At 27.7% G+C, this 57,606-nt stretch carries 55 protein-coding genes, 2 tRNA genes and 3 pseudogenes; 17 read left to right on the top strand and 43 right to left on the bottom strand.

Annotated features, from left to right (window positions below):
* Together glyA and BT997_RS13205 are read right to left on the bottom strand one after the other, a co-directional pair.
* A pseudogene (gene glyA, locus BT997_RS13210) lies at window positions 1–327 on the bottom strand (serine hydroxymethyltransferase); the annotation flags it as partial.
* A gap of 83 nt (window positions 328–410) precedes the next feature.
* Window positions 411–2,945, bottom strand: a complete 2,535-nt coding sequence (locus BT997_RS13205) for a HAMP domain-containing sensor histidine kinase (RefSeq protein ID WP_072682414.1) — start codon at window positions 2,943–2,945, stop codon at window positions 411–413.
* Window positions 2,946–3,129: 184 nt separating this feature from the next.
* On the opposite strand from BT997_RS13205, the gene BT997_RS13200 reads away from it, so the two are divergent.
* On the top strand, window positions 3,130–3,810 hold the full coding sequence (locus BT997_RS13200; protein WP_072682413.1) for a class I SAM-dependent methyltransferase: 681 nt from the start codon (window positions 3,130–3,132) through the stop codon (window positions 3,808–3,810).
* Here BT997_RS13200 and BT997_RS15745 read toward each other — a convergent pair.
* Entirely contained in the window at window positions 3,805–4,041 is a 237-nt protein-coding gene (locus tag BT997_RS15745; RefSeq protein WP_375537754.1) for a SelT/SelW/SelH family (seleno)protein, read from the bottom strand. The two genes, BT997_RS13200 and BT997_RS15745, sit on opposite strands and share 6 nt — an antisense overlap.
* Before the next feature lie 280 nt (window positions 4,042–4,321).
* Between BT997_RS15745 and BT997_RS13190 the strand changes: the two genes are divergently transcribed.
* On the top strand, window positions 4,322–4,540 hold the full coding sequence (locus tag BT997_RS13190) for a cold-shock protein (protein ID WP_072682412.1): 219 nt from the start codon (window positions 4,322–4,324) through the stop codon (window positions 4,538–4,540).
* A gap of 55 nt (window positions 4,541–4,595) precedes the next feature.
* Here the strand turns inward: BT997_RS13190 and BT997_RS13185 are convergent, their stop codons facing one another.
* On the bottom strand, window positions 4,596–5,402 hold the full coding sequence (locus BT997_RS13185; protein ID WP_072682411.1) for a PAS domain-containing protein: 807 nt from the start codon (window positions 5,400–5,402) through the stop codon (window positions 4,596–4,598).
* Window positions 5,403–5,676: 274 nt separating this feature from the next.
* Between BT997_RS13185 and BT997_RS13180 the strand changes: the two genes are divergently transcribed.
* On the top strand, window positions 5,677–6,651 hold the full coding sequence (locus BT997_RS13180; protein ID WP_072682410.1) for an aldolase catalytic domain-containing protein: 975 nt from the start codon (window positions 5,677–5,679) through the stop codon (window positions 6,649–6,651).
* An 88-nt stretch (window positions 6,652–6,739) separates the two neighbouring features.
* Here BT997_RS13180 and BT997_RS13175 read toward each other — a convergent pair whose 3' ends face one another.
* A complete protein-coding gene (locus BT997_RS13175) occupies window positions 6,740–7,045 on the bottom strand; it encodes a c-type cytochrome (protein WP_072682409.1) in 306 nt (101 codons plus the stop codon).
* 196 nt (window positions 7,046–7,241) lie between these two features.
* Here BT997_RS13175 and BT997_RS13170 point away from each other — a divergent pair, with 196 nt between their 5' ends.
* Complete coding sequence (locus tag BT997_RS13170; protein WP_072682408.1) at window positions 7,242–8,393, top strand: winged helix-turn-helix domain-containing protein; 1,152 nt, start codon at window positions 7,242–7,244, stop codon at window positions 8,391–8,393.
* A 179-nt stretch (window positions 8,394–8,572) separates the two neighbouring features.
* Window positions 8,573–9,421, top strand: a complete 849-nt coding sequence (locus BT997_RS13165; protein WP_072682407.1) for a hypothetical protein — start codon at window positions 8,573–8,575, stop codon at window positions 9,419–9,421.
* A gap of 30 nt (window positions 9,422–9,451) precedes the next feature.
* Here BT997_RS13165 and dksA read toward each other — a convergent pair whose 3' ends face one another.
* From dksA to BT997_RS13125, 9 genes and pseudogenes are all read right to left on the bottom strand, one after another.
* On the bottom strand, window positions 9,452–9,811 hold the full coding sequence (gene dksA, locus BT997_RS13160) for an RNA polymerase-binding protein DksA (RefSeq protein WP_072682406.1): 360 nt from the start codon (window positions 9,809–9,811) through the stop codon (window positions 9,452–9,454).
* Window positions 9,812–9,826: 15 nt separating this feature from the next.
* On the bottom strand, window positions 9,827–10,405 hold the full coding sequence (gene ribA, locus BT997_RS15730) for a GTP cyclohydrolase II (RefSeq protein WP_258239494.1): 579 nt from the start codon (window positions 10,403–10,405) through the stop codon (window positions 9,827–9,829).
* Between the two features lie 21 nt (window positions 10,406–10,426).
* Window positions 10,427–10,747 (bottom strand): annotated as a pseudogene (hisI, locus tag BT997_RS15725) (phosphoribosyl-AMP cyclohydrolase); the annotation flags it as partial.
* Window positions 10,744–11,547 carry a metal ABC transporter permease gene (locus tag BT997_RS13150; protein ID WP_072682405.1) on the bottom strand — a complete coding sequence of 268 codons (804 nt, stop codon included), beginning with the start codon at window positions 11,545–11,547 and terminating at the stop codon, window positions 10,744–10,746. The pseudogene hisI and the gene BT997_RS13150, both read right to left, overlap by 4 nt.
* Window positions 11,541–12,293, bottom strand: coding sequence for a metal ABC transporter ATP-binding protein (locus tag BT997_RS13145; protein WP_072682404.1), 753 nt, complete (start codon window positions 12,291–12,293; stop codon window positions 11,541–11,543). The genes BT997_RS13150 and BT997_RS13145 overlap by 7 nt, the downstream gene beginning before the upstream one ends.
* A gap of 204 nt (window positions 12,294–12,497) precedes the next feature.
* Window positions 12,498–12,890, bottom strand: coding sequence for a rhodanese-like domain-containing protein (locus tag BT997_RS13140; RefSeq protein ID WP_072682403.1), 393 nt, complete (start codon window positions 12,888–12,890; stop codon window positions 12,498–12,500).
* Window positions 12,891–12,899: 9 nt separating this feature from the next.
* Entirely contained in the window at window positions 12,900–13,496 is a 597-nt protein-coding gene (locus BT997_RS13135) for a pyridoxamine 5'-phosphate oxidase family protein (protein WP_072682402.1), read from the bottom strand.
* A 1-nt stretch (window position 13,497) separates the two neighbouring features.
* Entirely contained in the window at window positions 13,498–14,082 is a 585-nt protein-coding gene (locus BT997_RS13130; RefSeq protein WP_072682401.1) for a DJ-1/PfpI family protein, read from the bottom strand.
* A gap of 28 nt (window positions 14,083–14,110) precedes the next feature.
* Window positions 14,111–14,554, bottom strand: coding sequence for a GNAT family N-acetyltransferase (locus BT997_RS13125; protein ID WP_072682400.1), 444 nt, complete (start codon window positions 14,552–14,554; stop codon window positions 14,111–14,113).
* 88 nt (window positions 14,555–14,642) lie between these two features.
* Here BT997_RS13125 and BT997_RS13120 point away from each other — a divergent pair, with 88 nt between their 5' ends.
* From BT997_RS13120 to BT997_RS13110, 3 genes are read left to right on the top strand one after another with little or no spacing between them, the layout of a single operon-like run.
* The gene (locus tag BT997_RS13120; protein ID WP_072682399.1) at window positions 14,643–16,022 is read left to right on the top strand and encodes a PLP-dependent aminotransferase family protein; all 1,380 of its coding nucleotides are present in this window, start codon (window positions 14,643–14,645) and stop codon (window positions 16,020–16,022) included.
* Between the two features lie 45 nt (window positions 16,023–16,067).
* Window positions 16,068–16,700, top strand: coding sequence for a LysE family translocator (locus tag BT997_RS13115; protein ID WP_072682398.1), 633 nt, complete (start codon window positions 16,068–16,070; stop codon window positions 16,698–16,700).
* A gap of 11 nt (window positions 16,701–16,711) precedes the next feature.
* On the top strand, window positions 16,712–17,179 hold the full coding sequence (locus tag BT997_RS13110; protein WP_072682397.1) for an MOSC domain-containing protein: 468 nt from the start codon (window positions 16,712–16,714) through the stop codon (window positions 17,177–17,179).
* A 5-nt stretch (window positions 17,180–17,184) separates the two neighbouring features.
* Here BT997_RS13110 and BT997_RS13105 read toward each other — a convergent pair whose 3' ends face one another.
* The 15 genes from BT997_RS13105 to BT997_RS13030 all read right to left on the bottom strand — a co-directional run bounded on the left by BT997_RS13105 (window position 17,185) and on the right by BT997_RS13030 (window position 31,597).
* A complete protein-coding gene (locus tag BT997_RS13105) occupies window positions 17,185–17,940 on the bottom strand; it encodes an alpha/beta hydrolase (RefSeq protein ID WP_072682396.1) in 756 nt (251 codons plus the stop codon).
* A gap of 61 nt (window positions 17,941–18,001) precedes the next feature.
* The gene (locus BT997_RS13100; protein WP_072682395.1) at window positions 18,002–19,024 is read right to left on the bottom strand and encodes an energy-coupling factor ABC transporter ATP-binding protein; all 1,023 of its coding nucleotides are present in this window, start codon (window positions 19,022–19,024) and stop codon (window positions 18,002–18,004) included.
* Complete coding sequence (locus tag BT997_RS13095; protein WP_072682394.1) at window positions 19,021–19,716, bottom strand: ABC transporter permease; 696 nt, start codon at window positions 19,714–19,716, stop codon at window positions 19,021–19,023. The genes BT997_RS13100 and BT997_RS13095 overlap by 4 nt, the downstream gene beginning before the upstream one ends.
* Before the next feature lie 15 nt (window positions 19,717–19,731).
* Entirely contained in the window at window positions 19,732–20,544 is an 813-nt protein-coding gene (locus tag BT997_RS13090; protein ID WP_072682393.1) for a substrate-binding domain-containing protein, read from the bottom strand.
* 15 nt (window positions 20,545–20,559) lie between these two features.
* Window positions 20,560–21,804 carry a molybdopterin molybdotransferase MoeA gene (locus BT997_RS13085; RefSeq protein WP_072682392.1) on the bottom strand — a complete coding sequence of 415 codons (1,245 nt, stop codon included), beginning with the start codon at window positions 21,802–21,804 and terminating at the stop codon, window positions 20,560–20,562.
* Window positions 21,797–22,771: a cysteine desulfurase gene (locus BT997_RS13080; protein ID WP_072682391.1), complete on the bottom strand. Its 975-nt coding sequence runs from the start codon at window positions 22,769–22,771 to the stop codon at window positions 21,797–21,799. Before BT997_RS13080 ends, BT997_RS13085 begins: the two co-directional genes overlap by 8 nt.
* A complete protein-coding gene (locus tag BT997_RS13075; protein ID WP_072682390.1) occupies window positions 22,764–23,150 on the bottom strand; it encodes a winged helix-turn-helix domain-containing protein in 387 nt (128 codons plus the stop codon). The genes BT997_RS13080 and BT997_RS13075 overlap by 8 nt, the downstream gene beginning before the upstream one ends.
* Window positions 23,134–23,553, bottom strand: coding sequence for a ModE family transcriptional regulator (locus tag BT997_RS13070; RefSeq protein ID WP_072682389.1), 420 nt, complete (start codon window positions 23,551–23,553; stop codon window positions 23,134–23,136). The genes BT997_RS13075 and BT997_RS13070 overlap by 17 nt, the downstream gene beginning before the upstream one ends.
* 4 nt (window positions 23,554–23,557) lie before the next feature.
* Window positions 23,558–24,346, bottom strand: a complete 789-nt coding sequence (fdhD, locus tag BT997_RS13065) for a formate dehydrogenase accessory sulfurtransferase FdhD (RefSeq protein WP_072682388.1) — start codon at window positions 24,344–24,346, stop codon at window positions 23,558–23,560.
* Window positions 24,347–24,450: 104 nt separating this feature from the next.
* A complete protein-coding gene (locus tag BT997_RS13060; protein ID WP_072682387.1) occupies window positions 24,451–25,350 on the bottom strand; it encodes a formate dehydrogenase subunit gamma in 900 nt (299 codons plus the stop codon).
* Window positions 25,351–25,358: 8 nt separating this feature from the next.
* Window positions 25,359–25,970: a formate dehydrogenase FDH3 subunit beta gene (gene fdh3B / locus BT997_RS13055; protein WP_072682386.1), complete on the bottom strand. Its 612-nt coding sequence runs from the start codon at window positions 25,968–25,970 to the stop codon at window positions 25,359–25,361.
* 10 nt (window positions 25,971–25,980) lie between these two features.
* A complete protein-coding gene (locus BT997_RS13050) occupies window positions 25,981–28,812 on the bottom strand; it encodes a formate dehydrogenase subunit alpha (RefSeq protein ID WP_258239491.1) in 2,832 nt (943 codons plus the stop codon).
* A gap of 18 nt (window positions 28,813–28,830) precedes the next feature.
* Entirely contained in the window at window positions 28,831–29,037 is a 207-nt protein-coding gene (locus tag BT997_RS13040; protein WP_072682383.1) for a Tat pathway signal protein, read from the bottom strand.
* 92 nt (window positions 29,038–29,129) lie between these two features.
* Window positions 29,130–29,894 (bottom strand): molecular chaperone, encoded by a 765-nt coding sequence (locus BT997_RS13035; RefSeq protein ID WP_072682382.1) that lies wholly within the window; start codon window positions 29,892–29,894, stop codon window positions 29,130–29,132.
* On the bottom strand, window positions 29,894–31,597 hold the full coding sequence (locus BT997_RS13030) for a 4Fe-4S binding protein (RefSeq protein WP_072682381.1): 1,704 nt from the start codon (window positions 31,595–31,597) through the stop codon (window positions 29,894–29,896). Before BT997_RS13030 ends, BT997_RS13035 begins: the two co-directional genes overlap by 1 nt.
* A gap of 164 nt (window positions 31,598–31,761) precedes the next feature.
* On the opposite strand from BT997_RS13030, the gene BT997_RS13025 reads away from it, so the two are divergent.
* From BT997_RS13025 to BT997_RS13010, 4 genes are all read left to right on the top strand, one after another.
* Window positions 31,762–32,910, top strand: a complete 1,149-nt coding sequence (locus tag BT997_RS13025) for an ABC transporter substrate-binding protein (RefSeq protein ID WP_072682380.1) — start codon at window positions 31,762–31,764, stop codon at window positions 32,908–32,910.
* Entirely contained in the window at window positions 32,900–34,492 is a 1,593-nt protein-coding gene (locus tag BT997_RS13020; protein ID WP_072682379.1) for a sensor histidine kinase, read from the top strand. Before BT997_RS13025 ends, BT997_RS13020 begins: the two co-directional genes overlap by 11 nt.
* Entirely contained in the window at window positions 34,485–35,150 is a 666-nt protein-coding gene (locus BT997_RS13015; protein WP_072682378.1) for a response regulator, read from the top strand. The genes BT997_RS13020 and BT997_RS13015 overlap by 8 nt, the downstream gene beginning before the upstream one ends.
* A 254-nt stretch (window positions 35,151–35,404) precedes the next feature.
* Window positions 35,405–36,010 carry a GPR1/FUN34/YaaH family transporter gene (locus tag BT997_RS13010; RefSeq protein ID WP_072682377.1) on the top strand — a complete coding sequence of 202 codons (606 nt, stop codon included), beginning with the start codon at window positions 35,405–35,407 and terminating at the stop codon, window positions 36,008–36,010.
* Between the two features lie 42 nt (window positions 36,011–36,052).
* On the opposite strand, the gene BT997_RS13005 is transcribed toward BT997_RS13010, so the two are convergent.
* From BT997_RS13005 to BT997_RS12995, 3 genes are all read right to left on the bottom strand, one after another.
* On the bottom strand, window positions 36,053–37,003 hold the full coding sequence (locus BT997_RS13005) for a cation diffusion facilitator family transporter (protein ID WP_072682376.1): 951 nt from the start codon (window positions 37,001–37,003) through the stop codon (window positions 36,053–36,055).
* Between the two features lies 1 nt (window position 37,004).
* A complete protein-coding gene (locus BT997_RS13000) occupies window positions 37,005–37,304 on the bottom strand; it encodes a metal/formaldehyde-sensitive transcriptional repressor (RefSeq protein ID WP_072682375.1) in 300 nt (99 codons plus the stop codon).
* Between the two features lie 65 nt (window positions 37,305–37,369).
* Window positions 37,370–37,729, bottom strand: a complete 360-nt coding sequence (locus tag BT997_RS12995; RefSeq protein WP_072682374.1) for a VOC family protein — start codon at window positions 37,727–37,729, stop codon at window positions 37,370–37,372.
* 109 nt (window positions 37,730–37,838) lie between these two features.
* Between BT997_RS12995 and BT997_RS12990 the strand changes: the two genes are divergently transcribed.
* On the top strand, window positions 37,839–38,333 hold the full coding sequence (locus tag BT997_RS12990) for a Panacea domain-containing protein (RefSeq protein ID WP_143145204.1): 495 nt from the start codon (window positions 37,839–37,841) through the stop codon (window positions 38,331–38,333).
* 14 nt (window positions 38,334–38,347) lie between these two features.
* Here BT997_RS12990 and aceE read toward each other — a convergent pair whose 3' ends face one another.
* Window positions 38,348–41,014, bottom strand: coding sequence for a pyruvate dehydrogenase (acetyl-transferring), homodimeric type (aceE, locus tag BT997_RS12985; protein ID WP_072682373.1), 2,667 nt, complete (start codon window positions 41,012–41,014; stop codon window positions 38,348–38,350).
* A 197-nt stretch (window positions 41,015–41,211) separates the two neighbouring features.
* On the opposite strand from aceE, the gene BT997_RS12980 reads away from it, so the two are divergent.
* Window positions 41,212–42,678 (top strand): serine hydrolase, encoded by a 1,467-nt coding sequence (locus BT997_RS12980; RefSeq protein ID WP_083568736.1) that lies wholly within the window; start codon window positions 41,212–41,214, stop codon window positions 42,676–42,678.
* On the opposite strand, the gene BT997_RS12975 is transcribed toward BT997_RS12980, so the two are convergent.
* From BT997_RS12975 to BT997_RS12965, 3 genes are read right to left on the bottom strand one after another with little or no spacing between them, the layout of a single operon-like run.
* Window positions 42,650–44,134 carry an ABC transporter permease gene (locus tag BT997_RS12975; protein ID WP_072682371.1) on the bottom strand — a complete coding sequence of 495 codons (1,485 nt, stop codon included), beginning with the start codon at window positions 44,132–44,134 and terminating at the stop codon, window positions 42,650–42,652. The genes BT997_RS12980 and BT997_RS12975 overlap by 29 nt on opposite strands.
* A complete protein-coding gene (locus BT997_RS12970; RefSeq protein ID WP_072682370.1) occupies window positions 44,121–44,780 on the bottom strand; it encodes an ATP-binding cassette domain-containing protein in 660 nt (219 codons plus the stop codon). The genes BT997_RS12975 and BT997_RS12970 overlap by 14 nt, the downstream gene beginning before the upstream one ends.
* Window positions 44,781–44,800: 20 nt before the next feature.
* Window positions 44,801–45,643, bottom strand: coding sequence for a putative selenate ABC transporter substrate-binding protein (locus tag BT997_RS12965; protein WP_072682415.1), 843 nt, complete (start codon window positions 45,641–45,643; stop codon window positions 44,801–44,803).
* Between the two features lie 291 nt (window positions 45,644–45,934).
* Between BT997_RS12965 and selD the strand changes: the two genes are divergently transcribed.
* Window positions 45,935–46,969, top strand: coding sequence for a selenide, water dikinase SelD (gene selD / locus BT997_RS12960; protein WP_258239490.1), 1,035 nt, complete (start codon window positions 45,935–45,937; stop codon window positions 46,967–46,969).
* A gap of 13 nt (window positions 46,970–46,982) precedes the next feature.
* Here selD and BT997_RS15590 read toward each other — a convergent pair.
* A tRNA-Sec gene (locus tag BT997_RS15590) sits at window positions 46,983–47,081 on the bottom strand.
* A gap of 58 nt (window positions 47,082–47,139) precedes the next feature.
* Here BT997_RS15590 and selA point away from each other — a divergent pair.
* Together selA and selB are read left to right on the top strand one after the other, a co-directional pair.
* Window positions 47,140–48,489, top strand: a complete 1,350-nt coding sequence (gene selA / locus BT997_RS12955; protein WP_072682368.1) for an L-seryl-tRNA(Sec) selenium transferase — start codon at window positions 47,140–47,142, stop codon at window positions 48,487–48,489.
* On the top strand, window positions 48,486–50,327 hold the full coding sequence (selB, locus tag BT997_RS12950; protein WP_072682367.1) for a selenocysteine-specific translation elongation factor: 1,842 nt from the start codon (window positions 48,486–48,488) through the stop codon (window positions 50,325–50,327). The genes selA and selB overlap by 4 nt, the downstream gene beginning before the upstream one ends.
* A 4-nt stretch (window positions 50,328–50,331) precedes the next feature.
* On the opposite strand, the gene BT997_RS15585 is transcribed toward selB, so the two are convergent.
* From BT997_RS15585 to BT997_RS15580, 6 genes and pseudogenes are all read right to left on the bottom strand, one after another.
* A complete protein-coding gene (locus BT997_RS15585) occupies window positions 50,332–51,942 on the bottom strand; it encodes an ATP-binding protein (protein ID WP_072682366.1) in 1,611 nt (536 codons plus the stop codon).
* Window positions 51,943–52,058: 116 nt separating this feature from the next.
* A tRNA-Glu gene (locus BT997_RS12940) sits at window positions 52,059–52,134 on the bottom strand.
* A gap of 52 nt (window positions 52,135–52,186) precedes the next feature.
* Window positions 52,187–53,122, bottom strand: a complete 936-nt coding sequence (locus tag BT997_RS12935) for an SEL1-like repeat protein (protein WP_072682365.1) — start codon at window positions 53,120–53,122, stop codon at window positions 52,187–52,189.
* Window positions 53,123–53,133: 11 nt separating this feature from the next.
* Window positions 53,134–53,961 carry a hypothetical protein gene (locus BT997_RS12930; RefSeq protein ID WP_072682364.1) on the bottom strand — a complete coding sequence of 276 codons (828 nt, stop codon included), beginning with the start codon at window positions 53,959–53,961 and terminating at the stop codon, window positions 53,134–53,136.
* A gap of 7 nt (window positions 53,962–53,968) precedes the next feature.
* Window positions 53,969–56,152, bottom strand: a complete 2,184-nt coding sequence (locus tag BT997_RS12925) for an EAL domain-containing protein (RefSeq protein WP_072682363.1) — start codon at window positions 56,150–56,152, stop codon at window positions 53,969–53,971.
* Window positions 56,149–57,606 (bottom strand): annotated as a pseudogene (locus BT997_RS15580) (hypothetical protein); the annotation flags it as partial. The pseudogene BT997_RS15580 and the gene BT997_RS12925, both read right to left, overlap by 4 nt.

The following is a 57,606-nucleotide window of genomic DNA, read 5'->3' as shown; positions in this document are numbered from 1 at the left end:
TGCTGCGTAAACTGCACCATTTGCTTGAGATCCTGCATGAGGTTGTACATTAGCAAATTTACAATCAAAGATTTCACAAGCTCTATCTATTGCTAGTTGTTCTGCTTTATCTGCAAATTCACATCCACCATAATATCTTTTATATGGGTATCCTTCTGCATATTTATTTGTAAATACTGATCCCATTGTTTGCATTACTGCTGGTGATGTAAAGTTTTCACTTGCTATCATCTCTAGGTGGTCTGTTTGTCTTTCTAGTTCATCTTCTATTATATCGAACAGCTCTTTATCTGCTTGTTCTAATGTTTGCTCTGTTATGTAGCTCATGGTATTTCCCTTCTAAGTTTTTTAGAAGTATAACGTAAGATAAATATTCACACAATCCAGATATTGCTAAATGAATATTTTTATTAATTTAAAGGTATTTTTATTTTAAATCTAGCACCAAAATGTCCACTATGTCCATATTCAAAGCTTTTATTTTTTACACTAATTTTGCCTTTCATATGTTCATTAATGATTTCTTCAGTCATATAAAGTCCAATTCCTGTACCATGTACACCATTTTTTGTTGTAAAATATGGTTCAAAAATTCTTTCTAAATATTCATCAGGTATTCCACCCGCACTATCTTGGATTTTAATTATTAATTCATTTTCTTTTCTTTTAATATTTATTAAAATTAATTTTTTTAAATTTTCTTTTCCTACAAAAGCATCGGAAGCATTATTTATAATATTAATTAAAACATGCATTAATTCATTTTCTAGACCAAAAATAACGACATCTTCAATTTCTTTTACTATTTCAATTTCTTCACTTTTTAATTTTGATGAAATTAATTGTAATGTCTTATTTAAAGATTGTTCAATACTAAAATTATTCATATCTTTGTTTGGTTTAAAAAAGTTCCTAAAATCATCTATTGTTTGAGATAAGTGACTAGTATACTTAAGAATATCATCCATATTATCATCTAAATCAACTTCTTTTAAAACTTTTAATTCTAATTGTACTTTCGTACTACTTGCACAAGTAGAAATCATAGATAAGGGTTGTCTCCATTGATGTGCAATATTCTCAAGCATTTCTCCCATTGCAGCCATTTTGGCTTGTTGAGTCATAATACTATCTTGTTCTTTAATTTTAATACTATTATTTTTAAGGGTTTGTGCCATTTCATTAAAAGAGTTTTCAAGCTTACCAACTTCATCAGAAGACTCAACTTTTATACGATAGTCTAAATTATTATCAGCAAACTCTTTTGTACCAATTATTAATTTTGTTATCTTATTTGATATATAATTAGACATCCATATTGCAATAAGTATAACAATTATAATCATTAACACAGTATATAAAGTCAATTCTTTTATAGTATTTGCTTCAAAAGTTTTTATTTTTTTTCTATCAGAAGATAAAACTTCAGTCATATCTTTTGTTTGAATATCAATTACATCCTTAATATTCTCTCTTGTTTTATTTGCAGCACTATGAAATTCATCAACATTTGCACCAATTGTCACAAAACCAAAACCTCTTTTAGAATTTTTATATTGTCCACTAAAATATGGAATTGTTGCAGCAGTAGTTAATTTCCAAACATCACTCCAATAAATAATAAAAGAACCATAACCACCATTTTGAGTTAGTTCCATCCATCCTTTACATTGAGGTGCAAAATTCAAATATCTACAATCTAAACCTACTTCACCTTTTTCTTTCAATTGTTTTATATTTGGCTTTTTAGATAATGCTTGTTCATGAAATTTTGGATACTTTTCTAAAAACCTATTTAAATTCTTTTCATATGAATTTTCAAATTCATCCAATAAAGAATTAGTAATCCAACCAGGAACTCTTTCCCCAGTAGTTGAATCAAAACCAACTATAAAATAATCTCTTGGGTGAGAGATATTTCTTCCTTCATAATCCCACATAAAAGCATAGTTTCCATTACTAGCATCAGAGATATCTAACTCTTTATGGTTGCTAAGTGGATTAAAAGTATCTGTAAACTCCATAATATGTTTATGGTCTAAAGCTAAAGATATAAAACCTATCTTTTGGTTATTTTTAAAAACAGGAGTGATATATCGAACAATCCCTTCAAATTTTTTACCAACTGGGTTTTCTACACCTGCAAAAGCATGTTTTTTTGGATTAAACTCTAAACCTGAAGCCTCTGCATTTTCTTTTGTAAAAAAACCTATTATCTTAGAACTAACATATTCTCCAATTACATCTGAAACATAAATCTCACCCTTTTTTAAATCTTTTATCTCAGTAAAATAGTTTTCAGAGTTTATATAAGTGTTTTCTTTTAATGATATATTATTTTTAACTTGATTTATTGATGATTTTTTATAAATTTCTTTACCACTTAAATCAAAGAAAACTACTTCTTTATAAATAGGTACAGCAATTTTTTCTGTTTTATTAGGATTAATAAAACGAAATTTCTTCTCATTATCTTTTAACTGAGAAGTTTCATGAAGTTTCACTTCTTGTTCTTCTTCCACTCTAATCCATTTTTTTAAACTATTGTTATAAATATACTCAGGAGTAACCTTTAACTCTTTTGATTTTGAATGATAAAAATTTTCTATTATTTTTTGATTTAAATCTAATGAAGACAAAAAGAGTAAATCATTATCTCTTTCATAAAGGAAAGATGCAACTTCCGATGCAATTTTTACAGTCATCATTTCAATAGACTCCTGAGATTTTGCATCTAAAGCTTCAATACTGTCAGAAATAGATTCATAGGCAGTTGCTCTAATAACTTGTTTATTCTTTATATATATTGCTTCTGTATTTTCAAGATAGTAATCATTTAGTTTAATTGCACCTTGAATACATAAGTATGTAATCAAAACAAGAGGTACAACTTTTATAAGAATAAAAATGATGATAAGTTTCAGTCTAATTGTTAGATGTTTCATAATTATTCCCATCTTAAATAATATTAATATATATAAATCATATATAAATATATTATTAGTCATATAATTATAAGTATAAAGTTTTAAATTAATATTAAGAAATAATGTTAATTGTTCTTTCTACTAATTTAATTATTTTTTTGATATAAACTCTATTCATATAAAACATTTTAAGGATAATTAAATGGAAGAATTTGATTTCATTGAATATAAAAAAATGGTAAAAACATATCAAGAAAATGATGATCCATTAGGATGGTTTGATTCTATTTATAAAAATGCAAAAGGTGATTATAAGGCAGTATTTTGGGCAGATTTAGAACCAAGTCCATATTTAATACACTGGTTAAAAGATAATCCAAAGAAAAAAATTAAACCAAAAGCAGTTGTCATAGGATGTGGAGTTGGTGATGATGCAGAAGCTTTAAGTAACTTTGGTTATGAGGTTATTGGTTTTGATATATCTCAAAGTGCTATAGAATTATGTGAAAATAGATATCCAAATTCAAAAGTTACTTATTTAGTTGCTGATTTATTTAACTATCCAGATGAATGGATTGAAAATTTTGATTTAGTTTATGAATGTAACACAATACAAGTTCTTCCTGGAGAATATAGAATAAAAGCAAGAAAAGCAATCTCAAAATTGCTTGCACCTTCTGGAAATTTATTAGTATCATGTAGAAGTAGAAAAACAGGTGAACAAGAAGATAATATCCCACTTCCTTTAGATAAAGAAGAGATTGATAAATTTGTAAAAATTGATAAATTAAAAGAGATAGATTTTTTATCTTACGATGATAATCAAAACCCACCCGTTCCGCATTTTTTTGCAATTTATAAAAAATCAGACTTAAAACTATAGTAGTCTGATTTTTTCACTTATCTCATTTTCTTTAGGAAAAATCGCTTCTGTTTTTGATATTGCTAGTTTATCAAAAATAACCACTTTATCAACATTTACAATAAATGTTCCCCCTGAACTTTCTATAAGTTCAATTTTTGCATCTGGAAAATTATTCTTTAATTCCTCTTCTAACCTAGAAGCTTTAGGTAAATAATTTCACATTCCACAATAATATATTTCAATGATCATGTCATATCCTTTTAATAATTATTACAAAAAGCTATTTTAACCTCCCTTTTAGTAATATTTTAATGTTATTTTTTTAATTTTTTAATTTTTTTTGAGAAAAAAAGTATTAATTGAGAAAACTATGCTATAATATCCGTATTGAAGATGATTTAGAGTTGCATCTTTGGTTTGCTTTTTATTGACAACTTTCGTTAACAGTATAATCACCATGAAGAACTCCTATCTATATTTTCGACCTCTTTACGTAAGTAAAGTATATTTTAAAAACAAAGGAAACTGCATGGCAGATTTAGTTAATGGAACAGTAAAATGGTTCAATAGTGAAAAAGGTTTTGGTTTTATCCAACAAGATAACGGTGGAAAAGACGTATTCGTACATTACAGACAAGTTAATAACACAGGTTATGGAAGAGTTACATTAGAAGAAGGTCAAAAAGTTACTTTCGAAATCGGTGAAGGTCAAAAAGGACCACAAGCTGAGAACGTTACTCCTCAATAGTAAATATTCTTACAAATATAAAAGCTAGTCTTTTTTAGACTAGCTTTTTTTTTGCCTATTTTTCTGAAACAATTTCATTTTCAGCTTCATTCTTTTGACAGGCTAATAAATCTTCTAAGATTTTTTGTTTTGAGATATTACTTCTTATAGCACTATATCCTATATGATTACCATTTTTATCAAAATCTTGAGTAATAGCTACATCAACCCAATAATCATCACCATTTTTCTTTTTATTTTTTACTTCACCATAAAAAGTTTTTCCATTCTTTATAGCTTTCCAAAGTTTTTTATAAAACTCTTTTGACATATCAGGATGTCTTACAATACTATGAGGTTGTCCTATAAGCTCTTCTTTTGTATAACCACTTATATCACAAAAAGCTTGGGTGACATATGTAATATTGCCTAATAGATCAGTTTTAGATGCAATTACATGTTGACTAAAAGAGTCAATTAGTTTTTCATGTTCAATATTTAATTCCTCAATTTTCTTTTTATCTGTAATATCATGTCGAACAGCACCATATCCAACTACATTATTAAAATCATCAAAAATAGGAGAAACAGTCATATCTACCCAATAATAATCACCACACTTTTTTTTATTTTTTATTTCAGCTTTAAAAGTTTTAGTTGCTTTTATAGTTTTCCATAATTCTTCAAATAAACTTGATGGTGTATCCGGATGTCTTACTATACTATGAGGTTGTCCCATAAGTTCTTCTCTTGTATAACCACTTATATCACAAAAGGCCTCAGATACATATACTATCTTACCTTTTAAGTCAGTTTTAGAAGCAATTACATTTTTGCTATATACTTCTAAAAGTTTATAATACTCTTCTTCAGGATCTAACATGTCTTATTCCTTATAGTAATATAAATTAAATACATTAATGTAATCAATTTATACATGATAAGGTATTTAACTTAAATCTGTTATAAAAATAAGAAAAAATTATAATAGATTATTCATTTTTCTAAATCTTTATTTATCAAAAAAAGATCATTTATTATGTAAAAATTAATAAAATCTAAAAAAAGAGTCTTCATTTCTATTTTTAAAGATGATTTTAGTATTATTTTAATCATTAAAGATAAAAAATTAAATTATTAGAAAACAGGGATGAATTATGATTGAAAAAGAGGGGTCAATACTTTCAGTTAGAGAAGACTTAAAAGTCTTCGATTGTACTATTAGAGATGGTGGTTTAGTAAATAACTACCATTTTACAGATGCTTTTGTAAAAGCACATTATGATATGTGTGTTGCAGCTGGTGTTGACTATATGGAAATAGGTAAAAATGTATCTCCAACAGTAATGAGTGAAGATGAATATGGATGTTGGAATTTCTGTAAAGAAGAAGATATCAGAAAAATTGTTGGTGAAAACAATACAAACTTAAAAATTGCTACTATGTCTGATGTGGGAAGAACTATAAAAGAAGAAATTCCTCATAGTGATGATAGTGTTGTAGATATGATTAGAGTTGCTACGTATATTCATCAATTACCAGAAGCTATAGAACTTATAGAAGACTTCCATGCAAAAGGATATGAAACAACATGTAATATCATGGCTATTTCAAAATCTTTTGATGATGAGTTAGATCAAGTTTTAGCAACACTTAGTAAAACAAATGTAGATGTAATTTATATAGCAGATAGTTTTGGTTCTTTCTATCCTGAACAAATCAATAAACTTACGGATAAATATTTATCTGTTGCAAAAGAAACTGGTAAAAAAGTAGGTATTCATGCACATAATAATCTACAACTAGCATATGCAAATACTTTAGAAGCGATGATTTATGGAACAAGTTTCTTAGATGTAACTGTTTCTGGACTAGGAAGAGGAGCAGGAAACTGTGCTATGGAACTATTACTAGGGTTCTTAAAAAATCCAAAATATAAATTACTTCCAGTATTGAAATTTATTGAAGAGTATATTGTACCTCTGGAAAAAGAGTTAGATTGGGGAAGTAGTGTTCCATATATTATTACTGGACATTTAAATGAACATCCTAGACCAGCCATGAAAGCTAGAGATACAGGTGATACTAATTATGTTAAATTTTATGATAAATTAACAGAAGAGTACAGCTGAGATAAGGGTCAAAAACCTTATAACTTTTTTGACTTACCATCTAATCTTTAAAAGCTAGTCTCTTTGAGGCTAGCTTTTTTTATATATTTTATTTTTTGCCTAATTTATGTACATATATAGATAAAGCTTTAATGTCATCATCGCTTAAATCTTTTACTCTTGCAGTCATAACTCCACCCATACTATATTGGTTTCTCTTTCCCTCTTTATACTCATTTAAAACTTTATATAATGTATCTGAGTCAAAAGTATTAGGAATTTTAGAAACCCCAAAACACTCTTTTTCCATTTGAGTACCATGACAAGTACTACAATTAGTAGCTATTATTTCTTGAACTTCTTTGGCAAAAAGAGATAAGCTCAATACACATAAAAACAGTATAATTTTTTTCATAATCAACTCCTTTATATCATATATACAAACCTTAACAGCTATCTTCTTTGTAATTTATTATTTATATTACTAATTAAAAATTTAAAGATTAGATATGAAACATTATATGATTTTGAACTATATGTCAGATTTTAAGTTTTTTTACAATATAAAGATTACTAATAAACAATTCAAAAAATGATAAAAATAGGTAATAATGAAAATTACAAATCAACAAACAAGACTATTATGGTTAAACTCAAATGGTTTATTAGATATAAAAAATAAACCTCTTAATGTCTTACAAATGATAAAAAATTTAGGTTTTGTCCAATTAGATAGTATTCAAAATGTCACAAGAGCTCATCATCATATATTATGGTCAAGAAATAAAAAATATAAAGAATCTATGTTAGATAATTTACTTTTAGAAAAAAACAATATATTTGAACACTTTACCCATGATGCTTCTGTTTTACCTATAGATTTTTATCCATATTGGAATATTCAATTTGAACGTATAAAAGAAAAGATTGATAAATCCAAATATTATAAAAATATTTTAGATGAAAACGGTATAAAAAATATTATAAATAGAATTAAAGAAGAAGGACCATTAAATACAAGTGATTTCGAAACAAAAATAAAAGGTGAGAAAAAGATGTGGACTAGACCTCCACATAAAACAACCTTAGATTATATGTGGAACTGCGGTGTACTTAGTACTGCATATAGAAAAAGCTTTAGAAAATATTATGATTTAATTGAAAATATTATTCCTACAGATATTTTAAATACAAAAATAGAAAAAGAAGAACAAATAAACTGGCTTTGTACTCAAGCTTTAAAAAGAATGAGTATTGCAAGTGCAAAAGAGATAAAAAACTTTTGGGATGCTCTTACTATACAAGAAGTAAATACTTGGATTAAGAATAATAAAGAAAACTTATTAGAAGTCCAATGGGAAAACTATGAAGGGAAATATATAAAAAGTTTTTCATTTTTAGATATTACTGAAAAACTAAATAATCTAAAAAGTTCAAATTTAAAAATCCAGATAATCAACCCTTTTGACCCAACAATAAGAGACAGAGTTAGATTAAAAAATATATTTGACTTTGATTATAAAATAGAAATATTCGTACCAAAATCTAAAAGAAAATGGGGATATTATGTTTATCCATTATTAGAAGGAAGTAAATTTATAGGAAGAATTGAATTACAAGCTAATAGAAAAGATAATCAATTGAATGTTTTAAACTTCTGGAAAGAAGATAATATTCAATGGAATAATAAACAGCAAGAGAAACTAGACCTTGAACTATTTAGTTTCGCATCTCTTGTTGGAATTAAAAATGTAAACTGGTAATTAAAAAAATAAACTCCTGTATATAAGCCTTTGATACTTTAAACTTTACTTTTTATATAAATTCAAACCAATGCTATTATTATTTGTTTAACTTATATTAATATATATAAGTTTTATTTAAAAATATTATATTATAATTCACAAAAAATATGCAACTTAGTTGCAAAAAAAGGATGAGATTGAAAAAAATATTATTATGTTCTACAGTTTTATGTGGATTATTATATGCAGATAACAGTAGTATCACTTATGGATATGGGATAAAAGATTATAGTAATTCAGCATCAAAAATTAATGGAAAAATTCATATTTTAGATATATCACATGAAATATCTAATCATAAATTTAGTATAGGATACCAAGGTGATAATGTAGATAGGACAGTACATCCAATTTCAAAAGCAAACAGAGATTTAGATGTTGAAAAATATAATGCAAAATATATATACAAAGCTAATGATAAAATAAAAGTAAAAGCCAGTTTTATCAAAATAATAGATAACTTAGCTCCTACAGATCAAGGAAAAGTATATGGGTTAGGTGGAACTTACACTATTACAAAAGGTTTTAATGCAGCTGTAGATATTTATAAAAGTGACTATAAAAACTTTGATGTAAACCAATATGATTTTAGCATCTCAAAGGGTTTTAAAATTGATAATCTAAAATTAAAAGCAACAATAATTGCTAAAAAAATAGATATTGATGGTCAAAAATATGGTAGTTATAGTTTTAAAGATAAAGACTATTTTACTACAGGTTTAAAACTAGGAGCGAATTACAATGGATACGTTGGAGGAATAGGTGCTTTCTTTGGAAAAAGAGTTTTCACTGTTCTTGATGGTGGAACAAAGGTTCAACATCATGCCATGGAACAAAATAGAACATATATGTTAAAGTTTGGAAAAAAATTCAAAGATTTCGATATTGTTGCAAAATATTCTTTCCAGAATGGAAAAGAATTACCAGAAAATAGAAATGATGTAGATACAAAAGTTGTATCTTTATCTTTAACTTATAAATTTTAAAGAAAAAAAGAGACTATTAAAAGTCTCTTTTTATCTATCTAACCCCTTTTCATATGCCTCTCTACATTCGACACAAAATCTAGCATGAGGTTTAACTTTCAGCCTTTTAATTCCTATATAATCATCACACATTTCACAGATTCCATAAGTTTTCTTCTCTATTTTTCTTAATGCTAAATCTATCTCTTTTATATCTTGAAGTTGTTTATTTCTTAAAACATAAAGATTATGACTATCACTTGAAACCTCTGCATAATCAAGTTCATCATAAGATGTTTCACTTTGAAGTTCTTCAATAATAGCCTGACCTAAAGTAGTTTCTGATAATAACTGTTCTTTTTTTTCTAATAATAAATTTTTTAATAACTCTGTTTGATTTTCTTTTAGCATATCTAATCCTTTATTTTAAAGTAAATGTCCCATTTGCTCTTTTTTTATTTTTAAATAGTTTTCATTATATGGATTTGTTTTTATAATTGATGGAGTTCTTTTTTTTATTTTAATACCACAACTTTCCACAAATTGAATTTTCTTTGGATTGTTTGTCATTAATTTTATTTCATCTAAACCTAAATCTTTTAATATATATCCAACTGCTTTATAATCTCTTTCATCAGCTTTAAATCCAAGTTTAACATTAGCTTCAACGGTATTGTACCCTTGGTCTTGAAGATTATAGGCATTGATTTTATTTACAAGTCCTATATTTCGTCCTTCTTGCCTATGATAAATAACTAAACCACCTTCTTTAGCAATTAATTTTAGTGCCATTACAAGTTGTTTATTACAGTCACATTTTAAACTTCCAACTGAATCTCCTGTTAGACACTCACTATGTACTCTAACATGAGGAGCTTTAAGTTCATTAAAGTTTTTACTCATAATTGCAAGGTGTTCTTGGCAGCCATCTTTATATGCTTTAACATCAAAATCCCCGTATTTTGTAGGAAGATTTGCTATTTTTGATTCAATAATTGTCTTTATGTCATTTCCTAAATATGACTTGAAAAAACAAGACTTTGCTCCTGTATGACAAGCAGAATTACCAACTTGCTCTACAATCGCTAGGATCGTATCATTATCACAATCAACCTTTAAATCAATTAGTTTTTGAATATGTCCACTACTTTCACCTTTTTTCCAAATTCTATTTTTACTTCTCGAAAAATAGTGAATAATTTTTGTTTCAACTGTTAAGTCTAAAGCCTCTTGGTTCATATAGCCTAACATTAAAATTTCATTTGTTCCAAACTCTTGGGTAACAACAGGAACTAAACCATTAGATTTTTTAAAATCAATATCCATTTTTTCTCTTTTTAAATTCATTTTTTTATACTCATATAAATAAAAACTATAAGTGCACAAAGTGAACTACTCATAATTATTGAAGGACCTGAACTTATATCAAATTGATAAGAAACTACAAGCCCAATGATTGTAAATATTATTGAAAGAACAGCAGATACTATCATCATTGATAATAAATTCTTACAAAAAAAGCTAGAAATATAAATTGGTATAGTAAGAAGTGCTATAACTAAAATTAGACCTACAACTTTTATAGAAATTACTATGGCTAAACTTGATAAAACTAAAATAAGTGTATAAAAAAACTTAGTTTTTATACCTCTTAGACTTGCATATTCTCTATCATATGATACAGCTAAAATATCTCTATAAAAAATAGTTACAATTAGAAATATTATAACTAGTAAGGAAGCCATATAATAAACATCTTCAATACTTACTGCAAGTAATGAACCAAAAAGATAAGACATTAAATCTGTTTGATATCCAGGTGTTAAATCTGCAAGAATAATCCCAAAAGACATCCCAACTGACCAAGTAAGACCAATCATAATATCTAGGTTTTCTCTATTTTTATAACTTGCTAAGGCAATTAAAATAGTAACTGCAACACAAAATAAAGATGTGGATAACAACATTGGTAAACCAAAATATATAGTAAGTCCAATACCACCATAAGCACTATGTGCTATACCACCTGATAAAAATACCATTTTATTTACAACAACCAAAGTTCCTATTATTGCAGTAATAATACTTACAATAACTCCAGCTAATAAAGCATTTTGAATAAATGAATATGAAAGTAGTTCTAACATCGACATCTTCCTAGCATTTCAAGAAGTTCAATCTCACATATATGAGAATCTATTGATTTAAACTCATCTTTCATCGTTGTTAGGTCATGATATGTAAGTTTTCTATTTATATAAAAAGCTTTTGATGCATATTTTAAAATAACTGAAATATCGTGACTTACAACTATAACTGTAATCTCTTTATTTAGCTGTTCTAAAGTTGAATATATTTGTTCACATCCACTAATATCTATATTTGATGTTGGTTCATCCAAAAGTAGAATTTCAGGATTAGAAAAGAGCGCACGTGCAATAAGTACCCTTTGTCTTTGTCCTCCTGAAAGATTTGATATTTTATTTTTTACAAAATCTTTCATATCTACTTTTTCTAAAACTTCATATGCTCTTTCTTTTTCCTCTTTTTTATATCCAAATAGTCTTTTTTGAAGATTGTTTTGTCCCATCATTACAACTTCAAGTACAGTTATTGGAAAATTTAGATTTATATTTGTATTTTGTGGAACATAACCAATCTTTTGAATTTGATTTATATAATCTTTTCCAAAAATCTTTATAGAACCTTCTCTTAGTTCATTTATCCCTAAAATTAGTTTCAGTAAAGTTGATTTTCCTCCACCATTAGGTCCTATGATTGTTAAAAAATCATTTTCTTTAATCTTAAAATTTATATTCTCTAAAACTTTTTGTTTCTCATATGAAAAGTTTAGATTTGATACTTCTATTACATTTTTTAATTGCGATTGCAATTTTCATCCTTTAAAATTCTATGCAACTTAATTGCATTTTTGAATTCTAACAAATAAAAATTAAATGCGACTTAGTTGCAATATTTATTTTATTATATTTATAGTGTTGGTATTAAATTTAATATCTTAAAAGTATTTAAAATTTTGTCATATATTTATTAATATGGACATTTTTGAGTCTATTATTCTTTAAATTAAAGTTTTTTAACAAGCACATTGGATATTTTTGTTTTTTCTTGCATTTTTGCCATGCGTCTGATGACCATCTCTAATCCACCATTCAATGCCACCAATTAACTCTTTTACTTGAAAACCTAGTCTTGCCATATTTAAAGCTCCTTTTGTAGAAGCGTTACACCCTATTCCATCACAATATGTCACGTATATTCTATTTTTAGGTAAATTCTTTGTAGTGTTATCATTCATAGTTTTATGTGGTATATTTATTGAGTTTGGAATTCGTTCATGCTCATATGCACTTTTGCTTCTTGCATCAATAACTATTATAGAATCTGATACCTTTAAAGACTCATTTAAATCCCAAGAATCTATTTCATATTTTAATTTATCTTCATAATGTTTTATTTGTTCATTCATATATTTTCCTTATTTATAAAATTGTTTCATAAGCTTTAAAGTTTCTAAATCTTTTTTAGTTCCTCTTTCTTGTAAGTGCTCACAAATTCTTTCAAACCTGTCTTTTTTAAGATGTTGTCCTAACTTAAATTTGGCTCTTATTTCATTTGGTATTAATTTAAACAGACATGTAGCATTTATTGCCTTTTTGTACGTTTCATCATTTAAAGGTATATATTTACCCTCTTTTTGAAGTTTTTGCATTAAAGACTCTAAAGCATTAGCTTTTTCATTATAATTTTCTACAAATTCTATTTTTCCATCAATTATTATAGATTTAAAAAAGTGAGTTGCAGGACAAGCATCACCTTTATCTGTACTAAAATACGAAGGAATTAAAGAACAATCTTCTACTACAGAAAAAGAAGCATTTGTATTCTCTTTTATAATACTAATCTTTTTGCCCTTCTTCGATCCATGAAAGAAAATTTCTCCATTTAACTCTACAAAGTTTATAGGTAAAGAGTAAGGTTTATTATTTGAACATAAAGCTAATGTCCCAAATTGTGCTTCATTTAAAATATCATCTATTATTTTCTTATCTGTTATTTCAAAAGCTTTTTTCATTTTAATTATTTTCACTCCAATCAAATTGCATTTGTTTTGCTGTTTTTACGGCTAATTCATAACCATGAATTTTTGAAACTAGATGTAAACTCATATCAATACCTGCAGATATTCCTGCAGAAGTTACAATATCTCCTTCATCAACCCATCTAACATCTTTAACTATTTTTAAAGAAGGGTAATCTTTTTCCAAATCTTCAATATCTTCCCAATGTGTTGTTACTTTTTGCTTTGTTATTATTTTAGCTTCAGCCAAAAGAAAAGCTCCTGTACAAACAGAAGCAATAAGTTTTACGCTGTCGGATTGTTTTTTTATCCAGTCTATTACATCTATTTTTTTTACTTCTTCTGTATGCACGCCACCAACTACAACTAAGACATCTAAAGGTGGATGATTTTCAAAAGTATAATGAGAACTTACCTTATATCCACCTCTTGCAGTTACTAAACTCTGATTTTCACTTATTAAACAGACGTTAAATTTCTTTTTATCTTTTAAAAACCTTGAAGCTACAGAAAATACTTCAAAAGGACCTGAAAAATCTAGCACTTCTGCTTCATTATAAATATAAATACCAATATTCATCAAATTTCCTTTTTATATTATTTTATTTCTAAAGTACAATTCTAAATGGAATCATCGTTGATTTAGTAAAACCATTTATTTCATAAAATTTGTGTGCCTTAATATTGTCAAAATCAGTTAATAAAGTTATTCTTTTACATTCATTTTCTTTTGCAAAACTTTTTGCGTATAAAACTAATAAAGTACCAATACCTCTACTTTGGTGCTCTTTAGAAATAATCATATCCTCTAATACAGCAACTTTTGAGCCTAAAGCAGTAGAAATTGTATATAATAAAGTTAACATTCCCACGATGTTATCACCGTCTTTTGCAATTAAAATATGTCCTTGAACTGGATTTTTTATTATCATAGTTAAAGCTTTTTTTTGAATCTTTTTATCTGCTTTGAATTCAACTTCTTGTTCAAAAAGAGTTGTCAATAAATCACATAATTTATCTATATCATTAAGTGTTGCAATTTCAACTTTCATTTATTAACCTTGTTTTTATTTATAGTAATATATCATATATCTGTACTTATAACAAGTGCCAAATTATTTACTTTATTTAGGGACAGTTATGTATATAATTGAAAAAAATGATAAAAAACCTCTTTGTCTTCAACTTTATCAAGAGTTAAAAAATGATATTATTAAAAACTATAAAATAGGAGAAAAAATTCCTTCTATAAGAAAAATTGCATCAACTTATAACTTAAGTAAAAATACCGTAGAACGAGCTTACTCACAACTTGTTGTAGAAGGATATATAGATAGTTATCCTAAAAGTGGTTATATAGTTACAGATACTAAATATAGTGATTTTAACACTGATTTTTCAAAAGGAAAAGAAGAAAAAGAGTTAAAAGAAGATACTTTATATGATTTCTTTCCAGCAAGATTAGCAAAAGATTCTTTTCCTTTAAAACTTTGGAAAAGACTATTTACAAAAGTTATTGATGATACACTTGATTTTGGAATGTATCAAAAAGGACAAGGTGAATTAGGCTTACGAAAGCAAGTATCACAATATCTTATAAAATCAAGAGGAGTTAAATGTAACTCAACTCAAATTATAATATGTAATGGATTTGCTGACTCTATGGGCTTACTAGCTAAGCTTCTCAAAAATTCAAATGAGACTCTTGCAACAGAGTTCCCAGGTTATCATATTGCTAGAAAAGTTTTTGATTCTCATAGTTATAAAATTGAAAATATTCCACTTCTAAAAGATGGTATAGATTTAGAAGTACTCAAAAAATCTAAATCAAGACTTGTATATATCACACCTTCACACCAATATCCAACAGGTGTGGCAATGCCAATAAGTAAAAGAATGAAACTTCTTGAATGGGCAAAAAATACTAATAGCTTTATTATTGAAGATGATTATGATAGTGAATTAAATTATATAAATAGACCTATCCCTTCACTGCAAGGATTAGATAATAACAACAGAGTAATATATGCAGGTACTTTTTCTAAATCACTATCTCCTGCTATACGAGTTAGTTACTTAGTCCTTCCTCCCTCTATATTAGAAAAGTTTAACAACTTCTATGAAACTAGAGCTTCTAGAGTTTGTTTAACTACTCAAAAAGTTTTGGAAAAATTCATAGAAGACGGGCATTGGGATAAACATTTAAGAAAAATAAGAACGAAAAACAAAAAAAAACATAATCTAATGAAATCACTATTAAAAGAAAAAATTGGTAATACCATGAAAATAGAAAGCCAAGGAGCAGGTTTATCAATAATAATAAATCCTACAAAACAATTTGATTGGTTAAAACTAGAGAAATTAACACAAAAAGAAAAAATAAAGCTCTACTATGCAAAAGAACGAAGCGGAGATAAATGGCAAGGTCTTATGATGGGATTTGGAGGATTTAAAGAAGAAGAAATTGAAAAAGCAATAAATATATTTTCTCAATTATGGAATAAATGTATTATTGAATAAATTAATAATATATCTTGTATTATGAATCAATTTATTGGAGTACATATGGAAAATTTAGATTTTTGGCTTTTATATATTTTAACAGTATTTATTGCATCGATTATTCCAGGACCAAGTATGCTTCTAGCTCTTACTCATGGATTGAAATATGGTACAAAAATTTCTATTGCTACAGCAATTGGAAATACAACTGCATCAATGATACAAGCTTCTATTGCAGTTACTGGTCTTGGAATTGTTCTAACTACATCTACAACACTTTTCATGATTATAAAATATGCAGGAGCAATATATTTAATATATTTAGGAATAAAACTATTTAAAACACCATTTAACATAGATAATGAAAAAGAAAAATTAAAAAAAGAAGATGTAAAATTGCGTAAATTATTTACAGAAGCATTTATTGTTGCAGCTTCAAATCCAAAAGCATTAGTATTTTTTACAGCCCTATTCCCTCAGTTTATTAGCGAAGGACAAAATAATATACTACACTATAGTTTATTAGTAATTATACTTGGTGTTATCGCATTTGTTTGTATGATGATATATACTATTAGTGCAAATTTAATAAAAGAGTTGTTTAATAAATCTTCTTTATCAAAATACTTTGGTAAAGTAGTAGGTAGCTTATTTATAAGTCTTGGTGCAGGTTTAGCATTTGCTAAAAAATCATAAAAAGGATAACTATGTCAGGTAAAATCGTAAGTCTTCTTATATCACAAGATACAAAAAGTTCTATGCAAAAAGTAAATCAAATAATTTTAGAAGAAGAAAAAGGTATTTTTGGAGATAGATATTATAATCAAGAAGGAACATTTTCAAATAAAGGGAAAATAGAACCAGATAGAAATGTAACACTAATTGAAATTGAAAAAATAAATGAATTTAATGATAAATTCAATGAAAATATAACAGGTGAAGACCTTAGAAGAAATATTGTTATTTCAAATTGCGATTTAAACTCCCTAGTTGATAAAGAATTCCAAATTGGAAATGTTGTTCTAAAAGGTATTAGACTATGTGAGCCTTGTAAATATCTTGCTGATAAACTAAATAATCAAAAAGTCTTAACCAAAATGGTTAATAAAGCTGGATTAAGAGCTCAAATTATCAAAGGTGGAAGTATTGATATGACTTCACAATTGGAAATATAAAAGAATTAATCAAGAAAATTACTTAGTTTTAAAGAATACTCTTTAAAGTTTGAGATATCATTATGATTAGCATTTTTAATAATAACACTTGATATCTGCTCTTTTTTGAATTCATTTATTAAACGTTTAGTTCTTTTTGGATTTATTACTTCATCTTTTTTAGCGTATAATATTAAAGTAGAAGCCTTAATATTGGAAACATATTTAAAAGATTCATATTTATCTTTTAATAAAAAAGAGACTGGCAAAAAACTATATGCTTCTTTTGCCACATTTAAAATACTGTCATATGGCGTTATTAATACTAATTTTTCAACTTCTTTTTTAGAAGAGATATAACTTGCAATTCCTGAACCTAAACTTCTACCCATCAACGATATAGATTTATGCTTTAATTTTATTTCATCAAAAACTTTTAATCCATCTGCAAATAGATTTTTTTCTGTAGGATTCCCTTGACTCTTTCCATATCCTCTATAATTAATTAAATATACAGTTCTATTTGGAAACAATGTTTTAAAAGAATCAATATTTTGCTCAATATTTTCTGCATTTCCCCCGTAATAAATTAAAGCTTTCTCTTGACCTTTATTTAAAACCCAACCTTGAAGTTTTATTGAATTAAATTTAAAATAAATCTCTTCAACTCCATCTATTTTAGTATAAGTTGTTGGGAAATATAGAAGACTTCTTTGAAAAATATATACAATTAATGTTATTAGCATATATACAAATATAATTATTAATATTAATGATTTCAATTATTTATCCTTAAAAATACTATTAATAATATTTTACTACAAAACCTGTAAAAGATGAAACTTAAATCCAACAAACCCTATCAACATCAATATTTACATAAACTCTGTCAGCTGGCAAAAGACTTTGATTTTGCATTTGTTCTCTTGTTAGTCTACAATTAAATGATATCCCACCAATAGAGACCTCTATTAAAAGATATTCTACAGAATGCTGTTGTTGTATTGAAGTTATTGTTCCAATTAGTGTAGTTTCTACTATCATATCATGACAGTCTTTCTTACATATAGTAATATTATCAGAATCAAGAACTAATACCGAATCTCTTTTCTTTTCATAACTATTAGGAATAACTAAAAACTGACCATCAATAAAAAATTTCACTAAATTTCCATATTCATCTTTTTCCCATGGAGCAAATAAAAGATTTGCACTTCCACTTTCAACTAAATTACCTTGAAAAAGAGCTACTTTTCTATCACATATATGATTAAGCCAATTATGGTCATGACTGGAAATAAGTATTGTTGTATTCCATTTCTGTTTTGCAGAGAGAATTGCCTCTTTTATTAGTTGTGCAGAGTTTGTATCTACACCTGTTGTTGGTTCATCAAGTATCAAAACTTTTGGTTTTAAAATCAATCTAGCAGCAAGGGCAACTCTTTGAGCTTCTCCACCTGAAAGTTGACTCCATTTTCTATTTGCAAAAGAATTATCAAGACCTACTAAACTTAGTGCCTCTTCAACTTTTTTATTTAAATCTTCTTTATAGCCTCTTATTTTCAAACCATACGTGATATTTTCAGAGACTGTTCTTTTTAACAAATATGGATTTTGAGGAACCATAACAATACTTTGTTTAGTTTCCATATCAATTTTTTTATTTGAGATGCCATTAAATTCGATATCTCCACTAGTTGGTTTTGATATAAAAGATAAAAGTGAGAAAAGTGTTGATTTACCACTTCCATTCGGTCCAAAAAAACCTATAATCTGATTCTCTTCTAATGTTAAATTATCTATACTAAGTACTTTTCTTCCATCATAGTATTGTTCTATGTCACTAAGTTCATACAGACTATTCATTGTTCCCAATTCCTTTTTAACATAGATAATGCAATATTAACCATCAAAGCAACGGCAAATAAAACTAAGCCTAGTGCAATTCCAGTTACAAATTCACCTTTTCCAGTTTCAAGTGCAATTGCAGTTGTTACTGTTCTTGTATGATATTTGATATTTCCACCAACCATCATAGAAATTCCAATTTCTGTGATAATTCTTCCATAAGCAGTCATTGCAGCTGTCATAATCCCAAATCTAGCTTCAATCAAAGTTGCGGTTAAAATCTGTCTTGAATGAGCGCCAAGGCCTTTTAAAGAGATATACAACCTTTTATCAACTACTTCAACTTGTGCAGCAGTTAAAGCAATAATAATTGGAAGCCCTAAAACAATTTGACCAATTATTATTGCTCGTTGAGTAAAAAGTAAATTGTATTCACCAAATGGTCCAGCTTGAGATAACATTGTATAAGCGATTAACCCAATTACTACAGTTGGCAAAGCTAATAATGTATCAACAATTGTCCTAACTATTGGTTTTCCTGGGAAATTATAATAACCCAGAAAAAAACCAAGAGGAAGACCAATAATCAAGCTAATTAATAAAGACCAAGAAGATACTGTTACTGTAGTTGTAATTGCAGAGTAGACACTCTCATCTCCAGACATTAACAATTCTAAAGCTTCATTAAAACCATCAGTAAATAAATTCATACTTTTTTCTAATCCTTATTTTTTAGCATTTGGAATAAACAGTGCTTGACCTAACAATCTAAAGTCAGCAATAGTTTTTTGTGTAGTAGGAGATACAACCCAATTTGTAAACTTTTTAGCTAATTCAGGTTTTACATTTGAACATTTTTCTTTATTAATTGAGACAACAGAGTATTGGTTAAATAATAACTTGTCACCTTCAACTACAACTTTCATACTATTATTTTCACCTTTTTGAGACATATACTTAATCCAAGTACCTCTATCTGTCATTGTATAACCACCTTTTTCAGAAGCCATATTAATAGTTCTTAACATTCCTTGACCAGTTTGTACATACCAAGATGAAGCCTCTTTTGTATCCACTTTTGCATTTTTCCATAAAGAAAGTTCTTTTTTATTAGTCCCAGAATTGTCACCTCTTGAAAAGAAATTAGACTTGTTGTCTTTGATTGTTTGAAGTGCTGTACTTGGAGTCATTCCATTTACAGAAGCAGGATCTTTTTTTGGTCCAATTATAATAAAATCATTGTACATTACTTGTTGTCTATCTCCACCAAAACCTGTTGCAATAAACTTTTTTTCAGAAGCAGGTGCATGAACAAATAAAATATCAACATCACAATTTCCACCCATTTTTAGAGCTTTTCCAGTTCCTGTTGCAACCCATTTTAAAGCTACTCCAGTATCTTTTTCAAATTTTGGAGCTAAATAGTCTAACAAACCTGTATTATCCGTACTTGTAGTTGTAGCCATCATTAAAGATTGTGCTTGTAAACTTAAACCAACTGCTACTGATAATCCTAATGTTAATAATGTTTTCTTCATTTTTATTTCCTTTTTTTAATTAAATATACTTGTCTGTTCTTTTAAATACGAACAATTAAATTTAATCACCTTAACGCTATCGCCTACTTCTATACCAGCTCTTCCTTCGTTTGTGACAACTATACTATTGCTAATATCTAGCACTGTAATCATTCCTGAACCATATTTGTTTTTTCTTGTTACTTCAAATTCTCCTTTTTGACAAGATCCAAGTACAACATTCACTCGGCCTGTTTTTGTTTTAAATTCTTGCATATTTTGTACAGTTGTAATATCATGAAAAATATAATTACTACCTTGAATTTTATTTAGCACAGGTATTGCAAATAGATGCATATTTACCATCGCAGTTAAGGGGTTACCAGGTAAACACATAACAAATGTTTGTCCTAAGTTTTTTTGCATTGTTCCCATCATAATCGGACGTCCAGGTTTTACATTTACTCCATGAAATGCAATTTCAAGACCATTTTCAATAAAGGCTTGTCCAACAAAATCTGCATCTCCCATAGAAATACCACCAGTAGTTATTATTACATCATAGTTTTTTAGTGAACTTACAAACTTAACTGATTTTTCTAAACTGTCAGGAACTACACCCATATATGTAGCATCAAAACCTTTTTCTGAAAGTAAAGATATTAAAGCATATGAATTACAGTTATAAATTTCATCTTCATTAGCTTCTTCCCAAGGTTCTTTTAACTCATTTCCAGTAGAAACTACTGCAATAGAAAGCTTTTTATAAACCCTTATCATAGTTAACCCTTGAGAGGCTAAAACTGCTACTTTTGAAGAATTTATTACTTCACCTTTTTTAAACAATAAATCATTTGTAGCTGTTTCTTCACCTTTTAGTCTTAGACACGCACCTTTTTTTATTTCTTCTTTTAAAGTTATTTCATCATTTTCATATAAAACTATGTCTTCAATAGGAACTATAGTATCTACATCATCAGGTACTTTTGCACCCGTCATAATTTTATAACATTCACCTTCTTCTAGAGATGCTTCAATATTATCTCCTGCAAATATAGTAGTTTTAACTTTTAATATTTTTCCTGCATCTTTTGCTTTTATTGCAAATCCATCCATTGCAGAGTTATTAAATGATGGAAGATTTTTTACACATAAAATATCTTGCGAAATTACTCGATTTAAACTTTTTTCTATATTTACTATTTCAGTTAAAGTAGTTACCTCTGCTACTTCAAGAGATTTACTAACTGCCTTATCAAAATCTAAGAATGTTTTAACCATTTAAAGCCTTTACTTGTCTATATTTTTTTGCTATTGTTTTTGCTAAAAACAATATATCTTCACTATTTAACTCTTTGGAAAAACTCAAACTCAAAGCCCATCTAGATTCTATTTCTTCATATCCCATCTCTTGTAAAACTCGCGAAGGTTTTGATAATCCTAAAGAACAACCTTCTCCATTTGTTACGTAAATATCACCTAAAGAAAGCGTCCTAATAATCTCTCTAGCTTTTATTCCTTTTAGTCCAAAATGAAGTGTATAAGGTAAAGTATCATTAGGATTAACAAAGTAATAGATATCATCTCCAATCTCTTTGTCTATACATGATTTAAATTCATTTTTATATTCAGAGATTCCTCTAAAACTATCAACTGCATTTGATATTTCATAAACTGCAATAGTATCAATTGAACCAAGATATTGTTCTTCAAAAACTTCATTATGCAAAATAATAGAAGAAAAAGAAAAACCAGTTAATTTAAATGATTCTAATAATGCAATATCACAATACTTTACGTCAAAAGAAGAACTAATATTTGAGATAATCTTTCCATCTGACAACTCTTTTACTTTTTCTAAATCTACTTTTACATACGTATCCATAATGTATGAAGAGATAAAAATATAATCACATCTTTTTATCTCTTCATAATTTATATGTCCATCTTTTTTTAAAGATATAAATTCAATATCAAAACCTAATTGTTTATATGCATTCGCAGCATCAATAATTGCCTGGCTTTCACCAGAGCTCACTAATATTTTTCCTTTTAAACTTAACATCATTGATAAAAAGCCATCTTTTGAAAAAGAAAAAGTATTTAATGACTTAAATCCAAATGTCAATCTAAATTTTTTTATAAAAGTTTCTACATTAGTATTATCTTTTAATGCCTCTAGTGCCTTACTACTATCTATTTGTATAGTATTAACTTCTGGATACTGTAAAAAATTTAACTTATACATCTATGCTCTCTTTTGTATGTTCTTTTGAACACTGAATCATTTTTTCATTTTTTATAAATATTTCATTGAATCTATTTTCTGAAAACTCTTTAACTTCATATCTAAAGGTTTTAAACTTCTCCACTAATTCTTTTGCTTTAGGAGTAAGTGTTGTACCTCCAGAGTTTCTTCCTTTATTTACTATTACAAGTTCATCATCTATATACTCTTGAAGTATTTTTATATGACTCCATGCTTTTTTATAATTCATTCCAGCTCTTTTCGAGGCTTCTGAAATAGAACCCGTTTCATCAATAAGCTCAAGTATTTGAGTTTTTCCCCCACCAAAGACTAGATTTTCTTCACTATCTTCAATCCATACTTTAATTTTTGATTTCATCGTGTTCCTTTCTTTTATGAAAACAACCAAGTTGACAACGAATTGTTTCAATATCGCTATGTTTAATACTATTTCCTACTTGTCTAAAACTTGATTGTTTTGATATATACCAAAGCGTTTTACACGAAATATCTTTATTCTGTGTAAAATTTTGAGATATTTTGTTATAAACAGCTGTTTTGGCATTTTCAAATTTAATTTTGTCAAAAAAGCCAAGTTCACAATTTGATATTTTAATCCCTATACTTTCACAAGCATCTATCATATCAGTAGATTTGATACCAATAAGATGAGCAACTTTAAAAGCTTTTAAACAAGATAATTTTCCATCATCATCTAAGTTTGTCAAAATAAGCTCTTTTTGAGTCTCATCCAATTGTATATCTTTATTTAACTTGGCCATAAATTTATCTTATTACTCTTCCTGAATGAGTATAAACATTCATCTTTTTACCTCTTGCAAAACCAATTAGTGTAATACCATGAGTATGGGCTGTTTTAACACCTAGGTGAGTTGGTGCTGTTCTTGATACAACTATTGGAATTTTATGCATAACTGCTTTTACAACCATCTCTGAGCTTAATCGTCCAGATACAAAAAGTACAGACTTTGTTGTATCTATACCTTTTAATTTACATTTTCCAACAACTTTATCAATTGCGTTATGTCTTCCTATATCTTCAGATGTAACAGTACTTCCATCTTCTAAATATAACATTGCTTTATGAACACATCCAGTTAACATATATAATTCGCTATCACGATAAAATATTTTTACTTCTCTACTAATAATCTCTGGGGCAACTACAAAATTTGTTTGGTTAAATGGGACTTCTACTGAACCTGCAATATTTCCAGTAACTCCACCACCACAACCACTTACAAGTGTTTTTTCCTTGTATAAATTATCTAAAGAGCTGGCATCAACTGCTGCTTTAATATCAACTCTTAGTCCATTTTCACTTAATGTTATTTCTTCAATATCATCTACTGAAGAAATTATGTTTTCACTCATCAAGAAACCAATGGCGTGAGCTTCTTGGTCAAGTGGAATACACATCATTGAAATAGCCTTGTTACCATTTAAAAAGACATTCAGTCTTGCCTCTTCAATTGTTACATCCTCTACTTCAATTACTTCATCACCAGCTACTTTATCAATGATGATTTTTTTCAGATATTTTGAATTATCCATATTTTTCCTCTTAATATGCATTTTTTGCATATTTTAATATTTTAAACTATGCAAAATCAGCATATTTAATATCAAAAAAAACAGTCCCCAAAAGGGACTAGTTTTTATATTTCTTTTTTCTCTTTTAACTTTTTATAATAAGAACTATGAAGAATTTCAACTTCCTCTTCTTCTTTATATCCAGTTATAATTGAGTGAATTGCACCTTTAATTGCAAAAATTGACATATACAAATGAACAAAGAATAACGCTGTAACACCTAAACCTAAAGCATTATGTATAAGTGCACTTGCTCTTAAGAAATCAATTTGAGAAATACCATTTGAAGCTAAAATTTCAAGTCTAAAATCCTGAAAATACATAGCTGCACCAGTAAGAATCATCACTACACCACCTAAAGTGGCTAACCAAAACCAAGTTTTTTGACCTGCATTAAACTTACCTGCAGGAACTGGTTTTTTATCTTTATTTAAATATCCACCAACAATCATTAACCATTTGATATCATCCCAATGAAGGAACATCCATCTTGCCCACATAAAGAACATTGGAAATACACTAATAATAAATAAAAGTGTTGAGATTGCATGAATTTCTCTACAAGCTGTAACAAAAGTACCACCACCAAAAGTACTACCAAACATTATTATTAACCCAGTTGGGATAAGTAATATAAATGCGATAGCTGCAATTGCGTGTACTATTCTATTGAACAATGTAAAAACATATATTTTTTTTCTATCATGAGAAAAAACCATTGGTCCAATTACAAGATAATGAATTAGAAAAGCTGCTGGTACACCTATTAATACTCCTAAAAACAAAGGTTTAAAGTAAGTACTTTGCATAAGCGTAAAGTAGTATCCTAAATGTAAAGAACCTTTTTGATCATAACCTAGAATATTTGGAATTAAATCTTTACCATAGATTGCACTATCAGCATTAGCACCAAAGGCTAATGTTGATAATGCTACTAAAGCAAGAATAATATATTTGCTTTTCATATTCATACCTATTTAGATCCGTACGCTGTGCTCCAACCATATGGTTGAGTTTTAACACCGTGACCTACTGATAGAACTCTTTCTCTATAGATTGCTGCAACTTCTGTCGCATCACCTACAAGTAAAGCTTTTGTTGAACACATTGCTGCACAAACAGGAACTTTACCTTCAGATATTCTATTTTGACCATATAGTTCTCTTTCATGAGCACTATTTGTTTCAAGAGGTCCACCAGCACACATTGTACATTTATCCATTGCACCTTTTGAACCAAAAGCTCCAGTTTGTGGAAATTGTGGTGCTCCAAAAGGACAAGCATATAAACAATACGCACAACCAATACACTTATCTTTATCATGAAGAACAATTCCATCTTCTCTGATATAGAAACAATCTACTGGACAAACCTGCTCACAAGGTGCATCGTTACAATGCATACAAGCAATTGACAATGAATATTCAAGGTCTTGAATACCTTCATTCATAGTAATTACTTTTCTTCTATTAATGCCTGCTGGTAATTCGTGCGCTTCGGCACAAGCAACTGAACATCCATCACATTGAATACATCTATGTTCGTCACAGTAAAATTTTAATCTAGCATTTTCACTACTACTCATCTAGCACTCCTTACGCAAGTTCGATTCGACATAATCCACCTTTAGTCTCAGGAATCTGAGTGATGATGTCGTAACCGTAATTTGTAACTGTATTAGCACTTTCACCAATTGCATAAGGTTTAGTACCTTTTGGATATTTGTGCGATAAATCTTCACCCTGGAAAACACCTGCGAAGTGAAATGGCATAAAGATTCTATCTTCACTAACACTATGAGAGTATTTTGCTTTAACTTTAATCTTAGTTCCTTCAGGAGAGTGAATCCACATCATAGCACCATCTCTAATACCATGTCTTCCTGCAAGGTCTGGATTAATATCACAAAACATCTCTGGAGTTAATGCAGCAAGATATTTACTTGCTCTATTTTCCATACCAGCACCATTCATATTTACAAGTCTTCCTGTAACTAAGTTAACAGGGAACTCTTTTGACCAATCTTTCTCATTTTGTTTAGTTATATATTGAGTATCAACTCTATAATGATTCCCTTTATCCGCATAGTTAGGATATTTTTTAACTAAATCTTGTCTTGGAGAGTGTAATGGCTCTCTGTGAATAGGTATTGCATCAGGGAATGTCCATACTTTTGCTCTAGCTTTTGCATTACCATATGGAGCAATTCCTCTTTCCATACATTTCTCTGCAATAATATTAGAAGTATCAACTTTCCAGTTTTTACCTATTTTTTTCTTCTCATCAGCAGTTAACGTAATTCCAAGAACTTTTTCAATATTGTCTCTTGTAATCTCTGGATAACCATCTTTATTTGAAGAATTCTTTGGTGCAGAACCAGTTCCAGCTAATAAGTCATGACCATCATGCTCTAGTCCAAATCTATTTCTGAATCCCATACCACCATCTTTAACACTTCTATTAATGTTATATAGTAAAGGACTTCCACCATGATTTTCTGTCCATACAGGCCAAGGTAAACCATAATATTCACCTTTCATTTCACCGTATCCACGTCCAGAAATTTGATCAAACATATGCCAGTTTTCTGTATGCTTTTTAATTCTCTTTGCAGTCCATCCAGTAAGACCAATAGTCTTAATAATTCTTGCAATTTCATCAGTAGCATCTTCAGGCCATGTAAAATCTTTTTTATTTTCTTTTACTTTCATTCCTTGAGTATATTGATCAAAGAAATCTAGTCTTTTTGCTAATTCAAACATAATGTCTTGGTCTGTTTTAGACTCATACATTGGCTCTACAACTTTTGATCTCCATTGTGCAGATCTATTAGTAGCAGTAACTGAACCAGATGTTTCAAACTGAGTAGCAGAAGGTAAAATAAATACATCATCTTGTTTATCAGTTAAAATAGCAGCTTCATTTACAAAAGGATCACAAAGAACAATCATGTCTAAGTTGTCTAACCCTTCTTTAACTTTTGCTTGCTGTGCAATTGAAGTAATACCATTACCCATTACAAAAAGATTTTTTAAACCAGTACCAGCATTATGGATTTTATCATTACCATTTTTACCGTTTAATACACCAGCCCACCATCTAGATAGTGTGAATCCTTTTTTATTCATCCAATCTTTTGTTTTAAATCTTCCTTTTAACCATTCATAATCAACACCCCAAGATTTTGCGAAGTACTTCCATGAACCATCACTTAACCCATAGTACCCAGGTAATGTGTGTGATAAACAACACATATCAGTAGCACCTTGAACATTATCGTGACCTCTAAGAATATTTGTTCCACCACCTTCAATACCCATGTTACCAAGAGCAAGTTGAACGATTGGAGCAAGTCTAGTATTAGAAGACCCAATTGTATGTTGTGTTAAACCCATAGCCCAAATTAATGTACCAGGAGTAGATTTTGCATATAATCTTGTAATTTGAATCAGTTGGTCAGCAGGAACACCTGTAACATCTTCAACTTTTTCTGGAGTCCACTTTTTAGCTTCTTCCATTACATCATCCATACCATAAACTCTGTCGCTGATAAATTTCTTATCATGCCAACCATTTTTAAAAATAAGATGTAACATTCCATACATAAATGGAATATCTGTTCCAGGTCTCACTCTACAAAAATGATCTGCTTTTGCAGCAGTTTTAGTAAATACAGGATCAACAACAATGATCTTTGCATTGTTTTGTTCCTTAGCCTTTAGGAAATGTTGAAATCCAACTGGGTGATTAACCGCAGGATTTGCTCCAAAAATAATAATTGCTTTCGCATTTTGGATATCTCCAAGTGAGTTTGTCATAGCACCGTAACCCCATGTATTCGCCACCCCGGCGACTGTAGCACTATGTCAAATTCTAGCTTGATGATCTATATTATTTGTTCCATACATTGCTGCAAACTTTCTAAAATAGTAAGCTTGCTCTGTACTTAATTTTGCAGACCCTAAGAACATTGCTGAATCTGGTCCTGCTGTTTCGTGTGAAGATTTTAATTTATTTGCGATTCTGTCTAATGCATCATCCCAAGATAATCTCTTCCATTTTCCACCTTCTTTTACCATTGGATGTTTAAGTCTAACTTCAGACCTAACCATATCAATCATATCGGCACCTTTACAACAATGACCACCAAGCGAAATTGGATGATCTTGTGCAACTTCTTGTCTTACCCACACACCATTTTGTACTTCGGCGATAATACCACATCCAACTGAACATGCAGTACAGATAGTTTTAACTTTAGTTGAACCAGGGAAAGGATTTTTAACTTCCTCTTCCGTTGCAGCTCTAGTTACGCTATCATTCGCAAAAGCACTAGTTGCACCTACAGCAGTAGCAATAGCAGCCATTTTTAAAAACGACCGTCTACCAACTTTTGCTTTAAGCGCATCATATGTACTAACCGACATACGCTACTCCTTACTTTTTTATAAAGCTTGTTTGTAAAAATCTTCCCAAGCTTTAGTTTTTTTGTATAGAACTTCTTTTTTAGGAGAGTTCCCTACAACAACACCATTTGAATTAGCTTCATAAGAAGCCTCGCTATTAGCAGCAGCTAAAGCAGTGGCACCCACAGCCGTGGCACCTACAACTAACGCAGTTTTTTTGGCAAAATCTCTTCTACTCTCTTGCATAGTTGCTCCTTATTTTGTATTTGCCCCATAATTTGAGACATAAATAAAACAAACAATTTTGTCTTACTTATATTTCAAAAAAGAAGATGATATTAAATATCATCCTCTACATCGAAAGTAACAAATACATCTTTTTCTTCTTTTTTAGGTCCACTTGCTCTTAATGCCCTATTTCTAGCTCTTCTCTCTTTTTCTTCTTCTGAAATCTCTTCAGTTTGAGTTTGTTTAACAACTCGTTGCTTAGTTAAAGGAATAGATACTTCTAAGTAAATTCTTTCAAATTCCATAAATGCCTTTAAAATAACTATTACATCTTTAAAAATATTTGCTGATTCATGTTCATATATTTCTTTAGAAAAATCATTTACAAACTCATTTAATATCTGTTCAAAAATACAATGAGCAGTATTTATATATTGTTCTTCGCCATCTGCTGCTAACTCACAAAGTTCACTCATAACAGTAAATATAAAACCAATATGGTCTTCATAATCAGAATATTTTTTCTCATCTCTTCTAATTCTAGTTTTTGCTAAGAAATTTTGCATCTCAACTCTTTTTTTACCACTTTCAATATTTTCATCATAATATGAAGCTGTAGTTCTAACAGTCATAGTTTCAGGAGAATGAAAAATGTCATCAAATTCATTCATAAAAGTAATATTCGAATCGCTTTTTAGAACTTTTCTTATATTTTCAAAAGCTTCAGCAGTTGTTGCATCTAATGGATTTTCTTTTAAAGTATCTATTAAACTTATTAATTCTAGGTATCTTTTGTTATCTGTAGTAAAGACAAAGAATCTTGAAAAAAGTCCGTAGTATAAAGCTCTTGCTTTATTTATTTTTACATCATTCATTATAAACTTACTCCTTCTTTGTTGTTATATCCTTCTGGATTTGCCATATAACTTTTCATCATGATTTTTGGTTTACAATCTTCACAACAATATAAAGTTCTCTCTTTTACTGGATCAGCTTTAAATATAGGTCCCATTACAGCTGCTATTTTTTCAATAGCTTTTGTCGTTGCAAACTCTTTTCCACATTCAACACATGGAAATAATTCATCTTTTGCTAAAATTTCTTCTTTAAACCAAGCTGGAGTTAATTTAATAACATCTTGTTCTATTGTTAAACAATTACCTTCAGGACATGAAACTTCACAATATCCACATGAAGTACATAAAGAAGCATTTAGTCTTAAAGTATTATCACTTGTATCTGCAATAAGTGCATTTACATTACAGGCCCCTACACAAGATAGACATAAAGTACATGTAGATTCATTTACTTTTACATGTCCATAATGTACATGTTCACCAGTTGTTACAACACCTAAATCATCTTCTCCAACAATATTAGATAATCTAATTGCAAAAATTTCCCTCTTTCTCATTTCCATATCATTTAATTTGTATTTAGAATTCTCAACAAAATCAACTTCTTCTATTGCATTTACTAATTCTTCTTTTGTCATTGCTAATAAAATTGCATCTTTTTGATACTTTGCTTGATAGATTTGATTTAAGATTGATATAGAATCTCTTGTCCCTTTTGATAAAAAATCTGTATAGAAGATTACTTGAGAACCTGATTCTTGTAATAATGTTAACAATGTAGCTTCATGTAAAAACTTTTCCCCTTCAATTTTAAAAGGTAAAATATTTTCTTTTAATTTTACAGCTAAAGAACCTATATTCATTTTCTCTGGAATTACTAAAGGAATTTGTCCTTCATAAAATCTACTCATTTCAGAAATTGACTCTCTACTTGAAGGAGCGTATTCAATTGCACCTGAAGGACAAACTGATATACATCCACCACAACCATGACAATCAATTTGAGAAAATTCTAAATGTTTTTGCTCATCATCTTTAACAATAGCAACAGTAGGACAAACTTCTGCACATTTTCCACAAATTTCTTCTCTTCTTTCATGGTATTGACAGATTGTTTTATCATATGTAGTAAATTTTTTATATTCATAATTTGTAATATTTGTTCTAATATTTGCAAGGACATCATCAATTGAAGTTTTTAAAGGGTCAAAACAACCGCTTTGTTTCATACCTAAATCTTTTTCATCAAACCAAATAATTTGATCAACTTTTAGTTCAACATCTTTTCCTTCATCATCAACAAGAATAGATAAATTTCCAATATGTCCGTTTATTTCTTTTATAATCTCTTCACTAATTTGAAATAAATCAAATTCATCAGGAACCATAGATTTAAGTATTTCTTTCTTTTGTTCATTATTACAAACAAGTAAAACTTTATTTGATATTTCTTGTTTAAAAACAATATCTTGTGCTAAATCAAATCTAATTGCATTTGCTTCATATAGTTTTTCTACATTTTTAATTTTTGAAGATAATGGATCTTTTGAATAGTTAATATAAAAATCAATTTCATCTGCAGTAATTTCTGATCTTATGCTTTTTGTATTTGAAACAACATAGTCAAAATCAGAATTATCAATTAAAGAATCAGTTACAACAATTTTTTCTGGAAGTGGGAAATCAATTCCATTTGGATTATAATATATGAATTCTTGCATCTTACATACCTTTTGGTAAAAAATATTTTACCTAATTCTATTTGCATTAAACTTTAATAAAACTTAAAAAGTTAATATTAATTTACCTTTTTTATTTTAAGTGTTACATTTTGGTAAAAAATTATTAACTATTATGCTATAATTTATTAAATTAAGGGGTTTAGTTGTTTAAATATCTGTTTGCAATGATTATCGTTTTATCACTTACTTACATAAAATTAAAAGATGAAGTTTTTAATGACAATACATTAGTACTTGGTGCTTCTATTCCAAAAACTGGTATTATGAAAGCTTGGGGAACAAGCGTTTACGCAGGGGCAAATGCTTATTTCAATTATGTTAATGATGCGAGAGTCTTACCTCATAATAAAAAAATAAAATTAGTTTCGTTAGATGATAAATATGAACCAGAGCTTACAGAAGACAATATTAATAAACTTATACAAAGAGATAACCTATTTGCCCTTTTTGGTTTTGTAGGTACTCCAACAGTAAAAAATATATTACCAATTCTTGATGAAATAAATATTCCTTTTATAGCACCATTTACAGGTGCATCTTTTTTAAGAAATGCAAATAAAAAAAATTTTGTTAATTTTAGAAGCTCTTATAAAGAAGAAATTGACAAAATTGTTGGTTATTTAAATGAAAAGAAAAAGATTAGTAAGTTTGCAGTTTTCTATCAAAATGATAATTATGGAGAAGAAGGTTATATTTCTTTAATTGAATCATTAAAGAAAAGAAAACTAAAACTTCATGGAGAAGGTATGTATAAAAGAAATACTTTGTCAATAAGACATGCTTTTTCTGAAATAAAAGATGAAGAACCAGAAGCAATTATAATGGTAGGAGCATATAGAGCAAATGCTTTATTTATAAAAAAAGCTAAAAAAGACAAGATTTTAAAAGATGTAATATTTTGTAACCTATCTTTTAGTGATGCAAATGAAATGATAAAACTTTTAGATTTTGATACAAAGAACCTTTTGTTTTCGCAAGTAGTGCCTAGTTATAATGATTCAAAAATTGATGTTATACGAGAGTATAAATACTTGATGAAGAAATATTTTCCTAATGAACCTCTAGGATTTATCTCTTTAGAGTCTTTCCTTGCAGCAAAGACAATTGTTAATTCTTTAGTGAGAGTTGAAGGAACGTTAACAAAAGATAAGTTTTTAGCTTCTTTAAAAAATATTCCATCATATTCCTTAAAAGGTATTAAATTAAATTATAAGAACACTCAATTACTAAATAAAACATACCTTTTTGAATATACAAATTCAAAATTTAAAGAGATAGAGTATGAAAATTAAAAATATTTTTTTATACTTTGATAACTTACCTTTTTCATATAAGACTTCTTTTCTTATATCTATTATAACAGGAGGTATGATATCTATTATTCTTCTTTCACAAATATCAATTTACATACTAAAAAATGATTTTGATATTTTATTTGAAAAAAGAACAAAACCTATTATCAAACTAGAAAATATTAAAGATACTTATCAAATTAATATTTATGATACATTATACGATATACAACAACAAAATATTACTATTGAACAATCAAAAGATATTCTTTCTTTAGGACAACAACTTATAAATAAAAACTGGAAGGATTATAAGAAAAGTACAATTGAGAGTACTTATAAAACCTCAATAATATCAACAATAATAAATGATTTTTTTAGTATAAATTATGAAATAAATAATACAATTTTACAAGAAAACATAGTAGGAAATATAAATAAAAAGATAGAAGAACTTCATAGAAGTATTAATAAAATTGTAAAACTACTTCAAAGAGATAAATTTGAAGAAGCGATAATTTTAATTGATAGAATATATTTTGAGATCAATTCTGTCAATATTTATATTACAAACCTTACAAACTATGATTTAAATCTAGCAATCACTGAAAAAAGAGAAACGCAAAAAGTATTTAGTACATTAACAACGATTTTAAACTTTTCTATAGTATTTGTATTTTTATTCTCTATTATACTTTCTGTTATAGTTATAAATAACTTTAGAAAATTACATTTTGGACTAGAAGATGCTGTTAATGAAAAAACAAAAGAACTGCAAGAACTAAACGAATACTTAGCAATTAAAATCGAAAAAGAAGTTGCAAACTCTAGAAAAAAAGATTTAATCATGTTCCAGCAGTCTAAACTTGCAAGTTTAGGAGAAATGCTTCAAAATATTGCCCACCAATGGAGACAACCTTTAGGTTCATTGATGATGATTATTCAATCTTTTCAAACAAAAATGGAACTTGGCAAACTATCATATACTTTTGTAGAACAGAAAGTTAGCGATGCTTTACTTTTATCCCAAAATATGTCAAGTACACTTGATGATTTTCAAAACTTTTTTAGTCCAAATAAAGATAAAACAAATTTCAAAATAAAAGATTGTGTTGAACATTCAATTGAATTATCAAAATACTTACTTGAAAAAGAGAATATAAAGTTAAATCTTGTAGTAATTGATGATTTGGAAATATATGGTTTTTATAATGAACTTTCCCATGTGATATTAAATATTATTTCCAATTCAAAAGATGCTTTAAAAAATAAAGAAGAGAATAAATTAATAAAAATTGTTATTAAAAAGCATAGAAATAAGGCACGTATAAATATCTATGACAATGGAGGAGGTATTGAAAAAAATATTATTCCACAAGTTTTCGAACCATACTACACAACAAAATACAAAAGTGCAGGAACTGGTGTAGGATTGTATATGTCTAAGCAGATTATTGAAAAACATATGCACGGTATAATAAAATGTAAGAATGTTTTCAATAAAATGGATAATATCAATTTAGAATTTGGTGCACTTTTTATAATTGATATTCCATTTGAAGAAAAGGTAATTGATGGCTGATAGAAATTTAAATATACTAAATAACTTTAATGTTCTTTATCTAGAAGATGATAAATCACTTTTAACACATACAAAAGATATCTTAGATGATTTTGTGTCAAATGTTTACGCAGTAAATACATCAAAAGAAGCTTTTGAAGTTCTTCAAAAAGAAAAAGTAGATGTAATCATTTCTGACATACTTCTAGAAAATGAAAATGGAATTGATTTTTTAAGATCAATAAAAGAAAAAAATCATTTAAATATACCTACAATACTAACTACTGCACATACAGATACTAAATATTTATTAGATGCAATTAAATTAAAAGTTGAAAACTATATAGTAAAACCTATCAATGTAAAAGAACTATTAAATACTTTACATGATATTTTACTTCCAATCATACAAACACAAGAAATACAAAAACATTCAAATGTAATAAAAACTATTTCAGCAATAACAGATAGTAAACAAGTAGAAGTTATAAAATATATAATAGGAAACTTAGATAAAGAAGACCATCTCATAGCATCTTATGGCGATATTATGAATGATATATCAATTTCAAAACCTACACTTATAAAACTATTTAAAGAACTTGCAGAGAAAAAAATCTTAACAAAAATTGCACATAAAACATATAAATTTAACGAAAATTCTCTAGAAACTATTTAACTTTTAATCTTTAAAAAATTGATACTACATCATATTATGTAGTATCTTCTCATATTGATACTTTAAAAATATTAATGTAACTTTTTGATACTCAATTTTTATGTTCTAAAATATATTTTGAACATATGCTCATTTATTTGTAACTATAAGGAACATATGTCAACAAAATATTTTATTAAAATAAAATATTAATATTTTAAAACAATAAATATATTAGAATCTAATATCGAAATGATAAACACTAAAGAGGAAACATGAACGAAGAAATTCACAACAGAATTAATGACACGCAAATTGTAGATACAACATCTAACCCAGCCCCACTTGGATTGTGTGCTTTTGGTATGACAACAGTATTATTAAATATCCACAATATCGGTTTTACAGAACTTGATAGTATGATTTTAGGAATGGGTATATTTTTTGGAGGATTTGGACAAATCTTAGCTGGACTAATGGAATTTAAGAAAAATAATACCTTTGGAACAACGGCATTTACAGCATATGGAGTTTTTTGGCTTACTCTTGTAACATTAATTATATTGCCTAAAATGGGAGTAATTGAACATCCATCACAAATTGCTATGGGATTTTATCTTACAATTTGGGGATTGTTTACATTAATGCTTTTTATTGGAACTTTTAGAATAAGTAAAGCATTACAATTTGTATTTGGTTCATTAACTGTTTTATTTTTTCTCTTAGCCCTTGGAGACTTTACAGGAAATCCTATCTTCACTCAAATTGCCGGATATGAAGGTATTATTTGTGGACTTATAGCTATTTATACAGGATTAGCACAAGTTTTAAATGAATTATATTATAAAGAAGTATTTCCTTTAGGAATTGTAAAAAACTAATTCATTTATATAAAAGGCGAAATATAAAATTCGCCTTTTTATTTACTTTCTTTGAAACTCTAATTGTAAAGTAGTATGAACAATAGAATATTCATGTTCTAAAGAATGATTTATTTCATGTAAGATATTTTCATACTCTTCTATATCATCTTTATTTATTAAAATATGAGCTGTCATATTGTACATATCTTGTGTTATTTCCCAAATATGTATATCATGGATATCTACTATTTTCTCATTTCTTGATTGTATAAAACTTTTAACTTCATTTATATCTAAAGGTGAGCTTTCCATTAAAGTATTTGTAGAATCTTTTAAAACTTGATATGCCCACTTTCCAATAACTATTGCAACAAGAATTGCTAATAAAATATCAATGAAATACCAAGAAGTATAGTAAATAACGATATATCCTATTATTATGGCTATCGAAGATAAAGCATCAGATAACATATGAATAAAAGCTGATTTTAGATTAATATTCTCTTTATCACCTTGCATCAAAATAACACCAGTAACAATATTTACAATTAAACCAATAATAGCAACTATTCCTGCTGTTTTTAAATCAATTTCTGAAGGATTAAAATATCTCTCAAGGGCTTCATAAACTATCCACACTATTGAAAGAATAATGGTAATACCATTTACAAAAGCAGCTAATACTTCAATACGATAATACCCAAAGGTTTTTTCTATTGGTGCTTTTTTACTTGCAATTATAATCGCAATAAGTGAGATTATTAGAGCAAAAGAGTGCGTAAACATATGAATTGCATCTGAAATTAAAGCTAAAGAATTTGATAAAAAACCAAATACAAACTCCGCTATCATCGTTATAAAAGTAATAACCAATGCAATTTTAAGCACTTTTTTATCCTGTGTTCTATGATCATGATGATGTTCATGACTATGTTTATCAGAATGATTATGTTTATGCTTTTCTTTTATTTTTGGTTTATGAGAATTTAACCCAATATCGCAACTATGCATACTATTTTCCAAAGACTTTTATAATCTCTAAAAAGTTTTCTACTTCTGCTTGAGCTTGTATAGAATCACCCGATTGAACCTTTTCAATAAAATGTCCTTTTGCAAAATGCTCAATATATGAAGTAATCATCCCATTTACAGCACCTTTAACAGCTGTTAATTGTCGAACCATTTCATAAGGGTCTTCTTCTAAATTATATTTTTCATCTTTTAATTTATTCTCAATAGATTTAATCTGTCCAGATATTCTAGCTACTCTATTTGTAAGTTTTTTTCTTTCTACATCACAACAATATGCCATTTTAATCCTTTTTTATACTATAGGGGGGTATAGTATAATAAAAAGAATTAATTTAAACTTACAATTTAAATACCTAATTCAGACCAAACTGCGTATTCATTTCCATTTGGATCTGAAAAATGAAACCTTCTACCTCCAGGAAAAGAAAAAATTTCATTTATAATCTTTCCACCACCCTTTTCTATTTTACTTTGTGTTTCTTCTAAATTTGCGCTATAAAAAACAATCAAAGCACTTCCATTTTGCATAGAACAGTTTAGTGTAGATTTAAAAAAACCTCCATTTATTGTTCCATCATTAAAAGCGGTATACTCATCACCAAAATCTTCAAAAGCCCAATCAAAAACTTTTGTAAAAAATTCTTTTGTTTTAGCTATATCTTTTGAAGGCAATTCCAAATAATTTATTTTTTCATGGTTATTCATAATAAATCCTATTAAATTTTATATCAAATGATAACCAAAGTTCTTTTATAATCAACACTTAACCAAGATTTAAATATGATTCAAAATTAATTAAATATAAGGACTTTCTTTGAAATTTGATATTACAAAAGTTGCTAACGTTATACTATATATGCTAAATGAAAATGTTTTACATCTAAATGATAGAAAACTATCTATATTACTATTTTTAATGGATTTTAATCATCTTGAAAATTGTGAAGATACAATATTTGGAGAAGAGTATATAAAAGATAAAAGAAACCCTGAGCCAAGAGTATTATCAGAGCTTTTTGATATCATTGCCAATCAAGAAGATTTAGATGAAGAAGACGAAAGACTGTTCTTAATACAAGAGATATTAGATTATATTGATATTGAAGTTATTACAAAAGATAAATTTATAGAATTACAATTTATCAAAATGGATGAAGAGTTCGACGAAACTTTATTTGATAAAGAAGAATTAAAAACTATTAATAAAATAATCACAAAATATAAAGATGAAACTGCTAGAAAAATTGCAAATGCATGTTTTCAAATAGATAAAGTTAGACAAACACAAATTGGAGAAACTATAATATAGTTTTCTCCTTTTTATTATATTTTTTCAGGATTTACTTTACTAGTATCAATACTATACTTTTCAATAACACTATCTAAAACATCATGAGGTATCTTTCCTTTTTTAACTAGTATTGATATTGTTGTAAAAACAATAAAAGATGAATCTACCTCAAAGAACTCTCTTAAATTTTCCCTACTATCAGAACGTCCAAATCCATCTGTTCCTAAAGAGTGAAACGTACCTTTTACATATGGTGAGATTTGTTCAGAATAAGATTTCATATAATCTGTAGTAGATATAATTATATTATCCTCACTACTTCCTAATACTTCATCTACATAAGCTCTTTTTTCTTCCTTCTTAGGATTTAAAAGATTTTGTCTGTTTAATTCTTTTCCTTCACGCGCTAGTTCATTATATGAAGTTACAGAATAAACTTCTGATGATATATCATATTCTTCTTCTAATATTTTAGAAGCCTTTCTAACTTGCTCTAATATAGAACCAGAACCTAGAAGTTTTATACTGTAATCATCTTTTGCTTTTATGGTCTCAAGTTTATATATCCCTTTTAATATACCTTCATCAACTCCTTTTTGCATCCCATGATGTTTATAGTTTTCATTTAAAGTTGTAATATAATAAAAGATATTTTCTTGTTTTTCTCCATACATTCTTTCAATACCATTTTGAATTATCACTGCTAATTCATAGCCATATGTAGGGTCATAAGAAACACAATTTGGTATTGTATTTGCTATTATATGAGAGTGCCCATCTTGATGTTGTAAACCTTCTCCATTTAAAGTAGTTCTTCCAGATGTTCCACCTATTAAAAATCCTCTTGCATTTGCATCACCTGCAGCCCAACACATATCAGCTGTTCGTTGGAACCCAAACATAGAGTAATATATATAAAAAGGAATCATTGGAGAATCATTTACAGAGTATGAAGTTCCAGCAGCAATCCAAGAGCCCATAGCACCAAGTTCATTTATACCCTCTTGTAATACTTGACCCTTTGTATCTTCTTTATAATATGCTACTTGGTCTCTATCTTGAGGAATATATTTTTGACCAACTAATGAATAAATACCAATTTGTCTAAACATACCTTCCATACCAAATGTTCTAGCTTCATCAGGTACAATTGGAACAATTCTTTTCCCAATATTTTTATCTTTTATTAAAACATTTAAAATTCTAAGATACATCATAGTTGTAGAGACTTCCCTATCATCACTACCTTTTAATACCTGTTCAAATGCTTCTAGTTTTGGAATTACTAAAGGTTTTGTAAATACTTCTCTTCTTTTTGGTAAAAACCCACCTAAAGACTCTCGTCTACTTTTTATATATTTAATCTCTTCAGAGTCATCAGATGGTCTATAGAAAGGATATTTTTCTAAGTCATCATCAGATATAGGAATATCAAATCTATCCCTAAATAATCTAAGTGATTCAATATCTACTTTCTTAACATTGTGAGCAATGTTTTTACCCTCACCTGCTGCGCCTAATCCATATCCTTTTACAGTCTTAGCTAAAATAACAGCTGGTCTTCCTTCTACTTTTGTAGCATGGTCATATGCTGCATAAACTTTTATAGTATCATGTCCACCTCTATTTAATCTCCATATTTCACTATCACTTAGATTTTCTACCATTTTCTTAAGTTCTTCATTTTTATTAAAAAACTTTTCTCTCGTATATGCTCCACCTTTTTGACTAAAGTTTTGATATTCACCATCTACAGTCTCTTCCATAGCTTCTAAAAGTTTTCCTGATTTATCTTTAGCTAATAATGGATCCCATCTTCTACCCCAGATAACTTTAGTAACATCCCAACCTGCACCTCTAAATTGTCCTTCTAGTTCTTGAATTATTTTTCCATTTCCTCTTACAGGGCCATCTAGTCTTTGTAGGTTACAATTTATAATAAAAATTAGATTATCAAGTCTTTCTCTTGCTGCCATACCTATAGCACCTAAAGACTCTGGTTCATCTGTTTCCCCATCACCTAAGAAGCAGTAAACTTTTTGTTTACTACAATCTTTTATTCCTCTATTTGTTAAGTATTTTAAAAATCTTGCTTGATAAATAGCTTGAACAGGCCCCAGTCCCATTGACACTGTAGGAAACTGCCAATATGTTGGCATAAGTTTTGGATGAGGGTATGAAGATAAACCATCAGAAAAAGCTTCTTGTCTAAAGTTATTCATCTGCTCTTCACTTATTCTTCCTTCAACAAAAGAACGGGCATAAATACCCGGAGAAATATGACCTTGGTAAAAGATTAAATCACCACCAGATTCATCCTCTTGACCTTTAAAAAAGTGATTAAACCCTACATCATATAAAGTAGCACTAGATTGAAAAGAAGCAATATGTCCACCTAATTGTAAGTCTTTATTTGAAGCTCTTTGGATAAGCATTGCAGCATTCCATCTAATAATAGAACGTATTTTTCTTTCAATATCCAAATTTCCAGGCATCTTTGGTTCTTGATTTACAGGAATTGTATTTAAATAAGCTGTATTTGCACTATGAGGAATATGAGAACCATTTCGTCTAGCTTTATCTATAAGTTTTTCAATTATATAATGAGCTCTATGGCTTCCTTCAGCTTTTATAATATCATCTAAAGCTTCAAGCCATTCTTGGGTTTCTAAGGGGTTTGTATCATCTAGATTCTGCATATTTAATCCTTTTGATATTGGTTTAAATAGTATAAGATAATATTACATTAAATTTGATTTATATCTTTTAATTGAAAGTACTAATTCTATGAATTAAGGTACTTGATTTTTTTACTAATGAAATATATTATTATTACATAATACTAATATGTAATTTAAGATTAATTAATATATAATATTTTGAATTATTCAAAGGCATAAAAATATATACATTAAATTATAAAATATTAATAAAAATCGTCCTATTTTTAGGAATTCTTTTCTCTTCAAAAATTAGTGCTCATGATATCAAAAATCAAACTTTTAATAATATTGATAAATATGTTAAAAACATACAAAAAGAAGCTAATATTCCAAACATATCAATTGGTATTATAAAAGATAATAATTTAATTTATAAAAAAAGCTATTCAAAAAACAAAGCTATCTCTCCTTCCTCATTATTCTATATTGGATCTTTAACTAAATCATTTACTGCTTTAGCTATTATGCAATTAGTAGAAGATAAAAAAATCAATTTGGATGACTCAATCAGAAAACACCTCCCTTGGTTTAAAATAAAAGATGCAAAAAGTATAAAGAATATCACAATAAGAACACTGTTAAACCAAACAAGTGGATTTTCTACTTTTGAAGGGTTAAAAAATTTTGACAATTGGGATAGTAGTGATTTTGCTTTAGAAAAAACGATTAGAGATTTAAAAGACATTTCCTTAGTATCAGAACCATCGACAACTTTTCATTATTCAAATATAAACTATCAAATTTTAGGTCTAATTATAGAAAAAGTATCTAAATTAACTTATGAACAATATATAGAAAAAAATATATTTAATAAATTAAATATGAAAAATAGTTTTACCTCATTAAAGGATATAGATAAAACAAATATTGTACAAGGTCATAGACTTTGGTTTGGGCAAGCAGTTAAAAGTAATTTTCCATTTAGTAAAATATTACTTCCTGCTGGATATATAATATCAGATATTAAAGATATGAGTAAGTACTTAATAGCACAATTGAATAATGGAAAATACAAAAAAGAGCAAGTATTTTCATCTTCAATTATAAAACAAATACAAACACCAAGTTTTACAATAGTTAAAGATAAAATTCATTATAGTTTTGGATGGTTTGTTGATACAAGTGAAGAACCATATTTAAATCATCTTGGTGGTGCTCCAGGATATACAAGTATGATGATAATATATCCAAAAGAGAAACTAGGACTAATAGTATTAACAAATGCAACATCATATACACTTAATAATAAAGAATTAAATGGTTTAGCAGGTGGAATTATAGATATAATTAAAAATAAAAAAATAAAAAGTAATGAATTTGATATTATTTCAATATCTGCATATATAATTTTAAGTATATTATTAATACTTCAGTTATATTTATTTAATCATTTTATTAAAAATAATAAAAATAATTCGAAATCTAAAGTTATTTTATTACTTGTTTTTGACATAATAATCATAATACTATTATATTTTATTTTCCCTAGAATATACGATTTAACCTTCAGTACGTTTTTAATGTTTGTACCAGATATTGGATATTTAATATTAGGGTCGATTGTTTTAGCTACTTTAGATTTTATTACAAAAATCAGCTTTTTTATAGTTACTATTTCAAATCACATCCACAAGAAGTAATAGACTGTTCTACTTTTAGATAGTTTCTACTTTTTCTAGAAATTATATCAATTACTATATTTAATATTGCAGTTACTACTAATAATAACATCATTTTATCAAGTCTAAAATCAGCTATTGCAGAATCTATGAAAAATCCTAAAGTAGCAACACCTAGTATTCCTAAGATTGCTGATTCTCTCATAATTATTTCCCATCTATAAAATAAGAAAGCTAAAACTTGAGAATAGATTCTAGGTAATACTTCAAATAAATATAACTCGTTTTTCTTTTTTGTTACATCTAAACGTAAGGTTAATTCATTTACTTGTTGACCCATTAAAAAGCTTATAATTGCGCCATTATGAAGCATTAAAGCTAAAGCTGCAGGTAACATAGACGGTCCAAAAATTTGTAAAAATAAATAAGCTAATATGTATTCAGGAGTAGACCTAAGAACTACTAATAGTACATGAGATATACCTCTTAAAAATTTATTAGTTACAAACTTTTTTGAAATTAGAGGAAAAGCTAAAAGAGCTAAGAAAGCCGTTAATACAAGTGAAATCTGAGTTAGTAAGATTGTATTAAAAACCCCAGGAACTATTTCATTTGAGAAGATTTTAGAAAACCATTCAATAGTTGCTTCCAATCCTTTATCTGCTCTTATTGGATAAGGGACTATATCGCTTGTAACAAATCTAATAAAATTTTCAACACTAATATTTCCAAAATCATCTAAATAAAAAAAGGAAGCAAGTAGGACAAAACTAACACTATATTTATTTAGCCAGTATCTTATTGTTGCAATTACTATGTAAAATAGAATTAATAAAAGCCATACTTCATTATAATAGCCTTGCATAAATGAAGAAGAAAGATAATAACCTAAAGTAGTAATACCTACAAAGCCTAAAATTGCAGTTGACCTTAAAGCACATTCAAACCTATAGAAAGTATATGCTACTAAATGAGGTAAAGCATCAGGAATTTTTGTGTAAATGTAATACGAAATAAGGGACTTTCCTTTTAACTCTTTTGGAAATGTATCGTGTTCTTGGAGTATTTCAGCATACACTTTTGCTAAAATTGCACTATAAGGTAATATAATTGCCAAAAGAGCAGTAAGGGTATTTAAACCAAAAATTTGTAAAAAAATTAATGCCCAAAACAGTTCATGTATAGCTCTAGTAAAAGCTAGAGTAACTCTTAAAAAAAAGTTTTCAAAAAATATTGCAAGAAAGAAACCTATAATTACAGAGAAAAACATTGCAACAACGGCAATCGAAATAGTCATAAAAAGTGCTGGAAGCAATGAAGGAATAGTTGTAACATCCATTTTTACAATTGAAAAAGCAAAGTTTTTTAACTCTAAAAAAGGCTCTTGTGTAGAGATTGAAAAATCTGAAAATAAAAAAGAGACAAAAGCAATACCAAGAAAAAGTAAGCTTACATTTAAACTTTTACTTTGTAGCATTATATAAGGCTTCTCTATCCTGAATAGTTATTTCTTCACATCTTTTATCTAATAAAAGTTTCCCACCTTTTAAACCTATAACTCTATCAAAATTTTCTAAAGCTAAATCGACATTATGTAAAGTACAGATTACAGTATCAAAAGAAGTAGTAAGTTTATTTACAACTTTTTTTGATAAAAATTCATCAAGTGCAGAAATTGGTTCATCTGCTAAAAGTATATTTTTTTCTTCATAAAGCGCTCTTGCAATTGCAACACGCTGTTTTTGTCCACCAGATAAGTTATGTGATTTTATAAATATTTTATCATCTAATAAAAGATCATTTAAAACATTTGTAATACCACTAATTTCTTTTTTTACTGGCTTAAGTAAATTTCTAAGATTATAAAAAAATGAGTTTGTATCAAGCTTTGATATATATACATTATGAAAAACAGAAAGGTTATTTACAAGTCCAAGCTCTTGAGGAATATATGAGCTACTTTCATTTTGTAACTCATACATTCTTTTTAGTAGTGTTGACTTACCACTTCCACTTTTACCTAAAAGAGCAACCTTTTCACCCTTTTTGATATTTAAAGTTAAGGCGTTAATAGCTATTAAATTATCATATGAAATTGTTTCATTTTGAAAATTAAAAACCATTATAATTCCTTTATTTGTCCTTAGTCAACTAAACCTAATTCTCTTGCAGTATCTAATACTGGTGCAAAATCTTCATTTGTTGCTTTAATAAATCCACTTCTTGGGAAAGCATTTAAGATTTTTTCATCTTTAATATTTAAAATTGCTTTTTGTAATTTTGCTGTAAAACCTTTTCCAAACTGCTTATCAATATCACCTCTTGCAGTAAAGTTATAATCTGGATATCCAGGTGTTTGATAAATGATCTTTACTTTTGAAGGGTCAATTTTACCAGCTTTTAACTCTTTTTTCCATACTTTATAATTAACAGCACCTACTTCATATGCACCACTTTGAACTAATGCAACTGTTTTAGAGTGATTTCCAGAAAATCCAACTTTTTTGAAAATCTCATTTGGAGATTTATTAAACTCTTTTTGAATAAAGTACTGAGGCATTAATCTTCCAGAAGTTGAACCTTTTGAACCAAATGTAAATGTCTTACCTTCAATTCCTTTAGGGATAGATTTACTTTTTTCTAATCCAGTAGAACTATGTGCAATTAAAAATGAGTGAAAGTTTGGATCTTCAACACCTTGTGCAATTGCTACAGAACCAGGTACAATTAATCTAGCTTTTACACCTGATAAACCACCAAACCAAGCCAATTGAACTTGATTATTTCTAAATGCTGCAATTGATGCAGAATAAGACTTAACGGGAACAAACTTAACATCCACACCTAATTCTTTTGTAAGGTAAGTTGATAATAAAGAGAATCTCTCTTTTAATTTTGTTTCATCCTGATCAGGAATTGCCGTAAATGTAAATGTTTGTGAAAACAATGATGTCGCACATATTAGTGCTAATAGAAGTTTTTTCATTTCTACTCCAAAATTTATTTTTTGAAGCATATATAGTCATAAATATCATGCAAATCAATTTTATGTCCAACCTAAACCTTAGGCTAATGCTTGTTTGTGAGTGTAACTATAATAAACAATCTATAAAAGTTATCTTAAAAGGTAAAAAAAAATTTACTATAACTAATTTTATTTTAACTAAATTGATTGTAGAATAAAGGACATTAACCTATGGAATAGGTGTACATAAATGTTTTACTTACAATTAACTACTTATTTACACATTTCATAACAATATAATTCGAGGATAAAATGAATAACGAATATAAATTAACCAAGTTCGTTAAAGCTGCGGGTTGAGCTGCTAAGATGGGTCCGGGGGATCTTAAACAAACAATTATTAGCTTAGTTCCATGCGATAACAAAGTACTTGTAGGATTTGAAAATAGTGACGATGCTTCAGTTTATAAATTAAATGATGAAGAAGCATTAGTGCAAACACTTGATTTTATAACTCCTGTAGTAGATGACCCATATTTATATGGGAAAATAGCTGCTGCAAATTCACTTTCAGATGTTTTTGCAATGGGAGCAGATGTTAAAACTGCTCTAAATATTGTAGGTTTTGATAATAAAAACCAAGGAACAGATGCTCTAAGAGAAATACTTAGAGGTGGAAATGAAAAAATTCAAGAGTGTGGGGGACTTCTTATGGGTGGACACACAATAGAAAGCCCAGAGATGTATTATGGTCTTTCTGTTGCAGGACTAGTACATCCAGATAAAATACTTAGAAATAATACTGCTAAAATTGGACATGTATTAGTTTTAACAAAACCGTTAGGTATGGGTATTTTAACAACTGCTATAAAAAGAGATTTACTAAGTGAATCAACAACAAACGAAGCAGTTAAGATTATGGAGACATTAAACTATTTACCATCTAAAATCCTAAAAGATTATGATGTAAGTGCTTGTACTGATATCACAGGATTTGGTCTTTTAGGCCATGCTTTAGAATCGACAGGTCCTTTTAACTCTTTTGCAATTCATTGTGGAATAGTACCTGTTATAAAAGAGGCTGAAGAGTTAGGAGCTCAAGGCGTTGTTCCAGGTGGAACAAAAAGAAATATGAAATATTTAGAAGATAAGACTACGATAATGTGTCCTACAGATAAATGTTACCAAATGTATTGTGATGCACAAACTTCAGGAGGATTGTTAATAGCTATGGATCCAGAAGAGGCAAAAGAATATGTAAAAAGAGTTGAAGATTTAACTTATGGATATGCAACTGTTATTGGGGAAGTAATTCCAAGAGGCACTACACCTATAATGATATACTAGGCTAAGCAAAATTTGGCGAGAAGGTGTAGGAATCGAACCTACCGCGGCGCGTACACACGAACCGCCGATCAGGGTTGAAGCCTGCGGTGTCCACCAGGATCACATACCCCCCAAATTTTGTAGAGCGTTATTCTACAATAAAAATATTAAAAAATTCTAAAAGGGTAAAAATGGTTTTACTAAAATCTATTCCTAAAGTCGATAAATTCGTCGCAAAAAATGAATTTAAAGAACTTTCTTTTTCTCTAGTTTCTACAATTTCAAAAAAAGTTTTACAAGATTTAAGAGAATCAATTTTAAATAATGAAGTTGATTCTATTGATGAAAATGAGTTAATCAAAAAAGTTATAAAAGAGTATCAGAATATAACAAAACCATCACTGCAAAAAGTTATAAATGCAACAGGAGTAATAGTTCATACAAACTTAGGAAGAAGTTTAATAAATGAAGAAGCCTTTTTAAAAGCAAAAGATGTAGCAACAAGCTATAACAACCTTGAATATGATTTAGAAAAAGGAAAAAGAGGAGAAAGATACGCTCATATATCTAAAGTAATTTGTGAAGCTTTAAATTGTGAAGATGTACTTATTGTAAATAACAACGCAAGTGCAGTATTTCTGATCCTTAATACTTTTGCAAAAAGAAAAGAAGTTGTAGTTAGCCGTGGAGAACTTGTAGAAATTGGTGGTAGTTTTAGAGTGCCTGATGTTATGGCTAGCAGTGGTGCTAAGCTAAAAGAGATAGGTACTACAAATAAAACCCATTTAAGAGACTATCAAAATGCAATTTGTGAACAAACTTCAATGCTAATGAAAGTTCATAAATCAAACTACTCAATAGAAGGTTTTAGTTCAGAAGTTGATTTTGAAGATATTGTAAATGTTGCAAAAGAGAATAACATAATTGACTACTATGATATGGGAAGTGGCCATTTAATTGATTTACCTTATGGCTTGAATGAATCAGAACCTTCTGTTAAAAAAATTATGGAATATAATCCAAGTTTACTTAGCTTTTCTGGTGATAAACTTTTAGGAAGTGTACAAGCAGGAATAATTGTAGGTAAAAAAGAGTTAATAGCAAAGTTAAAAAAGAATCAACTATTAAGAATGTTAAGAGTTGACAAAATTACTCTAGCTATACTTGAAGAAAATGTAAAATCTATTTTATTAGGAGATATTGATAAAATTCCTACTCTAAAAATGCTTTTTACTGAGATTTCAAAATTAAAAGAAAATGCATCAATTTTAAAAAATTCTATTGATGATATATGTGAATGTGAGATAAAAAATACCCAAACAGTAATAGGAGGAGGAACAACTCCAAATAAAAAAATACCTACTGTTGCTTTAAGTATAAAATTTAAAAATTATAAACCAAATAAGATTGAGAAACTTTTAAGAGCAAAGAATATTGTAGGAAGAATAGAAAATGAACAATTTCTATTAGATTTTAGAACTATACAAGAAGATGAAATAAAATTAATTGAAAATTCAATAAGAGAGATATTAGATAAATGAATAACTATATTATAGGAACTTGTGGACATATTGACCATGGAAAAACAGCTCTAATAAAAGCTTTGAATGGTTTTGAAGGAGATACAACAACAGAAGAGAAGCAAAGAGGTATTACAATTGATTTAAGTTTCTCAAATATCTCTAAAGATAATCAAAACATAGCTTTTATTGATGTTCCTGGACATGAAAAATTAGTAAAAAATATGATTGCAGGAGCTTTCTCTTTTGACTGTGTTATGATTGTAGTTAGTGCTTCTGAGAAAATAATGCCACAAACAACAGAACACTTACAAATTTTATCACTTCTTGGTGTTAAAAATGCAATATTAACTATAACAAAAAAGGATTTAGTAGAAGAGAATGAACTTCCCAAAATTATAGAAGAGATAGAGCAGTATGTAAAAAAGTTTGGTTTGGATTTATTATTCTCAACAGCTGTTTCAATCTATGATGAAAAATCTATTAATAATCTAAAAGAAAAACTATTTACATTAAATGCAAACACAAAAGTTGAAGAAAACTTCTTTAGATACTATGTTGATAGAGTTTTTTCTTCTCAAGGAGCAGGAACAATTGTAACAGGTACAGTTCTAGGGCGTCCAATTAAAGTAAATGATAAAGTATTTATTTGTGATATAAAAAAAGAAGCAAAAATAAAAAATCTACAAGTTCATGGTCAAGATAATGAAGTTTCAAATATATCAAATAGAACAGCAATAAATCTAAGTGGTGTAAAAACTAATGATATTAAAAGAGGCTATGTAATATCTAAAAAAGGTTATTTAAGGGGTTTTAATACTATCGATATCTCTTTTAATAGTTTAAAGGATAAAGAACTTAAACACAATCAAAATTACTCAATTTTTATAGGTTCAAAAAAAATAGAAGGAAAAGTTTTACTTTTTAATAGTACAGAATCATTAGAATCTGGATTTGCTATGATAAAATCTAAAGAGCCAATATTTTCTATTTACAAAGAAAAACTCATCATAAGACAAGGAAATGATACAATTGCGGGTGGTGAAGTTTTAAATCCTATTATGGATCCTATGAAAAAGAGTCAAAAACTACAACTCTTAGAAAGTCTAAAAGAAGAGAATATTCCTAAATCATATGAAATTCTTTTAAATGCTCATAAAAAAGGATTGGGATTAGTATCTTCTGCTCAAAGATTTGCATTAAGTCACGAAAAAGCATTAGAATATGCAAAAAACCTTGAAAATACTTTTATAGATGAAAGATCTCTTGTTTTATATCCTCAAGAAACAAAAAATATCATCAAAAAAAGTATCAAAGATATTTATACTAAAAATCAATTTGCCCTACTTTCAAATGCTTCTATTCAACTTAGGATGAAATGGGCAAGCGAAAGTTTTATTGACACTGTATTAGAAGAGTTAATTACAGAAGGGTTTTTAGTGCAAGATGGTAATTTATTTAAAAATGCAATAATCATCGAAGATTTTAAAACCAAACTAGAAAATGTAGTATTAAAAAGATTAGAAAATGAGAACTTAACACCTACTGCTCCGTATAACATTTATGATGATTTAGACTTAGATAGAAAAATGGGTGATAATATTTTAAAAGCATTATGTGCTAAAAAAGCTGTTGTAAGATTGCAGCACAACTTATTTATTCATGCTCAAAGTTTAAGTAATATAGTCCAAGCTATGAAAAATATTATCAAAGAAGAAGGTTATATTGATATTGCAAACTTTAAAGAAAAATATCCATTGAGTAGAAAATATCTGATAACATATCTTGATTATTTAGATAATTTTTCTCAGATAAAAAAAGAAGGAAATAAAAGAGTCTATTTATCTGAACTTTTATAGTTTACTATCTATTCAATTTGATAGTAAACTGTGCCCCTTTATAATCTCTATTGTTGTAAGAAAAATTTGTATTATCAACAGTTAAAGAACCACTCATTTGTTTTTCAATAATCTCTTTACACATATATAAGCCAATACCTGTACCCTGTGCTTTATGTTTAGTTGTAAAGTAAGGTTCAAATACTCTTGTTAAAATATTCTCTTTTATACCACCTGCTGTATCTTTTATCAAAATAGTGATTTCATTATCAGTATATGTAATTGTTATTAATATAATATTGTCTTCTTTAATATTAGTAAAAGCATCATATGCATTTTTAAATATATTTAGTAATACTTGAATTAATTCATTCTCAATTTGATAAATTTGAATTTTTGGAATATCACCAACTATTATGATATTTTTTTCATCTAAAGATGACTGTATAGCATTTTTTGATTTATCGATACAGCTACTTATATAAAATTTTTCTTTTGAACTAGAAGTTTTAAAATAGTCTCTAAAACTATCTAATGTTGTAGATAAATATTTAGTTGAATTTAATATATTATCAAGTGAATTCTCAAGAGTGTTTTCATCTAATACACTCATATCTTTTTGTAACTTTATTCCTGAAGCAGCAGTAGAAATAACACTTAAAGGTTGTCTCCACTGATGTGCAATATTTTCTAACATTTCTCCTAAAGATGCCATTTTAGATTGATTTAGAATTAATATTTCTTTTTCTTGTAAAAGTTTATAATTTTTATCTTTTTCTATTGCTACTGAAACTAGATGTGCAAATGAACTTATTAATTTTAATTCAAACTCACTTGGAGACCTAGGATGTTCATTATAAATTGCAAATGTTCCTAATACTTTATTATTTGATGAGATTATTGGTTCTGACCAACATGCATGTAAATTTACTTTTTTAGTAAGTTCTAAAAAAGGTTTCCAGTTTTCATGTTCATCGATATTATCTATTATAACTCTCTCTTTTTTAAATGCTGCACTACCACAAGAGCCTACGGTAGGTCCTATTTCTATTCCATTGATAGCTTCATTATAAAAACTAGGTAAACTTGGAGAAGAACCTCCAACTAAGTGCTCACCTTTTTCATCTACCATTAATATTGAACACTTACTATTTGTACTTCTACTTTCAGATAGATATACAATTTTATCAAGAACTTTTTTTAAATTATTCTCTTTTGCAATAAATTCAAGAATAAGTTTATTGTCTTCATAAATAATTTCATACTCTTTTCTTTTTGTAATATTTCTTGCAACACAAAAAAGACCAACTTTTTCACCACTATTATTATATAAAACTTTTTTAGTAGTTCCAAAATATGCTTTATTGTCATCGTCTAAAACAAAAACTTCATCTAAACTCCTGCTTTCTCCGCTTTCTAAAATTTCTTTATCTATTTTTGTAAACTGGGAAGCATTGATTTTAGAAAATAAATCAAAATCTGTTTTATTTATAACTTCTTTTCTATCTCTTTGAATAAAATCTAAAAAAGATTGGTTACAGTTTGTGTATTGACCTTCAATATTTTTTATAAAGACAAGGTCTGTCATTTGTTCTAAAAAGTTATCTAAGTTAAAGAAAGAGTTTATGTTTTTCATAAAATACCTCTCTAGATGAGATAATATAAGTATATTACAGCTAAAAGTATTTTGAAGTTATAAATTATTTTTATTTTTTTTGTATAAGTATTGTTTAAAAATAATATTTAATGAGTTGGCGACCCCAGTAAGATTTGAACTTACGTCCTCAGGAGGAAATCCTGATGTCCTTGGCCGCTAGACGACGGGGTCAATTTTAGAGAGAAATTATATACAAAAAATCATTTATTATTTCTTAAAAAAACTACTTTAGATTATTGATTTTAAGGAAGTTACTAGCTCTATTGTGACCTTTTGCTTCTGCTTTTTTCATCCATTCTTTTGCTTTAACTTCATTTTTCTCAATTCCGTATCCATTAAAATAGTGAAAACCTACATAAAACATTGCTTTTGAACTCTCTTTAAGTGCTGCTTTCATATATAAATCAAATGACTTTTTATAATCAATACTTGTGATATTTCCTTTTCTATATATATCTGCAAGCTTTAGTTGTGCTTCTTTATTACCTGAATTAGCAGATTTTGATAACCAAAAAATTGCTTTTTCATAATCTATTTTTGTTCCATCTCCAACAAGATACATAACAGCTAAGTTGTATTGAGCTACATTATTATTACTATTTGCAGATACTTTATACCAATATAAAGCTTTTGAAATATCTTTTTTAACACCTTTTCCAAAATAATACATAGAAGCTAAATTGTTTTGAGCAATAATAACACCCTGTGAAGCTGATTTTTCATACCAATAATATGCTTTTTCTAAACTCTCTTTCTTTGGGTTTTTTTCATATATCATACCAAGGTTTAATTGAGCTAAAGAATAACCTTGTAAAGCAGATTTTTCATACCAAGATTTAGCTTTTGTCAAATCTTTTTTTACAAAATTCCCTTTATAATACATATGAGCTAAATTATTTTGTGCATACATATTTCCATTTCTTGCAGATTCTTCATACCAAAAAAGTGCCAATTCTTTATTTACAGGAGTTCCTAAACCTTTGTAATTCATGAGTCCAAGATTATATTGAGCATTTGTATCATCATCTAAAGCTAAAATAGTAAATTGTTCTAAAGCTATTACATATTTTTTTGCATTTAAATTCTTAATAGCTTCATCAAAAGTTAAAGCATACGAAGATATAGAAATAAAAAGAATTAAGAATATTTTGATTAACATCCAAACCCTCCTTATTTATTTTGTTCTAAAACAGGTTCATCTTCTATATTTTCTTCTATTTTATTTAAAGTTTCATCAATATTAGTATTAACTTTTCTATCCAGTTCTTGTATCTCTTTGTCTAATGAATTATCTAATGTTTCATCATTATTATTTGACTCGGTATCTATATTATCTTCTTTATTTAGTATATCAGTATTTGAATCTTCAATTGAAAAAGAAATATCATCTTTTAAAACATCTTCTTCTATTTCTAATATTGATTTACTTTTTTCTCTATCAGAAATTAATATATCTTTTATCATTTTAGCATTTTTTTGTTCTGTTGGTCGAGGTAAATCAATACTATCACACAGACCATCGTTTATATTTAAGTAAGCATAGTGTTCAGTACAAGTAATCCATCTATCACTAAGACCTAATAAGTAATCTATTCTATTCCATAATAACTCATGTTCTGCATTGTTTAAAAATTTAGGTTTATCTTCTTCATAATCAGTTATTTTAAATATTTCTAGTTTTACTTTTGATACATTATTTTCTTCTTCAATATTTAAGATCCATCTATTTTCACTTGTTATAGCAAAAAATGGATAATGACTCATTTTCGTTTTTGATATATCAACTCTATTTCGATAAGAATCTATTCTAAACTCTTTTTTTCCTGCTAAAATAAATATTTGCTTTGCAGCTTTAAAAATTGCATCTTTTGATATATTTCTATACTCTCTAGTAGTGAAGTTGTCTTCTTCTTTTTTTAAATTATTATCAAAGTTTTCAGAACTAGATACACATCCAGAAAAAAATAAAATACCAACTAAAAATATATATTTAAACATAATCATCCTATCTACTTGTTGCATAAGTACCAAGTCTTTCTAATAAATCATAATCTAAATCTAACTTAACACTATCTGTAATTACTTTTATATTATTAAGTTCTGCAAATATTAATACATTTTTCACTTTATGTTTTTTAACCATATCGTTTGTAAAGTTTATAGTATAATCTTTATTTATTCTAATATAATCTAAGTTTAGATTCTCTAATTGATCTAATGGATACTCATCTGTCTTATAACGTTTTAAAAGCACTTTTGCACCAATATCATGAATATCCTTAACAAAGTCTATAAAGGCTGATTTATGTAAATATGCAGTGTATGAAGTTATACTAAAAACAACTTTTTCTAAAATATCACTATTTTCTTTTAAAATATTATCTAACCATTTCATAAATAGTTTATTCTCGATTGAACTAATTGATAAATTAATTGCCACTTCATGAGTAATTTCATGCTCTTTAATATAGCTTATTGCTTTTTGAATAACTAATTTATCAAAATCATCAGCAATATCTAGTTTTTGAGCAACAGAAACAAAAGAACCAACAGAAAGTTTTTTATTATCATGATCATATAGTAAAGGAGAAACTTCACTCATAACAAGTTTATCAGGATTATCAAAAGAAAAAGAATCTAATACAAATGAAATATCAAATTCACCTTTTTCGATTACTTCAATTACACTATTATCTAATAAAGAATAATTCTTCTCAATATCTTCTTCACCTATAATATAATATGAATTTGCACCTTTTGCTTTTGACTTTTCATAAGCATTATTTGCTGAAGCAATAATTGTTTCTAAACTACCATATAAATCAAAAGAAGTACCACCAATTTGAACTAAATCTTCTGGAGTATCATATATATCAGGCATTCGATCTTTTATCTCTTCAATTATCTCTTCACACATTTTTATAGCATCTTCAAGAACAAGATTCTTTCCTATGATTGCAAACTGAGAACCATAGAATCTATATAATTTCATATCTGTTTTACTATATTTAAAAATGATATTTTTGATGATATTTACATAACTCTCTACAAAGCTATTTATATATCCAGAATCATGATTTTTACTTAACTGTGCAAGCTGGTCAATTCTTACAATAAATACATAACCTTTGACTAAAGATACAAACATACTTTTTATATCAAAATCAAAAATGCCTTTGTTTGGTAGTCCAGTTAGTCCATCTGTTGAAACTTTTAACTCTAATGATTCTTTATTTATATTTAATTCATTTTTTAAAGATGCGATTTTTGATGATATTTTAGAAACTTTTTTTGTAAGTTCTTTAATCTCTTTTGTTCCCTCAAAATTACTCTTATCTAGGACTTTAAATCTATTTTCTAGAATACTATCTAAGTAACTATTTAAATAAACAATAGGATTAGTAACATATTTCTTAAAAATATATTTATGATAAAAACCAATTAAGAAAAGTATTGGGAAAAACATAATCATAGTAAAGAAGATTAGTTTTGTGACAAATGATTGTAGCTCTTCTTTAATAATAGTACTATCAACTTTATAAACAATAGTAGCAATAGTTATTTCATCAATTTTTATATCAAAAATTTTATCTGAAGTATCTATACCTTGTAAAGAATTGAACCAGACTTCAATATTTTCATTGCTAAAGTTTTTTATACTAATATTTGAAAAATTAAACTTAGTGATTATATTTTTAATTTCATCTTTTTTATAAACTTGATATCGTATATTTATTGGTTGTGTTAAATCAAATGTTGAAGAGGGAATAAACTCATATAAATCACTCTTTTCAATTTTTTGAATATAACCATATCTTGCATCAACAATTACTTCTGCTATATCCCAAGATTTATCATTAAAGTTTGTAGAGTTTGAGATTAAACTATTTTTATTAAAAACAAATCTATCATACTCTAAAATAATTTCTTTGAAAAGCTTTGTTTTTATTAATTCATCTATCTCTTTTTGAATATCTTTCTTATTATTTAGAATAAGTTCTTTATCTAACTTATTATTTAGACTCTTTATATTTGAAGTATAGTTTTGTTTAGCATTTTTTAATAAATTCTCTTTAAAACTTTGAAAGAAAATATATGAAGAAAGTACAGATATAAGAAAAAATGTAATTAGTAATATAGTAGTATTATTAGAGCTTGTATCTGCAAATTTGTTTAGTACTCGTTTCATCTAATACTTCCTATTTTTCTCACAGGAGGATTAGATTCATATATTTTTGGGTGTAAAGTAGCTGTTTTTTCTGTTGCTTCTGCAATAGAATCAAATACTCCATAATAAATATCAGTTTTTGAACCTCTTTTTATAGTTATATAATTTGGGTCTAATCCAAATCTATGAGCATACCATTTTACTTTGTTACTATCAATTGTTGTAAGTTTTAAAGTATATTTAGTTTTTGATGCTTTTTTAAATATATTTCTAAAGTTTTTAAGTCTATCTGAATAAGGAACTTCTGGCTCTTTTTTTATCTGTTTTAATCCATTTGCAAAATCAATTTCTTCAATTGGTTTATTTGTTAATATGACATTGTTTGTTTTTGATAATATTTTTTCTTCTTCTATTTTTGATTTATTAAATAAATTTAGTTTTTCAGCTTTCTGTTTTTCTAATCTTGCTTTATCTTCTGCTAATTTTTTCTCTTTTGCTAGTTTCTCTGCTTTTATTCTTTTCATTTCAGCTTGTTTCTTAGCTTCTAACTCTTTTGCTAATTTCGCTTTCTCTTCAGCTATTCTTTTCTCTTCAAGCTCTTTTGCTTTTCTAGCTTCTTCTTTTAATCTTAATTCTTCTTTTCTTTTCGCTTCTGCTAACTTTTCAGCTTTCTGTTTTTCTAATCTTACTTTATCTTCTGCTAATTTTTTCTCTTTTGCTAGTTTCTCAGCTTTTATTCTTTTTATTTCAGCTTGTTTCTTAGCTTTTAACTCTTCAGCTATTCTTTTTTCTTCAAGCTCTTTTGCTTTTCTAGCTTCTTCTTTTAATCTTAATTCTTCTTTTCTTTTCGCTTCTGCTAACTTTTCAGCTTTCTGTTTTTCTAATCTTGCTTTATCTTCTGCTAATTTTTTCTCTTTTGCTAGTTTCTCTGCTTTTATTCTTTTCATTTCAGCTTGTTTCTTAGCTTCTAACTCTTTTGCTAATTTCGCTTTCTCTTCAGCTATTCTTTTCTCTTCAAGCTCTTTTGCTTTTCTAGCTTCTTCTTTTAATCTTAATTCTTCTTTTCTTTTCGCTTCAGCTTGTTTCTTAGCTTCTAACTCTTTTGCTAATTTCGCTTTCTCTTCAGCTATTCTTTTCTCTTCAGCTATTCTTTTCTCTTCAGCTATTCTTTTCTCTTCAAGCTCTTTTGCTTTTCTAGCTTCTTCTTTTAATCTTAATTCTTCTTTTCTTTTCGCTTCTGCTAACTTTTCAGCTTTCTGTTTTTCTAATCTTGCTTTATCTTCTGCTATTCTTTTTTCTTCAAGTTCTTTTAATCTTAATTCTTCTTTTCTTTCTGCTTCTTTCTTAGATTCTAACTCTTTTGCTAATTTCGCTTTCTCTTCAGCTATTCTTTTTTCTTCAAGCTCTTTTGCTTTTCTAGCTTCTTCTTTTAATCTTAATTCTTCTTTTCTTTTCGCTTCTGCTAACTTTTCAGC

It is taken from the genome of Arcobacter sp. LA11 (genome assembly GCF_001895145.1).
Classification (GTDB): domain Bacteria; phylum Campylobacterota; class Campylobacteria; order Campylobacterales; family Arcobacteraceae; genus Halarcobacter.
This window is presented reverse-complemented; position numbering and strand designations above follow the sequence as displayed.

What these genes read in the sequence shown, in the direction of transcription:
- BT997_RS13205 (WP_072682414.1), bottom strand. Translation starts at nt 2,945, where the DNA reads ATGAAACATCTAACAATTAGACTGAAACTTATCATCATTTTTATTCTT.
- BT997_RS13200 (WP_072682413.1), top strand. Translation starts at nt 3,130, where the DNA reads ATGGAAGAATTTGATTTCATTGAATATAAAAAAATGGTAAAAACATAT.
- BT997_RS13190 (WP_072682412.1), top strand. Translation starts at nt 4,322, where the DNA reads ATGGCAGATTTAGTTAATGGAACAGTAAAATGGTTCAATAGTGAAAAA.
- BT997_RS13185 (WP_072682411.1), bottom strand. Translation starts at nt 5,402, where the DNA reads ATGTTAGATCCTGAAGAAGAGTATTATAAACTTTTAGAAGTATATAGC.
- BT997_RS13180 (WP_072682410.1), top strand. Translation starts at nt 5,677, where the DNA reads ATGATTGAAAAAGAGGGGTCAATACTTTCAGTTAGAGAAGACTTAAAA.
- BT997_RS13175 (WP_072682409.1), bottom strand. Translation starts at nt 7,045, where the DNA reads ATGAAAAAAATTATACTGTTTTTATGTGTATTGAGCTTATCTCTTTTT.
- BT997_RS13170 (WP_072682408.1), top strand. Translation starts at nt 7,242, where the DNA reads ATGAAAATTACAAATCAACAAACAAGACTATTATGGTTAAACTCAAAT.
- dksA (WP_072682406.1), bottom strand. Translation starts at nt 9,811, where the DNA reads ATGCTAAAAGAAAATCAAACAGAGTTATTAAAAAATTTATTATTAGAA.
- BT997_RS13150 (WP_072682405.1), bottom strand. Translation starts at nt 11,547, where the DNA reads ATGTTAGAACTACTTTCATATTCATTTATTCAAAATGCTTTATTAGCT.
- BT997_RS13140 (WP_072682403.1), bottom strand. Translation starts at nt 12,890, where the DNA reads ATGAATGAACAAATAAAACATTATGAAGATAAATTAAAATATGAAATA.
- BT997_RS13135 (WP_072682402.1), bottom strand. Translation starts at nt 13,496, where the DNA reads ATGAAAAAAGCTTTTGAAATAACAGATAAGAAAATAATAGATGATATT.
- BT997_RS13130 (WP_072682401.1), bottom strand. Translation starts at nt 14,082, where the DNA reads ATGAATATTGGTATTTATATTTATAATGAAGCAGAAGTGCTAGATTTT.
- BT997_RS13125 (WP_072682400.1), bottom strand. Translation starts at nt 14,554, where the DNA reads ATGAAAGTTGAAATTGCAACACTTAATGATATAGATAAATTATGTGAT.
- BT997_RS13120 (WP_072682399.1), top strand. Translation starts at nt 14,643, where the DNA reads ATGTATATAATTGAAAAAAATGATAAAAAACCTCTTTGTCTTCAACTT.
- BT997_RS13115 (WP_072682398.1), top strand. Translation starts at nt 16,068, where the DNA reads ATGGAAAATTTAGATTTTTGGCTTTTATATATTTTAACAGTATTTATT.
- BT997_RS13110 (WP_072682397.1), top strand. Translation starts at nt 16,712, where the DNA reads ATGTCAGGTAAAATCGTAAGTCTTCTTATATCACAAGATACAAAAAGT.
- BT997_RS13100 (WP_072682395.1), bottom strand. Translation starts at nt 19,024, where the DNA reads ATGAATAGTCTGTATGAACTTAGTGACATAGAACAATACTATGATGGA.
- BT997_RS13095 (WP_072682394.1), bottom strand. Translation starts at nt 19,716, where the DNA reads ATGAATTTATTTACTGATGGTTTTAATGAAGCTTTAGAATTGTTAATG.
- BT997_RS13090 (WP_072682393.1), bottom strand. Translation starts at nt 20,544, where the DNA reads ATGAAGAAAACATTATTAACATTAGGATTATCAGTAGCAGTTGGTTTA.
- BT997_RS13085 (WP_072682392.1), bottom strand. Translation starts at nt 21,804, where the DNA reads ATGGTTAAAACATTCTTAGATTTTGATAAGGCAGTTAGTAAATCTCTT.
- BT997_RS13080 (WP_072682391.1), bottom strand. Translation starts at nt 22,771, where the DNA reads ATGTATAAGTTAAATTTTTTACAGTATCCAGAAGTTAATACTATACAA.
- BT997_RS13075 (WP_072682390.1), bottom strand. Translation starts at nt 23,150, where the DNA reads ATGAAATCAAAAATTAAAGTATGGATTGAAGATAGTGAAGAAAATCTA.
- BT997_RS13070 (WP_072682389.1), bottom strand. Translation starts at nt 23,553, where the DNA reads ATGGCCAAGTTAAATAAAGATATACAATTGGATGAGACTCAAAAAGAG.
- fdhD (WP_072682388.1), bottom strand. Translation starts at nt 24,346, where the DNA reads ATGGATAATTCAAAATATCTGAAAAAAATCATCATTGATAAAGTAGCT.
- BT997_RS13060 (WP_072682387.1), bottom strand. Translation starts at nt 25,350, where the DNA reads ATGAAAAGCAAATATATTATTCTTGCTTTAGTAGCATTATCAACATTA.
- fdh3B (WP_072682386.1), bottom strand. Translation starts at nt 25,970, where the DNA reads ATGAGTAGTAGTGAAAATGCTAGATTAAAATTTTACTGTGACGAACAT.
- BT997_RS13040 (WP_072682383.1), bottom strand. Translation starts at nt 29,037, where the DNA reads ATGCAAGAGAGTAGAAGAGATTTTGCCAAAAAAACTGCGTTAGTTGTA.
- BT997_RS13035 (WP_072682382.1), bottom strand. Translation starts at nt 29,894, where the DNA reads ATGAATGATGTAAAAATAAATAAAGCAAGAGCTTTATACTACGGACTT.
- BT997_RS13030 (WP_072682381.1), bottom strand. Translation starts at nt 31,597, where the DNA reads ATGCAAGAATTCATATATTATAATCCAAATGGAATTGATTTCCCACTT.
- BT997_RS13020 (WP_072682379.1), top strand. Translation starts at nt 32,900, where the DNA reads ATGAAAATTAAAAATATTTTTTTATACTTTGATAACTTACCTTTTTCA.
- BT997_RS13015 (WP_072682378.1), top strand. Translation starts at nt 34,485, where the DNA reads ATGGCTGATAGAAATTTAAATATACTAAATAACTTTAATGTTCTTTAT.
- BT997_RS13010 (WP_072682377.1), top strand. Translation starts at nt 35,405, where the DNA reads ATGAACGAAGAAATTCACAACAGAATTAATGACACGCAAATTGTAGAT.
- BT997_RS13005 (WP_072682376.1), bottom strand. Translation starts at nt 37,003, where the DNA reads ATGCATAGTTGCGATATTGGGTTAAATTCTCATAAACCAAAAATAAAA.
- BT997_RS13000 (WP_072682375.1), bottom strand. Translation starts at nt 37,304, where the DNA reads ATGGCATATTGTTGTGATGTAGAAAGAAAAAAACTTACAAATAGAGTA.
- BT997_RS12995 (WP_072682374.1), bottom strand. Translation starts at nt 37,729, where the DNA reads ATGAATAACCATGAAAAAATAAATTATTTGGAATTGCCTTCAAAAGAT.
- aceE (WP_072682373.1), bottom strand. Translation starts at nt 41,014, where the DNA reads ATGCAGAATCTAGATGATACAAACCCCTTAGAAACCCAAGAATGGCTT.
- BT997_RS12975 (WP_072682371.1), bottom strand. Translation starts at nt 44,134, where the DNA reads ATGCTACAAAGTAAAAGTTTAAATGTAAGCTTACTTTTTCTTGGTATT.
- BT997_RS12970 (WP_072682370.1), bottom strand. Translation starts at nt 44,780, where the DNA reads ATGGTTTTTAATTTTCAAAATGAAACAATTTCATATGATAATTTAATA.
- BT997_RS12965 (WP_072682415.1), bottom strand. Translation starts at nt 45,643, where the DNA reads ATGAAAAAACTTCTATTAGCACTAATATGTGCGACATCATTGTTTTCA.
- selA (WP_072682368.1), top strand. Translation starts at nt 47,140, where the DNA reads ATGGTTTTACTAAAATCTATTCCTAAAGTCGATAAATTCGTCGCAAAA.
- selB (WP_072682367.1), top strand. Translation starts at nt 48,486, where the DNA reads ATGAATAACTATATTATAGGAACTTGTGGACATATTGACCATGGAAAA.
- BT997_RS15585 (WP_072682366.1), bottom strand. Translation starts at nt 51,942, where the DNA reads ATGAAAAACATAAACTCTTTCTTTAACTTAGATAACTTTTTAGAACAA.
- BT997_RS12935 (WP_072682365.1), bottom strand. Translation starts at nt 53,122, where the DNA reads ATGTTAATCAAAATATTCTTAATTCTTTTTATTTCTATATCTTCGTAT.
- BT997_RS12930 (WP_072682364.1), bottom strand. Translation starts at nt 53,961, where the DNA reads ATGTTTAAATATATATTTTTAGTTGGTATTTTATTTTTTTCTGGATGT.
- BT997_RS12925 (WP_072682363.1), bottom strand. Translation starts at nt 56,152, where the DNA reads ATGAAACGAGTACTAAACAAATTTGCAGATACAAGCTCTAATAATACT.